Annotated in this window: 52 protein-coding genes and 1 pseudogene (1 of these 53 cut by a window edge); 17 read left to right on the plus strand and 36 right to left on the minus strand. The window is 65.2% G+C overall.

The window, feature by feature from the left end:
* Positions 1 to 23 precede the first annotated feature (23 nt).
* The 7 genes and pseudogenes from EA796_RS19395 to fdxA form a co-directional block, all read left to right on the plus strand.
* A pseudogene (locus EA796_RS19395) lies at positions 24 to 932 on the plus strand (IS3 family transposase); the annotation flags it as partial.
* A 50-nt stretch (positions 933 to 982) separates the two neighbouring features.
* Positions 983 to 1849 carry a HipA domain-containing protein gene (locus EA796_RS19400; protein ID WP_122109792.1) on the plus strand — a complete coding sequence of 289 codons (867 nt, stop codon included), beginning with the start codon at positions 983 to 985 and terminating at the stop codon, positions 1847 to 1849.
* Positions 1850 to 1944: 95 nt separating this feature from the next.
* Entirely contained in the window at positions 1945 to 2304 is a 360-nt protein-coding gene (locus tag EA796_RS19405; protein ID WP_122109793.1) for a histone-like nucleoid-structuring protein, MvaT/MvaU family, read from the plus strand.
* Between the two features lie 265 nt (positions 2305 to 2569).
* On the plus strand, positions 2570 to 2773 hold the full coding sequence (locus tag EA796_RS19410; protein WP_122109794.1) for an excisionase: 204 nt from the start codon (positions 2570 to 2572) through the stop codon (positions 2771 to 2773).
* Positions 2774 to 2953: 180 nt separating this feature from the next.
* Positions 2954 to 4195, plus strand: coding sequence for a site-specific integrase (locus EA796_RS19415; RefSeq protein ID WP_122109795.1), 1242 nt, complete (start codon positions 2954 to 2956; stop codon positions 4193 to 4195).
* Positions 4196 to 5019: 824 nt separating this feature from the next.
* Positions 5020 to 7593: a DNA mismatch repair protein MutS gene (gene mutS / locus EA796_RS19425; RefSeq protein ID WP_122109797.1), complete on the plus strand. Its 2574-nt coding sequence runs from the start codon at positions 5020 to 5022 to the stop codon at positions 7591 to 7593.
* A 141-nt stretch (positions 7594 to 7734) separates the two neighbouring features.
* Positions 7735 to 8058, plus strand: a complete 324-nt coding sequence (gene fdxA, locus EA796_RS19430) for a ferredoxin FdxA (protein WP_021441853.1) — start codon at positions 7735 to 7737, stop codon at positions 8056 to 8058.
* 435 nt (positions 8059 to 8493) lie between these two features.
* Here fdxA and rpoS read toward each other — a convergent pair whose 3' ends face one another.
* The 9 genes from rpoS to EA796_RS19475 form a co-directional block, all read right to left on the minus strand.
* Positions 8494 to 9501 (minus strand): RNA polymerase sigma factor RpoS, encoded by a 1008-nt coding sequence (rpoS, locus tag EA796_RS19435; RefSeq protein WP_021441854.1) that lies wholly within the window; start codon positions 9499 to 9501, stop codon positions 8494 to 8496.
* A gap of 102 nt (positions 9502 to 9603) precedes the next feature.
* Positions 9604 to 10476 carry a peptidoglycan DD-metalloendopeptidase family protein gene (locus tag EA796_RS19440; protein WP_371921480.1) on the minus strand — a complete coding sequence of 291 codons (873 nt, stop codon included), beginning with the start codon at positions 10474 to 10476 and terminating at the stop codon, positions 9604 to 9606.
* A gap of 47 nt (positions 10477 to 10523) precedes the next feature.
* Positions 10524 to 11462: a DUF368 domain-containing protein gene (locus EA796_RS19445; RefSeq protein ID WP_021443083.1), complete on the minus strand. Its 939-nt coding sequence runs from the start codon at positions 11460 to 11462 to the stop codon at positions 10524 to 10526.
* 25 nt (positions 11463 to 11487) lie between these two features.
* Complete coding sequence (locus EA796_RS19450) at positions 11488 to 12123, minus strand: protein-L-isoaspartate(D-aspartate) O-methyltransferase (protein WP_177342884.1); 636 nt, start codon at positions 12121 to 12123, stop codon at positions 11488 to 11490.
* A 38-nt stretch (positions 12124 to 12161) separates the two neighbouring features.
* Positions 12162 to 12911 (minus strand): 5'/3'-nucleotidase SurE, encoded by a 750-nt coding sequence (surE, locus tag EA796_RS19455; RefSeq protein WP_021443081.1) that lies wholly within the window; start codon positions 12909 to 12911, stop codon positions 12162 to 12164.
* Positions 12899 to 13957, minus strand: a complete 1059-nt coding sequence (gene truD / locus EA796_RS19460) for a tRNA pseudouridine(13) synthase TruD (RefSeq protein ID WP_122109799.1) — start codon at positions 13955 to 13957, stop codon at positions 12899 to 12901. The genes surE and truD overlap by 13 nt, the downstream gene beginning before the upstream one ends.
* Positions 13954 to 14427 (minus strand): 2-C-methyl-D-erythritol 2,4-cyclodiphosphate synthase, encoded by a 474-nt coding sequence (ispF, locus tag EA796_RS19465; protein ID WP_122109800.1) that lies wholly within the window; start codon positions 14425 to 14427, stop codon positions 13954 to 13956. Before ispF ends, truD begins: the two co-directional genes overlap by 4 nt.
* Before the next feature lie 74 nt (positions 14428 to 14501).
* A complete protein-coding gene (fghA, locus tag EA796_RS19470) occupies positions 14502 to 15344 on the minus strand; it encodes an S-formylglutathione hydrolase (RefSeq protein ID WP_122109801.1) in 843 nt (280 codons plus the stop codon).
* A gap of 82 nt (positions 15345 to 15426) precedes the next feature.
* Positions 15427 to 16539: an S-(hydroxymethyl)glutathione dehydrogenase/class III alcohol dehydrogenase gene (locus EA796_RS19475; RefSeq protein WP_021443077.1), complete on the minus strand. Its 1113-nt coding sequence runs from the start codon at positions 16537 to 16539 to the stop codon at positions 15427 to 15429.
* A 206-nt stretch (positions 16540 to 16745) separates the two neighbouring features.
* On the opposite strand from EA796_RS19475, the gene EA796_RS19480 reads away from it, so the two are divergent.
* Together EA796_RS19480 and EA796_RS19485 are read left to right on the plus strand one after the other, a co-directional pair.
* Positions 16746 to 17693 (plus strand): LysR substrate-binding domain-containing protein, encoded by a 948-nt coding sequence (locus EA796_RS19480; protein WP_122109802.1) that lies wholly within the window; start codon positions 16746 to 16748, stop codon positions 17691 to 17693.
* Positions 17694 to 17807: 114 nt separating this feature from the next.
* Positions 17808 to 18122 carry an HPF/RaiA family ribosome-associated protein gene (locus EA796_RS19485; protein ID WP_021443075.1) on the plus strand — a complete coding sequence of 105 codons (315 nt, stop codon included), beginning with the start codon at positions 17808 to 17810 and terminating at the stop codon, positions 18120 to 18122.
* A gap of 9 nt (positions 18123 to 18131) precedes the next feature.
* On the opposite strand, the gene ispD is transcribed toward EA796_RS19485, so the two are convergent.
* From ispD to rpsB, 24 genes are all read right to left on the minus strand, one after another.
* Positions 18132 to 18833: a 2-C-methyl-D-erythritol 4-phosphate cytidylyltransferase gene (ispD, locus tag EA796_RS19490; protein WP_122109803.1), complete on the minus strand. Its 702-nt coding sequence runs from the start codon at positions 18831 to 18833 to the stop codon at positions 18132 to 18134.
* Positions 18830 to 19108, minus strand: a complete 279-nt coding sequence (gene ftsB, locus EA796_RS19495; RefSeq protein ID WP_122109804.1) for a cell division protein FtsB — start codon at positions 19106 to 19108, stop codon at positions 18830 to 18832. The genes ispD and ftsB overlap by 4 nt, the downstream gene beginning before the upstream one ends.
* A gap of 177 nt (positions 19109 to 19285) precedes the next feature.
* Positions 19286 to 20575 carry a phosphopyruvate hydratase gene (gene eno, locus EA796_RS19500; protein WP_122109805.1) on the minus strand — a complete coding sequence of 430 codons (1290 nt, stop codon included), beginning with the start codon at positions 20573 to 20575 and terminating at the stop codon, positions 19286 to 19288.
* 150 nt (positions 20576 to 20725) lie between these two features.
* Positions 20726 to 21571 (minus strand): 3-deoxy-8-phosphooctulonate synthase, encoded by an 846-nt coding sequence (gene kdsA, locus EA796_RS19505; RefSeq protein ID WP_021444009.1) that lies wholly within the window; start codon positions 21569 to 21571, stop codon positions 20726 to 20728.
* A 3-nt stretch (positions 21572 to 21574) separates the two neighbouring features.
* Positions 21575 to 23206, minus strand: a complete 1632-nt coding sequence (locus EA796_RS19510; protein ID WP_122109806.1) for a CTP synthase — start codon at positions 23204 to 23206, stop codon at positions 21575 to 21577.
* Positions 23207 to 23357: 151 nt separating this feature from the next.
* Positions 23358 to 24680 carry a tRNA lysidine(34) synthetase TilS gene (tilS, locus tag EA796_RS19515; RefSeq protein WP_122109807.1) on the minus strand — a complete coding sequence of 441 codons (1323 nt, stop codon included), beginning with the start codon at positions 24678 to 24680 and terminating at the stop codon, positions 23358 to 23360.
* Positions 24681 to 24738: 58 nt separating this feature from the next.
* Positions 24739 to 25689 (minus strand): acetyl-CoA carboxylase carboxyltransferase subunit alpha, encoded by a 951-nt coding sequence (locus EA796_RS19520; RefSeq protein ID WP_122109808.1) that lies wholly within the window; start codon positions 25687 to 25689, stop codon positions 24739 to 24741.
* 136 nt (positions 25690 to 25825) lie between these two features.
* Complete coding sequence (gene dnaE / locus EA796_RS19525) at positions 25826 to 29356, minus strand: DNA polymerase III subunit alpha (protein WP_122109809.1); 3531 nt, start codon at positions 29354 to 29356, stop codon at positions 25826 to 25828.
* Between the two features lie 70 nt (positions 29357 to 29426).
* The gene (locus EA796_RS19530; protein ID WP_122109810.1) at positions 29427 to 30884 is read right to left on the minus strand and encodes a sodium:alanine symporter family protein; all 1458 of its coding nucleotides are present in this window, start codon (positions 30882 to 30884) and stop codon (positions 29427 to 29429) included.
* A gap of 190 nt (positions 30885 to 31074) precedes the next feature.
* Complete coding sequence (rnhB, locus tag EA796_RS19535) at positions 31075 to 31671, minus strand: ribonuclease HII (RefSeq protein WP_122109811.1); 597 nt, start codon at positions 31669 to 31671, stop codon at positions 31075 to 31077.
* Positions 31671 to 32801 carry a lipid-A-disaccharide synthase gene (gene lpxB, locus EA796_RS19540; protein ID WP_122109812.1) on the minus strand — a complete coding sequence of 377 codons (1131 nt, stop codon included), beginning with the start codon at positions 32799 to 32801 and terminating at the stop codon, positions 31671 to 31673. Before lpxB ends, rnhB begins: the two co-directional genes overlap by 1 nt.
* Positions 32801 to 33577: an acyl-ACP--UDP-N-acetylglucosamine O-acyltransferase gene (gene lpxA / locus EA796_RS19545; protein WP_021444643.1), complete on the minus strand. Its 777-nt coding sequence runs from the start codon at positions 33575 to 33577 to the stop codon at positions 32801 to 32803. Before lpxA ends, lpxB begins: the two co-directional genes overlap by 1 nt.
* On the minus strand, positions 33574 to 34014 hold the full coding sequence (gene fabZ, locus EA796_RS19550) for a 3-hydroxyacyl-ACP dehydratase FabZ (protein WP_021444642.1): 441 nt from the start codon (positions 34012 to 34014) through the stop codon (positions 33574 to 33576). Before fabZ ends, lpxA begins: the two co-directional genes overlap by 4 nt.
* Before the next feature lie 46 nt (positions 34015 to 34060).
* Positions 34061 to 35119, minus strand: a complete 1059-nt coding sequence (lpxD, locus tag EA796_RS19555) for a UDP-3-O-(3-hydroxymyristoyl)glucosamine N-acyltransferase (RefSeq protein ID WP_371921481.1) — start codon at positions 35117 to 35119, stop codon at positions 34061 to 34063.
* A 2-nt stretch (positions 35120 to 35121) separates the two neighbouring features.
* Complete coding sequence (locus EA796_RS19560; protein ID WP_021444640.1) at positions 35122 to 35625, minus strand: OmpH family outer membrane protein; 504 nt, start codon at positions 35623 to 35625, stop codon at positions 35122 to 35124.
* A gap of 43 nt (positions 35626 to 35668) precedes the next feature.
* On the minus strand, positions 35669 to 38065 hold the full coding sequence (gene bamA, locus EA796_RS19565; RefSeq protein WP_122109814.1) for an outer membrane protein assembly factor BamA: 2397 nt from the start codon (positions 38063 to 38065) through the stop codon (positions 35669 to 35671).
* A gap of 89 nt (positions 38066 to 38154) precedes the next feature.
* Positions 38155 to 39507: a sigma E protease regulator RseP gene (rseP, locus tag EA796_RS19570; RefSeq protein WP_122109815.1), complete on the minus strand. Its 1353-nt coding sequence runs from the start codon at positions 39505 to 39507 to the stop codon at positions 38155 to 38157.
* A 17-nt stretch (positions 39508 to 39524) separates the two neighbouring features.
* Positions 39525 to 40709, minus strand: coding sequence for a 1-deoxy-D-xylulose-5-phosphate reductoisomerase (gene ispC, locus EA796_RS19575; RefSeq protein WP_122109816.1), 1185 nt, complete (start codon positions 40707 to 40709; stop codon positions 39525 to 39527).
* Positions 40706 to 41521 (minus strand): phosphatidate cytidylyltransferase, encoded by an 816-nt coding sequence (locus EA796_RS19580; protein WP_122109817.1) that lies wholly within the window; start codon positions 41519 to 41521, stop codon positions 40706 to 40708. The genes ispC and EA796_RS19580 overlap by 4 nt, the downstream gene beginning before the upstream one ends.
* The gene (gene uppS / locus EA796_RS19585) at positions 41521 to 42267 is read right to left on the minus strand and encodes a polyprenyl diphosphate synthase (RefSeq protein WP_021444635.1); all 747 of its coding nucleotides are present in this window, start codon (positions 42265 to 42267) and stop codon (positions 41521 to 41523) included. The genes EA796_RS19580 and uppS overlap by 1 nt, the downstream gene beginning before the upstream one ends.
* Before the next feature lie 16 nt (positions 42268 to 42283).
* Positions 42284 to 42841: a ribosome recycling factor gene (gene frr, locus EA796_RS19590; RefSeq protein WP_021444634.1), complete on the minus strand. Its 558-nt coding sequence runs from the start codon at positions 42839 to 42841 to the stop codon at positions 42284 to 42286.
* Complete coding sequence (gene pyrH, locus EA796_RS19595; RefSeq protein WP_021444633.1) at positions 42838 to 43581, minus strand: UMP kinase; 744 nt, start codon at positions 43579 to 43581, stop codon at positions 42838 to 42840. Before pyrH ends, frr begins: the two co-directional genes overlap by 4 nt.
* 186 nt (positions 43582 to 43767) lie before the next feature.
* Entirely contained in the window at positions 43768 to 44631 is an 864-nt protein-coding gene (tsf, locus tag EA796_RS19600; RefSeq protein WP_031303281.1) for a translation elongation factor Ts, read from the minus strand.
* 129 nt (positions 44632 to 44760) lie between these two features.
* Positions 44761 to 45504, minus strand: coding sequence for a 30S ribosomal protein S2 (gene rpsB, locus EA796_RS19605; protein ID WP_021444631.1), 744 nt, complete (start codon positions 45502 to 45504; stop codon positions 44761 to 44763).
* A 281-nt stretch (positions 45505 to 45785) separates the two neighbouring features.
* Here rpsB and map point away from each other — a divergent pair, with 281 nt between their 5' ends.
* The 7 genes from map (at position 45786) to EA796_RS19640 (ending at position 53669) form a co-directional block, all read left to right on the plus strand.
* On the plus strand, positions 45786 to 46568 hold the full coding sequence (gene map, locus EA796_RS19610; RefSeq protein ID WP_021444630.1) for a type I methionyl aminopeptidase: 783 nt from the start codon (positions 45786 to 45788) through the stop codon (positions 46566 to 46568).
* Between the two features lie 78 nt (positions 46569 to 46646).
* On the plus strand, positions 46647 to 49340 hold the full coding sequence (locus tag EA796_RS19615) for a [protein-PII] uridylyltransferase (protein ID WP_122109818.1): 2694 nt from the start codon (positions 46647 to 46649) through the stop codon (positions 49338 to 49340).
* A 16-nt stretch (positions 49341 to 49356) separates the two neighbouring features.
* Positions 49357 to 50559, plus strand: a complete 1203-nt coding sequence (gene dapC / locus EA796_RS19620; protein ID WP_122109819.1) for a succinyldiaminopimelate transaminase — start codon at positions 49357 to 49359, stop codon at positions 50557 to 50559.
* On the plus strand, positions 50556 to 50903 hold the full coding sequence (locus tag EA796_RS19625; RefSeq protein ID WP_122109820.1) for an ArsC family reductase: 348 nt from the start codon (positions 50556 to 50558) through the stop codon (positions 50901 to 50903). Before dapC ends, EA796_RS19625 begins: the two co-directional genes overlap by 4 nt.
* A gap of 37 nt (positions 50904 to 50940) precedes the next feature.
* Positions 50941 to 51975 carry a 2,3,4,5-tetrahydropyridine-2,6-dicarboxylate N-succinyltransferase gene (gene dapD, locus EA796_RS19630; protein ID WP_122109821.1) on the plus strand — a complete coding sequence of 345 codons (1035 nt, stop codon included), beginning with the start codon at positions 50941 to 50943 and terminating at the stop codon, positions 51973 to 51975.
* Positions 51976 to 52053: 78 nt separating this feature from the next.
* Entirely contained in the window at positions 52054 to 53259 is a 1206-nt protein-coding gene (locus tag EA796_RS19635) for an aminotransferase class V-fold PLP-dependent enzyme (protein ID WP_122109822.1), read from the plus strand.
* The gene (locus EA796_RS19640) at positions 53256 to 53669 is read left to right on the plus strand and encodes a SufE family protein (protein ID WP_122109823.1); all 414 of its coding nucleotides are present in this window, start codon (positions 53256 to 53258) and stop codon (positions 53667 to 53669) included. The genes EA796_RS19635 and EA796_RS19640 overlap by 4 nt, the downstream gene beginning before the upstream one ends.
* A 229-nt stretch (positions 53670 to 53898) precedes the next feature.
* Here EA796_RS19640 and EA796_RS19645 read toward each other — a convergent pair whose 3' ends face one another.
* From EA796_RS19645 to tcdA, 3 genes are all read right to left on the minus strand, one after another.
* Positions 53899 to 54369, minus strand: a complete 471-nt coding sequence (locus EA796_RS19645; RefSeq protein ID WP_122109824.1) for a DUF1456 family protein — start codon at positions 54367 to 54369, stop codon at positions 53899 to 53901.
* 48 nt (positions 54370 to 54417) lie between these two features.
* The gene (locus EA796_RS19650) at positions 54418 to 55248 is read right to left on the minus strand and encodes an ABC transporter substrate-binding protein (protein WP_256679231.1); all 831 of its coding nucleotides are present in this window, start codon (positions 55246 to 55248) and stop codon (positions 54418 to 54420) included.
* Between the two features lie 101 nt (positions 55249 to 55349).
* Positions 55350 to 56159 (minus strand): tRNA cyclic N6-threonylcarbamoyladenosine(37) synthase TcdA, encoded by an 810-nt coding sequence (gene tcdA / locus EA796_RS19655; RefSeq protein WP_122109825.1) that lies wholly within the window; start codon positions 56157 to 56159, stop codon positions 55350 to 55352.
* Positions 56160 to 56283: 124 nt separating this feature from the next.
* On the opposite strand from tcdA, the gene EA796_RS19660 reads away from it, so the two are divergent.
* On the plus strand, positions 56284 to 56431 hold the 5' portion of the coding sequence (locus tag EA796_RS19660; protein ID WP_122109826.1) for an iron-containing alcohol dehydrogenase. Its footprint extends 1004 nt past the window's final position; only the first 148 of its 1152 coding nucleotides appear in the window; the start codon lies at positions 56284 to 56286; the stop codon falls past the right edge of the window.

Raw genomic sequence — 56431 nt, forward strand, 5'->3', positions numbered from 1 at the left:
AGGTTGTAGATGGTGTTTCTTAGGAAGGCCGCCGCGTACTTTGCCAAGGAGTCCGGCTGAAGTACGCCGTCATTAGCAAGCTGTCGGTGGATTACCCGGTTCGGCGTCTCTGCCAGACCCTAAAAGTACATCCCAGTGGTTACTACGCTTGGTTGGCTGAGCCGAAATCTATCCGCGCCAAGGAGGACCAGCGCCTACTCGGGTTGATCAAGCACGCCTGGCTGGAAAGCGGTGGGGTCTATGGCTATCGCAAGATTCACGATGATTTGCGTGAACTGGGCGAGACCTGTGGCCGGCATCGCGTAGCCCGCCTGATGCGAGTGGAGGGGCTGCGTTCTCAGACCGGCTATCGTCGGCGACCTGGCTATTACGGAGGCAAACCGACGGTGGCTGCACCCAATCGGCTGGAGCGGCAGTTCAATGTCAGCGAGCCGAACAAGGTCTGGGTCACCGACATCACTTACATCCGCACCTATGAGGGTTGGTTGTATTTAGCGGTGGTTCTAGATCTGTTTTCACGCCAGGTGATCGGTTGGTCGATGAAGCCACGGATGTGCAGCGACCTAGCCATCGATGCCTTGCTGATGGCGGTCTGGCGGCGGAAACCCAAGCAGGAGGTAATGATCCACTCCGACCAAGGCAGCCAGTTCAGTAGCTCGGACTGGCAAAGTTTCCTCAAGGCCAACAATCTGATCAGCAGTATGAGTCGACGCGGCAACTGCCACGACAACGCAGTCGCGGAGAGCTTTTTCCAGTTGCTGAAGCGGGAGCGCATCCGACGGAAAACCTACAGCACCCGCGAAGAAGCTCGCGGTGATGTGTTCGATTACATCGAGATGTTTTATAACCCCAAGCGCCGGCACAGCAGCGCTATGCAGCTATCGCCTGTGGAGTATGAAAAGCGCTATTTCCAGAGCTTGGAGAGTGTCTAGGAAACCTGGGGCGATTCAGCATATCTCTAGCCGAGCAAGCTGCCAAGCGTATGTCGCTGGCAGGCGCTCAGCACAAGATGGCCATCATCTTAGACGGAGAGCGACTGCTAGAGCCCACCGGCAACATGCCCTCGACCCATATCCTCAAGCCTGACCACCCAGACCTGACCTACGCACATTCGGTAATTAACGAGTGGTTTGTCATGACTCTGGCAAAAAGAATGGGCCTTCAGGTTCCAGAGGTCACTCGCAGGTATGTTCCACAGCCGGTCTACCTCATCTCCCGTTTCGATAGGCGGCAAACACCAAAAGGCTGGGAGCGGCTGCATTGCATTGATGCCTGCCAATTGCTTGGACTCGACCGAGCCTACAAGTACGATCAAGGCAGCGTGCAACGCCTGCTGGATATCAGCAAGATGTGCAACATCCCGGCAAAAACTCGACTCGAGCTATTCCGCTGGCTAGTGTTCAACATCCTGGTGGGCAACGGCGACGCCCACCTGAAAAACCTCAGTTTCTTGGTCACAGCCAAGGGAGTAAACCTTTCCCCCTTTTACGACCTGCTGAGCACCGCGGTGTACACCACTCGTGCGTTTGACCAGGATGGCTGGCCAGAACAGGTCAGAATGGCCTGGCCAGTTGGAGAAGAGGACCGGATTACACGCCTCAATCGCACAAATCTCGTTGCCGCTGCCGAGGCCATGGGTATAAAAGCCAGCGTAGCACTGGCATCAATCGACAAAATGACATCGGGGATCCAGGCCACTGCGAATCAGCTGCTTGAACAAGTCGTCCGCGACAATCAGGAACTGGCGCAGAAAAAGCCAAATCTCCAAGCAACTCTTGCAGGTGAAACGCGTTGCCTGAGAACTATCGTCAGCATCGTGATTGACGAAATGTGCAAACAGCTTTCCTAATATCCGAACGCAACTGTCAAGCAGCATTCCCTTGCATAGTGATTACAGCTATAGTCGACCATACATCCTAATACTCACAAAGGAAAACTGACAGCATGTCGAAACTTGCCGAATTTCGCGCTCTTGAACAGCAACTGGCCGCTCAACTGGCAGAGCTTGAAGCTCTCAAGAAAGACGACGGCCTGAAGAAGGAGATGGAATTCGAGGAAAAGCTCCGCGCCCTGATGTCGAAGTACGACAAAGGCCTGCGCGACATCATCGCTATCCTTGACCCTAAAACCAAAGTCGGCAAGCCCAGCAAACAGGACTCCGGAGTGCGTCGTCCTCGCCAGGTAAAGCGCTACAAGAATCCCAAGACCGGCGAAGTTGTCGAAACCAAAGGCGGCAACCACAAAGTCTTGAAAGCTTGGAAAGAAGAGTTCGGCGCTGACGTCGTCGAAAGCTGGCTGCAGTAGCGGCCTACCGAACCAGAGGCGCCGTATCCATACGGCGCCGATACCCTCGAAAAACTCCCGATCTTCCACGGCACGAGATGTGGAAGCTGCGTACGATTTCGACAGAGGCCCACGCAGCAATGACAGCAACGGGGCAAACACCCCAACACCCATCGCCCACCTACGCCCATCCACGCCTACCCAGGTTTTCTGGCCGCGAATCCGCCTAGAGAATTTCTCCATCTATTAGCCAATGTCATCGTGCTGGCCGCACATGGAGAACTTCATGAATACCTCTTGCCGATGGGTCCTGGTCAAACGCTTCGCCGAAGTCACCGGCTACACCGAGAATGCCGTCCGCCACAAGGTTAAGAACGGTATATGGGTGCAGGGGCGCATCTGGCGCAAGGCCCCGGACGGCCGCATTTTCGTAAATCTCGTTGAGTTCGAGCGATGGGTAGAAAGCGAGCGATATCCCACTTCGCATTGATCCCTGGTGACAGGACACTGGCCCTCATACAAGCAAAAAGCCATACCTTGAAATACGCGCATTGAGCGCATTACTGTTGCGCTGCCTTGCAGACGCAGACCTCTTCATTACTCCTGGAGGCAATGTCAGGTCATCGCACGTTGCAGGCATCAAAGCAGGAGGAATACCGAGGGTTGTCTTATGGCGGACAAAGAGAACAGGAAAACGGGCTATACGGGGATTGAGATTCACGGAAATTCGATCCGGGTATATTTCATGTACAAGGGTGTCAGACATCGACATACCTTGGGCATCGAACCCACGAAGGCCAACATCAAGCACGCGGCCGGCTTACGCAGCGCCGCTCTGTTCGCACTGAGATCCGGCAACTATCACGAATCAGAATTTTTCCCGCATTCTCGTCCGGCAGAAGCACTTGCAACTGCCGGCAAACGCCTGAACGATCTGTGTGATCGCTACAAACCACTCAAGGCAGTGGATCTTACGCCGGAGACGGAGTCTCGCTACGAAATTGCGCTGAATGCCTGCCTGGAACTCATCGGACGCAACCGCCAGATCGACACGCTACTACCCGAGGACATTCAAAAGCTGAGGGTGGACCTGATCGCCACACGTGCGGTTTCAACGGTGAACCACTACCTCGCCACTTTCGCCGGCTTCCTCCACTGGTGCGAGAGCAACGGCTATTGCGGGGAACTCGGCAAGCACTGCACCCGCTTTACCAAGAGCAACAAGGAGCCCGATCCACTCACCTTCGAAGAGTTCGACGCACTCATCGAGAAAGGTTGCCTACATCCGATCGACAGGGCGGCCGTCACTCTAGCGGTCTACACCGGCCTGAGGCCTGGCGAACTGCTTGCCTTGGCCGTTGAAGATGTGCACCCGGATTTCAGCAAGATCAAGGTGCGGCGCTCGATCACGCAATCGATCACATTCAAGGTACCCAAGACCCAAAAGGAACGCACTATTCTGCTGTACCCGCCGGCGCGGGAAGCCTTGAAGATCCTTGTCGCCGATGCTGAACAACGCAAGGCAGTAGATCTGCAGGTCTGGCTCAACCGTCACGAATCCCGCACCGACCGGGTGCGCGTGCTGCTGTCACCGAAAACCCAGGCACGCAAGAAGGATGTCAACGACTACTTCGTACCGACTGCTTGGAATAGCAAATGGGCCAACCTGATCCGGCGATCGGGCATTCGGCCGCGCCCTCCCTACCAGACCCGCCACACCTACGCTTGCTGGAACCTGACTGCACGTGGAAACTTGGCGTTCATTGCCAACCAGATGGGCCACAGCGACTATTCCATGCTCGTGAAGGTCTATGCGCGCTGGATTGACTCGGAGTCACCGAGGGAGTTGGAACGTATATGGGAAGGCATACAGAGCATGGCCAGAAATGCCCCGGAGAAACAGGCAGCCTGAGCCCCCGTGCGCCACTGCCCCCATGATCAGGCTGTCAACCTGTCTTGCATCGGCGAGCGCATCGACTATTTTTGAGGCGCTGTAACGAGGGCGCTGCACTCCCTCATAGAGCCAGAGTGTTTCTTGCACCACAAACATCGCGTGGTCAGGTTGCCTGATTTACCTACCCAGTACGCGCGTTGAACATATAATTCGGCCGCAATCTTTTTGCTTGCACTGTTGCAGTGCTGACTCATCGGCGCCCTATGAACTCCCCAATGAAGCCACAAAGCCCCACGCCGACAGCAATCCGAGAGGCGCGCGTAGTAGCAGGGTTAACCCAGACAAAAGCGGCTCATGCAGTTCAGGCCTCACTACGCGCCTGGCAACAATGGGAGGCGGGCGACCGGACGATGCCACCAGGTCTTTTCGAGCTATTCATGCTGAAGACCGGACAATGGTCTTTCGATGACCACGACGCGACAAAGTGACCTTAAAGGACAAGCTTGTGGCCATCATCACCAGGCTAACCAAAATCAGCCTCGGCACCAAAGCAAGCACTCGGAGTTACCAACAGGGCCAACAGCTCCCCTTTGCGTACCAGCGCGATCAAAACCTACGCGCTGGCTACTGCAGGCATCTGGCAGTGCGCGGCAACCTGACCTTCGACCTCTCCCCGTTGAACTCAGAGAGCCATTCGAGGCACGAAAAGGCGAATGCCCGCGGGAGGAGTTCAGCATCCCCGAGGGAGCTGAAGCGCATCAGATGGGGCAAGCATGCCACGATAAAATTACCCCAAATCTGCCCCAACGGCCAGACGAACGAATCATAAGCGACTGATTTTAATGAACAAAATAGATCTTTCTTCGCACACCCCAATGATGCAGCAGTACTGGAAACTGAAGAACCAGCACCCGGACCAGCTGATGTTCTACCGCATGGGGGATTTCTACGAGATCTTCTACGAAGACGCGAAGAAAGCCGCGAAGCTGCTGGATATCACCCTCACCGCCCGCGGCCAGTCCGCCGGCCAGTCGATCCCCATGTGCGGCATCCCCTTCCATTCGCTGGAAGGCTACCTTGCCAAGCTGGTCAAGCTCGGCGAGTCGGTGGTGATCTGCGAGCAGATCGGCGACCCGGCCACCAGCAAGGGCCCGGTGGAACGCCAGGTGGTGCGCATCATCACCCCCGGCACCATCAGCGATGAGGCCCTGCTCGACGAGCACCGCGACAACCTGCTGGCCGCCGTGCTCGGCGACGAGCGCCTGTTCGGTCTGGCCGTGCTGGATATCACCAGCGGCCGCTTCAGCGTGCAGGAGATCAAGGGCTGGGAAAATCTGCTGGCCGAGCTGGAACGTTTGAACCCCGCCGAGCTGCTGATCCCCGACGATTGGCCGCAGGGCCTGCCGGCGGAAAAGCGCAAGGGCTCGCGCCGCCGTGCGCCCTGGGACTTCGAGCGCGACACGGCATTCAAGAGCCTGTGCCAGCAGTTCGGCACCCAGGACCTGAAAGGCTTCGGCTGCGAGCACCTGACCCTGGCCATCGGTGCCGCCGGCTGCCTGCTGGCCTACGCCAAGGAAACCCAGCGCACCGCCCTGCCCCACCTGCGCAGCCTGCGTCACGAGCGCCTGGACGATACGGTGATCCTCGACGGCGCCAGCCGGCGCAACCTGGAGCTGGACATCAACCTCGCCGGCGGCCGCGACAACACCCTGCAGTCGGTCATGGACCGCTGCCAGACCGCCATGGCCAGCCGCCTGCTGGGCCGCTGGCTGAACCGCCCGCTGCGTGATCGCGCGGTACTGGAGGCACGCCAGGACGCCATTGCCTGCCTGCTCGACGGTTACCGCTTCGAAACGCTGCAACCGCAGCTCAAGGAGATCGGCGACCTGGAGCGCATCCTCGCCCGTATCGGCCTGCGCAACGCCCGTCCACGCGATCTGGCGCGCCTGCGCGACGCCCTGGCAGCGCTACCCGAACTGCAGCAGGCGATGACCGACCTGGACACCCCGCACCTGCAGCAGCTGGCCTCGAGCATCGCCACCTACCCGGAACTGGCCGATCTGCTGGCCCGCGCCATCATCGACAACCCGCCGGCGGTAATCCGCGACGGCGGCGTGCTGAAGACCGGCTTTGACGCCGAGCTGGACGAGCTGCAGGCGATGAGCGAGAACGCCGGCCAGTTCCTCATGGACCTGGAAGCGCGCGAGAAAGCCCGCACTGGCCTGGCCAACCTCAAGGTCGGCTACAACCGCGTGCACGGCTACTTTATCGAGCTGCCGACCAAGCAGGCCGAATCGGCACCGGCCGACTATATTCGCCGGCAGACGCTCAAGGGCGCCGAGCGCTTCATCACCCCGGAGCTCAAGGAGTTCGAGGACAAGGCGCTGTCGGCCAAGAGCCGCGCCCTGGCCCGCGAAAAGATGCTCTACGACGAACTGCTCGAGCACCTGATCGGCCACCTGGCGCCGCTGCTCGGCAGCGCCGCGGCGTTGGCCGAACTGGACGTACTGAGCAACCTGGCCGAACGCGCACTGAATCTCGACCTCAATCGTCCGCGTTTCGCCGAGGAGCCCTGCATGCGCATCGACCAGGGGCGTCACCCGGTGGTCGAACAGGTGCTGACCACGCCCTTCGTGGCCAACGACCTGAACCTCGACGACAGCCGTCGCATGCTGATCATCACCGGGCCGAACATGGGCGGTAAGTCCACCTACATGCGCCAGACCGCGCTGATCGTGCTGCTGGCCCATATCGGCAGCTTCGTCCCGGCGGCGGCCTGCGAGCTGTCGCTGGTCGACCGCATCTTCACCCGTATCGGTTCCTCGGACGACCTGGCCGGCGGCCGCTCGACCTTCATGGTGGAAATGAGCGAGACCGCCAACATCCTGCACAACGCCAGCGAGCGCAGCCTGGTGCTGATGGACGAAGTCGGCCGCGGCACCAGCACCTTCGACGGCCTGTCGCTGGCCTGGTCGGCGGCCGAGCACCTGGCGCGGCTGCGCGCCTTCACCCTGTTCGCCACCCACTACTTCGAGCTGACCGTGCTGCCGGAAAGCGAGCCGGTGGTGGCCAACGTGCACCTCTCGGCCACCGAACACAACGAACGCATCGTCTTCCTCCACCACGTCCAGCCCGGGCCAGCCAGCCAGAGCTACGGCCTGGCGGTGGCGCAACTGGCTGGCGTGCCCGGCACGGTGATCGCCCGCGCGCGCGAGCACCTGGCGCGACTGGAGACCACCAGCCTGCCGCACGATCTGCCGCGCCAGGAGCCCGGCAAAGCGCAGGTGCCGATGCAGAGCGACCTGTTCGCCAGCGTGCCGCACCCGCTGCTAGAGGAATTGCACAAGATCAATCCGGATGATCTGAGCCCGCGCAAGGCGCTGGAGCTGTTATATACATGGAAGACGCGCATCTAACGCAGCCGCGCGCAAGCTGCTAGAATCGCGCGCAATTTTACGACTTGCCCGGTTTACAGCCTGAGCCGCGGCCACTGAACAGAGCACCTGGCAGCCCTTCGCAGAAAGAGCCCAGGCCGCCGCCCGAGGAGAGAATCAGACATGACCTTCGTCGTTACCGACAACTGCATCAAGTGCAAATACACCGACTGCGTGGAAGTCTGCCCGGTGGATTGCTTTTACGAAGGCCCGAACTTCCTGGTGATCCACCCGGACGAGTGCATCGACTGCGCCCTGTGCGAGCCCGAGTGCCCGGCCCAGGCGATCTTCTCCGAAGACGAGGTGCCAGAGGACATGCAGGAATTTATCGAGCTGAACGCCGACCTGGCCGAAGTCTGGCCGAACATCACCGAGAAGAAGGACGCCCTGGCGGACGCCGAGGAATGGGATGGCGTGAAGGACAAGCTGCAGCACCTGGAGCGCTGAGCGCCAGGCTGAAAACACCAAGACCCGCCAAGTGCGGGTCTTCTGTTTTTCAGAGATAAAAAAAGGGGCGGCTTGCGCCGCCCACTCTTTTGTCCCTAGTCCCTTTGTTTCCCAACTCATCGTCCTGATGAATCGCTTCTTGCGATGTTCCCGATCATCGTCCTGATGACCCGTGCTTGTCCCTGAGCACGAGAGTGATATTAGTCGCTGCAGCAGCGCCCACAACCCCGGCCCGGGGCACGACGGAGCGCGCCACAGCCTTTTGCCCGCAAGAATAAATCATTCAAAAACAATAACTTAATAAAAATAGAACGACATAACGGCGAGAAGCTCGCGACCTTTCCGCACAAAGGCTGACAGCACCTGTAAGCGATGGCTTACATGGCCAGGCAGAAAAAACCCGGCCGCAGCCGGGTTCTTGATGAGCGCGCCGTCTTACTGGAACAGGGCGTCGCTGGACAGGCCGTTCTTCTCGAGGATTTCGCGCAGACGCTTGAGCGCCTCGACCTGGATCTGCCGCACCCGCTCGCGGGTCAGGCCGATCTCCTGGCCTACTTCCTCCAGCGTGCAGCTCTCGTGGCCACGCAGGCCGAAACGGCGCACCACCACTTCACGCTGCTTGTCGGTCAGGTCCGACAGCCACTGATCGATGCTCTGCGACAGGTCGTCGTCCTGCAACAGCTCGCAGGGGTCGGTCGGCCGGTCGTCGGTCAGGGTATCGAGCAGGGTCTTGTCCGAGTCCGGACCGAGCGAGACGTCCACCGAGGACACCCGCTCGTTGAGGCCGAGCATGCGCTTGACCTCGCCCACCGGTTTTTCCAGCAGGTTGGCAATTTCTTCCGCAGAGGGCTCGTGGTCGAGCTTCTGGGTCAGTTCGCGAGCCGCACGCAGGTAGACGTTGAGCTCCTTGACCACATGAATCGGCAAACGGATGGTGCGCGTCTGGTTCATGATGGCCCGTTCGATGGTCTGGCGGATCCACCAGGTCGCATAGGTCGAGAAACGGAACCCCCGCTCCGGATCGAATTTTTCCACCGCGCGGATCAACCCCAGATTGCCCTCCTCGATCAGATCGAGCAGCGACAGGCCGCGGTTGACGTAACGCCGAGCAATCTTCACCACCAGGCGCAGGTTGCTCTCGATCATGCGCTTGCGCCCGGCCGGATCGCCCTTCTGCGCCAGGCGCGCGAAGTGCACTTCCTCTTCGGGAGTAAGCAGAGGGGAGAAGCCGATTTCGTTGAGGTAAAGCTGAGTGGCGTCGAGCGCCCGGGTGTAATCGATGTACTTGTGCTGCTTGGAGGGGGTGGCGTGCTTGGTCTTGGCACGTGCGGCCGGCGTTTCCGCCTCGTCGCTCTGAACCTCGCCCAGAACGATGCCCGGCTCCATCAGGAGCAGTTCATCGTCGACGTCAAACTCCGGCGCTTCTTTTTTGGTGAGAGCCATTGTTGTTGTCCCTAGCTGAGTTCGACAACAGACTCTGGCGGAACCATCCTGGCCACACCCGAGCCCGTCCCTCCTACGTGATGGGACGAGCCGGCTGGCGGATCAACGACGTGGCAGATATTGCAGCGGATCTACAGGTTTACCTTGGCGGCGAATCTCGAAATGCAGCTTCACCCGGTCGGCCCCTGTGGACCCCATCTCGGCAATGTTTTGCCCGGCCTTGACCTGCTGCCCCTCCCGTACCAACAACCTGCGGTTATGACCGTAAGCACTTACGTAGGTATCGCTGTGCTTGATGATGATCAACTCGCCGTAGCCCCGCAAACCACTCCCGGCGTACACCACTGAACCATCAGACGCAGCTAAAACAGGCTGTCCTAATTCCCCGGCGATATCAATGCCTTTATTCAAACTGCCGTTTGAGGAGAAACGCCCGATCACCGTACCCTGCGTAGGCCAGGCCCAACCGCTGGCGGAACGGGTCACCGGGGTGACTGGCGTGGTGGCCGGAGCGGTCTTGACCGGTACCGGCTTGCTCGCCTGCGAAACCGGCGCCGTGGCCAGCGGCGGGCGGCTCGGCGCCGGCTGGCTGACCACCGGCGCGGTCGCCCGCGGCACCGTCGCGGCCACCGGCTGGGCCGGCGTGGTGCGATTGTCGAAACGGATGACCTGGCCGACGCGAATCAGATAGGGATCGCGCAGGCCATTATGGGCAGCCAGCGCCTTCCAGTCCCAGCCGAAGCGAAAGGCGATGGAATAGAGCGTGTCGCCACGCTGCACCACGTAGTGGCCGCTGCGTACCGGCTGGCGCTGCACCAGCGGGGCGTTGCCCTGATGCTGCCCGCGCTCGACCACTTGCACGCCGCCCGGCGGCGGACTGGCGCAACCGGCCAGGGCACTGGCGGCGAGCAAAGCGAAAGGCAGACGAAGGCCGGCGGCTCTACGAATTAGCGCGTGAACGGCGGTGCGACTCACCATTTGCTCCCTGAACGATCCCGAATACGGCGGCTATTGTGCCGGATTTATTTGGCGCAACCAGTATCTCTTGGCTGACGCCCAGCCAACCACTCCAGCCCCAGCACCAGGACGATGCCGGCCAGCGCCAGCACCAGGGCCAGCAACAGCTGCGGGTCCTGGCCGCTGAGTTCGGCGAAATGCCCCGGCAGCAGGTTGTTCTGCAGCAGCGGTATCTGCTCGCCCTTGCTGTCGACGCGCCAGCTCAGGGTTTCCTTCCACGGCCAGACCTTGTTCAGCGAACCGAGCATCAACCCGGTGAGAAAGGCCAGGCTGAGGTCGCGCCAGCGTGCCAACAACCAGCTGAGCAAGCGGGCGAAGCTGAGGATGCCGACCAGGCAGCCGCCGGCGAACACCGCCAGCACGCCGATTTCCAGGTCCTTCACCGCCCCCAGCACCACCGGATACAGGCCCAGCAGCAGCAGGATGAAGCTGCCGGAGATACCCGGCAGGATCATCGCGCAGATGGCGATGGCGCCGGCGCAGAACAGGCTCAGCGGGTCGCTGCCCCACTGCACCGGCGCGGCCACGGTGATCCAGTAGGCGAAGGCCAGGCCGAGCAGGAAGCTCAGCGCCCGGCTCCAGTTCCAGCGATGAATGTCGCGACCGACCATATAGGCCGAGACCAGGATCAGGCCGAAGAAGAACGACCAGACCGGGATCGGCTGATGCTCCAGCAGGTAGGTGATCAACCGCGCGAAGCTCAGCACGCTGGTGAGGATGCCGCCGAGCAGCACCAGCAAAAAGGTCGCGTTGGCCATGCGCCAGGCGTCCTTGATCCGTCCGCGCAGCAGCAGCAAGGCGGCCTCGGGGACGCTGGCGATGGAGCGCAGCAGTTCGTCGTAGATGCCGCTGATAAAGGCGATGGTGCCGCCGGAGACGCCTGGCACCACGTCGGCAGCGCCCATGGCCATGCCCTTGGCGTAGAGCAGAAAATGTTTCTTCATGGATCCTTCCAGGATGGTGCAGCGGTCAGGCCAGCGGCCCGTTGAGTAGCGGCACGAAGCGCACCGCGTCCAGCACGTGGCGGGAGAAGCCGTTCTCTTCGCGCACGATCAGCAGCAGCTGCTGCACGTCGCCGGCGCCCACCGGAATCACCAGACGCCCGCCGGGCGCCAGTTGGTCGAGCAGCGCCTGCGGCACTTCCGCAGCGGCGGCGGTGACGATGATGCCGTTGTACGGGCCCAGGGCATTCCAGCCCTCCCAGCCATCACCCCAGCGAAAGACCACGTTGCGCAGGCTGAGTTCGGCCAGGCGCTCCTTGGCGCGATCCTGCAACACCTGGATGCGTTCGACCGAGAACACCCGTTCCACCAGCTGCGCCAGCACGGCGGTCTGGTAACCGGAACCGGTGCCGATCTCCAGCACCTTGTCCAGCGGCCCGGCGGCCAGCAGCAGCTCGGTCATGCGCCCGACCATATAGGGCTGGGAGATGGTCTGGTTGTGCCCGATGGGCAGCGCGGTGTCCTCGTAGGCGCGGTGCGCCAGTGCCTCGTCGACGAACAGATGGCGCGGCGTGCGGCGGATCACCTCGAGCACTCGCGGATTGCTCAGACCCTCGTCGTAGAGGCGCTGAATCAGGCGCTCGCGGGTACGCTGGGAAGTCATGCCGATCCCGCGGCGGTGCATATCGTCCTGTCCGCGCATCAGCAGATGCCCTCCAGCCAGCCGTGCATGCTGTCGAAGGCCTCGGCGAAGGTACGGTCGAGCTGCAGCGGGGTGATCGACACGTAACCCTGCATCACCGCATGGAAATCGGTGCCCGGACCGCCGTCCTCGGCATCGCCGGCCACCGAGATCCAGTAGCCTTCCTTGCCGCGCGGGTTGACCACCTTGACCGGCGCCGCGGCGCGGGCGCGGTGGCCGAGGCGGGTCAGTTGCACGCCGCGGATGTGCTCCAGCGGCAGGTTGGGCACGTTGACGTTGAGCACGGTGCGCGGAGGCAGGTCGAGGCGCTCATGGGCCTCGACCAGCTTGCGGGCGAAATAGGCGGCGGTCGGCAGGTTGTCGGCCTGACGCGACAGCAGCGAGAAGGCGAACGCCGGCTTGGCCAGGAAGCGCCCTTCCAGCGCAGCGGCGACGGTGCCGGAATAGAGCACGTCGTCGCCCAGGTTGGCGCCCAGGTTGATGCCCGAGACGACCATCTCCGGCACCTGCTCGAGCAGACCGTTGAGGCCCAGGTGCACGCAGTCGGTGGGCGTGCCGTTGAGGCTGATATAACCGTTGGGCAACGCCGTCGGGTGCAGCGGACGGTCGAGGGTCAGCGCACTGCTGGCGCCGCTCTTGTCCTCGGCGGGTGCGATCACCACGCACTCGGCATAGTCGGCCAGCGCCTGGTGCAACGCGACGATCCCGGGTGCGTACACCCCGTCGTCGTTGGAAATCAGAATTCGCATGGAGTATCCGTCTGCCCTGCTGGCACCAGATCGACGAGTTCGCGCACCACGACGGTGGCGAAACACCCGGCCGGCAGGACGAATGCAAGTTGCAGAATATCGGGCTCCGGATAATGCCACGTCAGGCCGCCTATGGGGAGGCGCAGAATGCGCCGTTCGTGCGCCATGCCCGCCTTTGCCAGCCACTCGAGCAGCGCCGGCTCGCCTGCGCCGACGCCCTGTTCGACGAGCTGCACCGCCTCCGCCGTGGGCAGCACGCCCTCGCCCCACAGCGGGCCGGTCGGGTGCAGGTCGAGAAGCGCCAGACGCGGGTCGGCTGTCTCCGCCTCGCCGGCCATAAAGAAACTGCGGCTGCCGGTAAAGGCCAGCAGGTCGCCGACCTGCGCCTGGTTCCAACTGCCGGCGGCGACCCGCTCGGCCAGCACGCGGTTGAACAGGTAGCTGCGCGCCGCCGACAGCAGGCGCGAACGCAGGTTGCGCTGCACCGGCAGTTCCTGGCGGGCCGCATACTGCCGGGCCTCCTCGACATTGCCGCCGGCGAAGCCGAAGCGCTGCAGGCCGAAGTAGTTGGGCACCCCCTGCGCGGCGATGCGCTGCAGGCGCTGCTCCAGCGCTTCGCGGTCGGCCTCCAGGGCGGTCAGACGCAGGGTGAAGCCGTTGGCGGCATGGGCGCCGCGCTGCAGCTTGCGGTTGTGCCGCAGGCTGCGCAGGACGGCCAGGTCATCACCCTGCGCGGTGGCCAGGTCGGGATCGGCCTTGCCCGGCAGGTGCAGGCTGAACCACTGCCGGGTCAGCGCCTGGCGATCCTTGAGCCCGGCGTAGCTGACCGCCTTGAGCGGCAGGCCGGCGGCGCGGGCGATGCGCCGGGCGGCGTCCTCGGTGTTCAGGCCGCGCTTTTCCACCCACAGCCACAGGTGTTCGCCCTGGCCGGTGAGCGGGATGTCCAGCACCTCGTCGACCTGAAAGTCCTCGGCACTGGCCTTGAGCACGGCGCGCCCGCAGGCCTGGCCATGGGCGCGCGGGCCCAGCAGCTGCGCCTCGTTCATGCCTTGACCAGCAGCGTCACGGCATGCACCGCGATGCCTTCCTCGCGACCGGTGAAGCCGAGCTTCTCGGTGGTGGTGGCCTTGACGTTGACCTGGTCCAGCGCCACGCCGAGATCCTCGGCGATGCGCTCGCGCATGCTCTGGATATGCGGCGCCATCTTCGGCGCCTGGGCGACGATGGTGGCGTCGACGTTGCCCACCGCATAGCCCTTGGCCCGTACCAGCCCCATCACATGGCGCAACAGCGCGCGGCTGTCGGCGCCCTTGAAGCTCGGGTCGGTGTCGGGGAAGTGCTTGCCGATATCGCCCAGGGCCAGCGCACCGAGCAGCGCATCGGCGAGCGCATGCAGCAGCACGTCGCCGTCGGAATGGGCGATCAGCCCGAACTTGTGGGGAATGCGCACGCCGCCCAGGGTGATGAAATCGCCCTCGCCGAAGCGGTGTACGTCGTAGCCATGGCCGATACGCATAAAGAACAACGCCCTGAAAAAGTCAGGGCGTGATTCTACATGCACCGGCCGCCATAGGGGGCGCCGTGCGCACCCTAGGCCAAGGCTTCGGCGTGATGGCGCAGATGATCGTCGATAAAGCTGGCGATGAAGTAGTAGCTGTGGTCGTAACCGGGCTGCAGGCGCAGGGTCAGCGGATGGCCGGCCGCCTTGGCCGCCGCCTGCAGCGCCTGCGGCTTGAGCTGGGTTTCGAGGAAATCGTCGCGGTCGCCCTGATCGACCAGGATCGGCAGCTTCTCGCCGGCCTCGGCGATCAGCACGCTGGCGTCCCATTCGCGCCAGCGCGAGCGGTCCTCGCCCAGATAGAGGGAAAACGCCTTCTCGCCCCAGGGACAGTTCATCGGATTGCTGATCGGTGCGAAGGCCGACACCGAGCGATAACGCCCGGGGTTCTTCAGCGCGCAGATCAAGGCGCCGTGGCCGCCCATGGAATGGCCGGCGATGCCGCGCTTGTCCGTCACCGGGAAGTTGGCCTCGACCAGCGCCGGCAGCTCCTGCACCACGTAGTCGTACATGCGGTAGTGCCGCGCCCAGGGTTCGGCGGTGGCGTTGAGGTAGAAGCCGGCGCCGAGACCGAAGTCGTAGGCGCCGTCCGCATCGTCCGGCACGCCCTCGCCGCGCGGGCTGGTGTCCGGCGCGACCAGGATCAGGCCCAGCTCGGCCGCCAGCCTGTGCGCGCCGGCCTTCTGCATGAAGTTCTCGTCGGTGCAGGTCAGCCCGCTGAGCCAGTACAGCACCGGCAGGCGAGCGCCCTGCTCGGCCTGCGGCGGCAGGTAGACGGCGAACTGCATGTCGCAACCGAGCACCTCGGAACGGTGCCGGTAGCGCTTGTGCCAGCCGCCGAAGCTCTTGTTGCTGGAAACGATTTCCAAGGTCATGGACATCTCCCTCGGGTGCGCCCTGCGCACCGCTTGATCCTGGTGCGCATGGCGCACCCTACAGGCACAGGTCGCCCTGCAGTCAGAAATGAATGACAGTACGAATGCTCTTGCCTTCGTGCATCAGCTCGAACGCTTCGTTGATCTGATCCAGCGGCAGGTTGTGGGTGATAAAGGTGTCCAGCGGGATCTCGCCCTTCTGCGCCTTTTCCACGTAGCCGGGCAGCTCGGTACGGCCCTTGACCCCGCCGAAGGCGCTGCCACGCCAGACCCGCCCGGTGACCAGCTGGAACGGCCGGGTGCTGATCTCGGCACCGGCCGGCGCCACGCCGATGATGGTCGACTCGCCCCAGCCCTTGTGGCAGCACTCCAGCGCAGCACGCATCAGCTGCACGTTGCCGATGCACTCGAAGCTGTAGTCGACGCCACCGTCGGTCATCTCGACGATGACCTCCTGGATCGGCTTGCTGTGATCCTTCGGGTTGACGAAGTCGGTCATGCCCAGTTCGCGCGCCACGGCCTCCTTGGCCGGATTGATGTCGATGCCGATGATGCGCGAAGCCTTGGCCATCTTGGCGCCGATGATGGCCGCCAGGCCGATGCCGCCCAGGCCGAAGATGGCCACGGTAGAACCCTCGGTGACCTTGGCGGTGTTGAGCACGGCGCCGATACCGGTGGTCACGCCGCAACCGAGCAGGCAGACCTTCTCCAGCGGCGCCTCCTTGGGGATCTTGGCCAGGGAGACTTCCGGCAGCACGGTGTACTCGGAGAAGGTCGAGCAGCCCATGTAGTGGTAGATCGGCTCGCCGTTGTAGGAGAAGCGGCTGGTGCCGTCGGGCATCAGGCCCTTGCCCTGGGTGGCGCGCACCGAGCTGCACAGGTTGGTCTTGTTGGATTTGCAGAATTTGCACTCGCCGCATTCGGCGGTATACAACGGAATCACGTGATCACCGACCGCCAGCGAGGTGACGCCCTCGCCCACCGCCTCGACGATACCGCCGCCTTCGTGACCGAGGATGCAGGGGAACACGCCTTCGCTGTCCTGGCCGGACAGGGTGTAGGCATCGGTGTGGCAGACGCCGGTGGCGACGATGCGCACCAGCACCTCGCCGGCCTTGGGCGGCGCCACGTCCACCTCGACGATCTGCAGCGGCTGATTCGGGGCGAAGGCGACGGCGGCGCGGGACTTGATCATCTGGGCTCTCCTGAGCGTGTTGAGCGGTGGCCAGCAGTCTAGTCCAGCGCCATCCGGAAATAATTGGCGATCAGGCAAAACATTATTGCCATACAGAGATAATCAAGGTCTTCTTCTGCAGTTAGAGGCAGAGCCCGGATGCAATCCGGGAACTGCCGCGCCAGGCATTCCCGGATTGCATCCGGGCTACACGAGAAGGAGAAAGCATGAACCGCTGGGAAGGGCTGGACGAATTCGTCGCCGTGGCCGAGTGCGGCCAGTTCAGCGCCGCCGCCGAGCGCCTGGGCCTGTCCACCTCGCAGGTCAGCCGCCAGGTCGCACGCCTGGAGGAGCGCCTGCAGAGCCGGCTGTTCTACCGCAGCACCCGGCGCGTGGCGCTGACCGAAGCCGGGCAGACCTTCCTGCAGCACTGCCAGCGCCTGCAGGACGCGCGCGAGGAAGCCCTGCGCGTGGTCAGCGACCTGACCGCCGAGCCCAAGGGACTGCTGCGCATGACCTGCGCGGTGGCCTACGGCGAGCGCTTCATCGTGCCGCTGGTCAATCAGTTCATGGCCCGTCATCCGCAGCTGCGGGTGGAGATCGAACTGTCCAACAGCCAGCTCGACCTGCTCCACGAGGGCCTGGACCTGGCCATCCGCCTCGGCCGCCTGCAGGACTCGCGGCTGGTGGCCGCGCGCCTGGCGCCGCGGCGGATGTACCTGTGCGCAGCGCCCGCCTACTTGCAGCACTACGGCCGGCCGCACTCGCTGTCGGAACTGGCGCGGCACAACTGCCTGGTGGGCAGCAGCGAGTACTGGAGCTTCGTCGACGGCGGGCGGGAAAGCCAGGTGCGCGTGCAGGGCAACTGGCGCTGCAACAGCGGCCAGGCGGTACTCGATGCCGCACTGCGCGGCTTCGGCCTGTGCCAGCTGCCGGACTATTACGTGCTCGAACACCTGGCCAGAGGCGCACTGGTGTCCCTGCTGGAACAGCACCAGCCACCGAACACCGCGGTCTGGGCGCTGTACCCGCAGCAGCGCCACCTGTCGCCCAAGGTGCGCCAGCTGGTCGATCACCTCAAACGGGGGCTGAGCGAACGCGCCGAGTATCGGGAGCAACAGAATGTCACAGCGCAAGGGGGAACCCCACGCGACGGGCGCGGCCAGAGTAACTGACGCCCAGGCGGCAGCTGAAAAACCTAGGCGACGACTGCAGGACTGCAGAAAGCCAAAGCCGAGGAAGTTTTTCCGCAGCCTACTCGCGTTTCACTGCAACCGGAGGACAGCGCTATGCAAGTCATGGTCAACAGCGACAACCATATCCACGGTTCCGCCGCCCTGGCGGACAAGGTACGCGGCCGGGTGGAACTCAAGCTCAAGCGCTTCGAGGATCACCTGACCCGGGTCGAGCTGCACTTCAACGACGAGAACAGCCACAAGGGCGGCGGGCTGGACAAGCGCTGCCAGGCCGAAGCGCGGCTCAAGGGCCGCGACCCGGTATCGGTGAGCCATAACGCCGACAGCCTCGAGCAGGCACTGGAGGGCGTCATCGACAAACTCGGCACGGTGCTGGAGCGCAATATCGAGAAACAACGCCTGAGCTGAGACGCGGCGCTACTGGTTGCGCTCGGCCCAGGCTTGCCGCAACCACTGCAGATCCTCGGGGCGGGTGATCTTCAGGTTGTCCGCCCGCCCTTCCACCAGGCGCGGCGCCTGCCCGGCCCATTCCAACGCCGAGGCCTCGTCGGTGATCGAAGCGCCCGCCGCCAGCGCATCGGCCAGGGCGCCACGCAGCGCCGCCAGGCGGAACATCTGCGGCGTATAGGCCTGCCAGATCAGGCTGCGGTCCAGGGTTTCCAGCACCCGGCCATCGGCGCCGACACGCTTGAGGGTGTCGCGCGCCGGCACCGCCAGCAGGCCGCCGAGCGGATCCTCGGCCAGGGTGCTCAGCAGGCGGTCGAGGTCGGCGCGGGCCAGATTGGGCCGCGCCGCATCGTGCACCAGCACCCAGTCGTCCGCCCCGGCGCCGCCGGCCAGCAGCAGATCGAGACCGGCCAGCACCGAGTCGGCGCGCTCGCGCCCGCCCGCGGCGCGGCGCACCCGTGCGTCGCCGGCCACGGCCAGCTGCGCCCAGTAGGGATCGTCCGCGGCCAGACAGACCACGGCGCCGAGCAGGCCGGGGTGGTCGAGGAAGCAGTGCAGGCTATGTTCGAGAATGCAGCGCCCTGCCACCTGCAGATACTGCTTGGGGCGGTCGGCGGCCATCCGCGCGCCGACGCCGGCGGCCGGGATCACCAGCCAGAAATTCGTGGTCATTCGGTCAGCAGGTAGAGGGTCTCGCCCTCTTTGAGCATGCCCAGTTCCTGCCGAGCGCGCTCTTCCACGGTCTCCATGCCGCGCTTGAGCTCCATTACCTCGGCCTCGAGGATGCGGTTGCGCTCCAGCAGGCGTTCGTTCTCGCCCTGCTGCTCGGCGATCTGCTGCTGCAGGCGGCTGACCTGGGCCAGGCTGCCCTCGCCGATCCACAGGCGATACTGCAGGCCGGCCAGCAACAGGATCAGCACGATGAACAGCCAATACGGACTACGCATGGAGCGGCTCGCAGATTGAGTCATCGGCATGGTAGGGGCTGCGTTCATGCTTGAAAAGAAGCCGACTGATGAGTGACATGGGATTTCGGTACCTGCATCCGTGCATTGGTTCCAAGGGTTCGACGAAGCGTCCACGAAAAAGGGCGACTCGCGTCGCCCTTTTCTACCACGCAGTGCTTAGCCGCGGAACTCGGCACGGCCCTTATAGGGAGCCTTGCCGCCCAGCTGCTCTTCGATGCGCAGCAGCTGGTTGTACTTGGACACGCGGTCGGAGCGGCACAGCGAACCGGTCTTGATCTGACCGGCGGCAGTACCCACGGCCAGATCGGCGATGGTGCTGTCTTCGGTTTCGCCGCTGCGGTGCGAGATCACCGCGGTGAAGCCGGCGGCCTTGGCCATCTGGATGGCTTCCAGGGTCTCGGTCAGCGAGCCGATCTGGTTGAACTTGATCAGGATCGAGTTGCCGATCTTCTCATCGATGCCGCGCTTGAGGATCTTGGTGTTGGTGACGAACAGATCGTCACCGACCAGCTGCACCTTGGCGCCGATCTTGTCGGTCAGCACTTTCCAGCTGGCCCAGTCGGACTCGTCCATGCCGTCTTCGATGGAGATGATCGGGTAGCGCTGGGTCAGGCCGGCCAGGTAATCGGCGAAACCTTCACCGCTGAATACCTTGCCTTCGCCGGCCAGGTCGTACTGTCCGTCCCTGTAGAACTCGCTGGAGGCGCAGTCCAGGGCCAGGGTGACGTCCTCGCCCAGCTTGTAGCCGGCATTGGCCACGGCTTCGGCGATGGCGGCCAGGGCGTCTTCGTTGGAGGCCAGGTTCGGCGCGAAACCACCCTCGTCGCCCACGGCGGTGTTCAGGCCACGGGCCTTCAGCACGGCCTTGAGGTGGTGGAAGATCTCGGCGCCCATGCGCAGGGCCTCGGCGAAACTCTTGGCGCCGACCGGCTGGACCATGAACTCCTGGATGTCGACGTTATTATCGGCGTGCTCGCCGCCGTTGATGATGTTCATCATCGGCACCGGCATGGAGTAGACGCCCGGGGTGCCGTTCAGGTCGGCGATGTGCGCGTACAGCGGCACGCCCTTGGCCTGGGCCGCGGCCTTGGCGGCAGCCAGGGACACGGCGAGGATGGCGTTGGCGCCCAGCTTGGCCTTGTTCTCGGTACCGTCGAGCTCGATCATCGCGCGGTCCAGGGCCTGTTGATCGGTCGCATCCTTGCCCAGCAGCAGGTCGCGGATCGGGCCGTTGATATTGGCGACGGCCTTGAGCACGCCCTTGCCCAGGTAACGGCTCTTGTCGCCGTCACGCAGCTCCAGCGCTTCGCGCGAGCCGGTGGAGGCACCGGACGGCGCGCAGGCGCTACCGACGATACCGCCTTCCAGAATTACATCGGCTTCCACGGTGGGGTTGCCGCGGGAGTCGAGAACCTCACGACCCTTGATGTCGACGATCTTTGCCATTGTTGTTTGCACTCCAAGGTTTGACGATAAGACTGCAGCAGCGGGCTGCGCGGGGCCGCCGTCGCCCCGTGGGGCGGGTCGGCGACACAGTCTGACTCACGGGTCAGGGGGATCTTTTCTGGGGCGGCACTTTACCGGATTGCGTGCGGTTCAGGCAGTCTCGATCGGCGGAAAACTCTTGATCAGATCGTCGAGCTGCTTGAGCTGGGTGAGGAAAGGCTCCAGCTTGTTCAGGCGCAAGGCGCAGGGGCCGTCGCACTTGGCGTTTTCCGGATCGGGGTGGGCCTCGAGGAACAGACCGGCCAGGCCCTGGCTCATGCCGGCCTTGGCCAGATCGGTGACCTGGGCGCGGCGGCCACCGGCCGAATCGGCGCGACCGCCCGGCATCTGCAGCGCATGGGTCACGTCGAAGAACACCGGGTACTCGAACTGCTTCATGATGCCGAAGCCGAGCATGTCCACCACCAGGTTGTTGTAACCGAAGCTGGAGCCGCGCTCGCAGAGGATCAGCTGATCGTTGCCGGCCTCCTCGCACTTGCGCAGGATGTGCTTCATCTCCTGCGGGGCGAGGAACTGCGCCTTCTTGATGTTGATCACCGCGCCGGTCTTGGCCATGGCCACCACCAGGTCGGTCTGCCGCGAGAGGAAGGCCGGCAGCTGGATGATGTCGCACACCGCGGCCACCGCGGCCGCCTGGTGCGGCTCGTGGACGTCGGTGATCACCGGCACGCCGAAGGTCTTCTTCACTTCCTCGAAGATCTTCATGCCCTCTTCCAGGCCCGGGCCGCGGAAGGAGGTGATGGAGGAACGGTTGGCCTTGTCGAAGCTGGCCTTGAACACGTAGGGGATGCCGAGTTTCTCGGTCACCCGCACGTATTCCTCGCAGGCCTGCATGGCCAGGTCGCGCGACTCGAGCACGTTGATGCCGCCGAACAGCACGAAGGGCTTGTCGTTGGCGATCTCGATATTGCCGACCTTGATGATCTTCTGCGCCATGCCTTAGGCCTTCTTCGCTTGCTGCGCCAGCGCAGCGTTGACGAAACCGCTGAACAGCGGATGACCGTCACGCGGCGTGGAGGTGAATTCGGGGTGGAATTGGCAGGCGACGAACCAGGGATGATCCGGGGCCTCGACCACTTCGACCAGCGCGCCGTCGCCGGAGCGGCCGGTGACCTTCAGACCAGCCTCGGTCAGTTTCGGCAGCAGGTTGTTGTTCACCTCGTAGCGGTGGCGGTGGCGCTCGACTATCACGTCCTTGCCGTAGCAGTCGTGCACCAGCGAACCGGCCTGCAGCTGGCAGTCCTGCGCGCCGAGGCGCATGGTGCCGCCCAGGTCGGAGCTCTCGCTGCGGGTTTCCACGCCGCCGGCGGCGTCCTGCCACTCGGTGATCAGGCCGACCACCGGGTGCTGGCTGGCCAGGTCGAACTCGGTGGAGTTGGCATCGCTCCAGCCCACCACGTTGCGCGCATACTCGATGACCGCGACCTGCATGCCGAGGCAGATGCCCAGGTAGGGAATCTTGTTCTCGCGAGCGTACTGCACGGTCTTGATCTTGCCTTCCACGCCGCGCAGGCCGAAGCCGCCCGGTACCAGGATGGCGTCGACGCCCTCGAGCAGCGCGGTGCCCTGGTTCTCGATGTCTTCGGAGTCGATATAGCGCAGGTTGACCTTGGTACGGTTCTGGATGCCGGCGTGGCTCATCGCTTCGATCAGCGACTTGTAGGCATCGAGCAGCTCCATGTACTTGCCGACCATGGCGATGGTGACTTCCTTTTCCGGGTTGAGCTTGGCATCGACCACGCGATCCCACTCGGACAGGTCGGCGCCGCCGCACTCCAGGCCGAAACGCTCGACGACGAAGTCGTCCAGACCCTGGGCATGCAGCACGCCCGGAATCTTATAGATGGTGTCGACGTCTTCCAGGCTGATCACCGCACGCTCTTCGACGTTGGTGAACAGGGCGATCTTGCGCCGCGAGGAGACGTCGATCGGGTGGTCGGAGCGGCACACCAGCACGTCCGGCTGCAGGCCGATGGAGCGCAGCTCCTTGACCGAGTGCTGGGTCGGCTTGGTCTTGGTCTCGCCGGCGGTGGCGATGTAGGGCACCAGGGTCAGGTGCATCAGCATGGCGCGCTTGGCGCCCACTTCCACGCGCAGCTGGCGAATGGCTTCGAGGAAGGGTTGCGACTCGATGTCGCCGACGGTGCCGCCGATTTCCACCAGGGCCACGTCGGCATCGCCGGCGCCCTTGATGATGCGCCGCTTGATCTCGTCGGTGATGTGCGGAATGACCTGGATGGTCGCACCCAGGTAGTCACCACGGCGCTCCTTGCGCAGCACGTCTTCGTACACGCGGCCGGTGGTGAAGTTGTTGCTCTTGGTCATCGTCGTGCGGATGAACCGCTCGTAGTGCCCCAGGTCGAGGTCGGTCTCGGCGCCGTCGTGGGTGACGAACACCTCACCGTGCTGGAACGGGCTCATGGTGCCCGGATCGACGTTGATGTAAGGGTCCAGCTTGAGCATGGTGACCTTCAGGCCCCGCGCCTCCAGGATGGCCGCCAGTGAAGCCGAGGCGATGCCTTTCCCCAATGAAGAAACAACACCACCCGTGACGAAGATGTAGCGCGTCATGAAAAACCCTAGAAGTCTGCGTTTAAGCGGTCAGTGCCGCCGGGGAAAGCGAAGGAGCGCCATCAGTAGCAACAATGGCAAGCCCGCCAAGCTCCCTGAGGGAGTCGGCAAAAGCTGTAGTAAGACGGGAGCGTAGTCTACCGGAAAGGCCTTACCAGCTCAAACCTTGATCACCGATCGGTGGCGACCAGTGCAAGCGCAGATCGCCCCGCCCCGGACGCGGCGCCGGCGCCAGATTGGCCACCGCCACCAACTCGTCGCCGTCGAACAGCAAGGGCAGCCGCGGACGCACGAACGCCGGCACGCGCAGCTCATTGAGCAGGCGCTTGAGGTCGCGCCGGCCGCGCCCCGGCAGCTGCAGCGACTCGCCGCCGCGGCGATAGCGCAGGTGCCAACGCCCCGCCGGCAGCTCGCCGACAACTCGCACAGCGCCGTTGCCGGGCAGTTCGATAGCCCCTTGCGCCGCACCGCAAGGCAGATCGACAGCCGTGAGTGGCTGCAACCAGTCGCCGCTGAGCCACCACAGCCGCCCATCTGCCCTATGCAACTCGCCATCGGCCAGTTTCCAGATCGGCGTCGCATCCACGCCGGCGTCACGCAGGTCATACCAGCCGGCCCAGTGATCGCTGTCCGGCAGCCGGGTCAGCGGCGCCAGCCAATGACGCAGCAGATTGCGCTGCCGCGCCTCGTTCAGCCCGGCCACCGCCTGCAAGTCCAGCGACGGCAGCGCCAGCCAGGAAAACGGCGCCCGGCCCCGCGCGGCGAGCAGATCCAGCTCGGCCAACTCGCCCAGCAGCTGCTGCGCCTCACCCAGGTGGGCGGCGCTGCGCGCCAGGCTGGCGGCCGCCTGCGGCCAACGCTCGGCGAGCAACGGCAGCACGCGGCGGCGCAGGAAATTGCGACTGAAGCGCTCGTCGGCATTGCTCGGGTCTTCCACCCAGCTCAGCCCATGGGCCTCGGCATAGGCCAGCAACTCGCTACGCGGAACGTCCAGCAGCGGCCGAACCAGAGTGCCGCGGCCCAGCGGCCGAGCTACAGGCATGGCCGCCAGACCACGCACACCGGCGCCGCGCAACAGGCGAAACAGCAGGGTCTCGGCCTGATCGTCGCGATGCTGGGCACCGAGCAGCACCTCGCCCTCGCCCAGACGCGAGGCGAAGGCGGCGTAGCGCGCCTGGCGCGCCGCCTGCTCCAGGCTGGCGCCCGGCGCAACCTGCACCGCAACGATTTCCAGGGGAATATCCAGCTGCGCGCAGCTGCGCGCGCAATGCTCGGGCCAGGCCTCGGCCGCCGGCTGCAGGCCGTGGTGGACATGGATGGCGGCCAGCGGCGGCAGCGCCTCGCGCCGGGCGAGACCGGCCAGCAGGTGCAGCAGCACGCTGGAGTCGAGGCCGCCGGAGAAGGCGATACGCCAGGCCGGTGCCGTTCGCCAGGGCTGCAACGCGGCGCGCAGACGGATATCGAGAGCAGTCATCGGCCAAGCTTAAACAACAACGGGCCCGAAGGCCCGTTGAGATGCGCGCTGAACGAGCTCAGGCGATGCCGTAGCTCATCAGGCGATCGTAACGACGCTTGAGCAGGGCGTCGGTGTCGTACTTCTGCAGGCTGGCCAACTGCTTGGTCAGCTCCTGACGGATCGACTCGGAAGCCGCTGCCGGATCACGATGAGCGCCGCCCAACGGCTCGGCGATCACCTGGTCGACGATGCCCAGATCCTTCAGACGCTCGGCGGTGATGCCCATGGCCTCGGCGGCGTCCGGCGCCTTCTCGGCGGTACGCCAGAGAATCGAGGCGCAGCCTTCCGGCGAGATCACCGAGTAGGTGGAGTACTGCAGCATGTTCAGCTGATCGCAGACGCCGATGGCCAGCGCGCCGCCGGAGCCGCCCTCGCCGATCACGGTGGCGATGATCGGGGTCTTCAGCCGCGCCATCACCCGCAGGTTCCAGGCGATGGCCTCGCTCTGGCCGCGCTCCTCGGCATCGATGCCCGGGTAGGCGCCGGGGGTGTCGATAAAGGTGAGGATCGGCATCTTGAAGCGCTCGGCCATTTCCATCAGGCGGCAGGCCTTGCGATAGCCCTCCGGACGCGGCATGCCGAAGTTGCGGCGTACCTTCTCGCGCACTTCGCGGCCCTTCTGGTGACCGATGATCATCACCGGCTGCTCGCCGAGGCGGGCCACACCACCGACTATGGCAGCGTCGTCGGAGAAGTGACGGTCGCCGTGCAGCTCGTCGAACTCGGTGAAGATGTGCTGGATATAGTCCAGGGTGTAGGGGCGGCGCGGATGGCGCGCCAGCTGAGCGATCTGCCAGCTGGAGAGGTTGCCGAAGATGCTTTCGGTCAGCGCGCTGCTCTTGTCCTGCAGGCGGGCAATCTCGTCGCCGATGTTCAGCGCGTTGTCGTTACCGACCAGGCGTAGCTCTTCGATCTTGGCTTGCAGGTCGGCGATCGGCTGTTCGAAATCGAGAAAATTCGGGTTCATAGTCATCCGTCTTGCGTCGACGGCCAAGTGGCCGGGGAGCTGTATCCATTAGGCGCCCTACCTTAAGGGATAGGGCGCAGCGGGTCGACACCCGCAGGTGCCAATGCCAACACAAAGGGAAATTTCCCCTCTCGCGTCAGCGGTAGTGCAAAAAGACGTTGTCGCGCCCGAACTGGTCACGCAATGCCTGAATCAATGTGTCGGCCGGGTCGATGCGCCAGGCGTCGCCAAACTGAAGCAAGGCGCGTGCCTCCTCGCCGCTGTAGTCCAGGGTCACCGGGCAGGCGCCCTTGTGCTTGCCGCACAACTCGGCCAGCCAGCGCAGGCGATCGCCTTTCAGCGCCTCGCCGGCGACCTTCAGGCGCAGGCTGTCGGCCAGGCCGGTGCGCGCCTCCTCCAGGCTCATCACGCGCTTGGCGCGCAGACGCAGGCCGCCGGAGAAATCGTCGTTGCTCACCTCGCCCTCGACCACCACCAGCGCATCGTTCTGCAGCAGCGCCTGGTTGCTGGCGAAGGCATCGGCGAACAGCGAGGCCTCGATCCGCCCGGAGCGGTCGTCGAGGGTGATAAAGCCCATCTTGTCGCCCTTCTTGTTCTTCATTACCCGCAGGTTGACGATCATCCCGGCGATGGTCTGGGTATCGCGCGCCGGCTTGAGCTCGACGATGCGCTGGCGGGCGAAGCGGCGGATCTCGCCTTCGTATTCGTCGATGGGGTGGCCGGACAGGTAGATGCCCAACGTGTCCTTTTCGCCTTTCAGACGTTCCTTGATCGGCAGCTCGCGGGCCTTGCGGTGGTTGGCGTAGACGTCCGCCTCAGGCTCGGCGAACAGGCCGCCGAACAGGTCCATATGGCCGCTCTCGGCGCTGCGCGCGGTCTGCTCGGCGGACTGCACGGCCTCTTCCATGGATGCCAGCAACACCGCGCGGTTCTTGTCGACGCTGGCCTGGTAGGCCTTGAGCTCGTCCTGGTAGTAGGGCCCCAGGCGATCCAGCGCGCCGCTGCGGATCAGCGCTTCGAGGGTGCGCTTATTGATGCGCTTGAGGTCGACGCGGTTGCAGAAGTCGAACAGGTCTTTGAATGGCCCACCCTCGGCGCGGCATTCGACTATGGCCTCCACCGGCCCCTCGCCCACGCCCTTGACCGCGCCGAGGCCGTAGACGATACGGCCGTCGTCATTGACGGTGAACTTGAACTCGGAGACGTTGACGTCCGGCGGATCGATGCGCAACTTCATGTTGCGGCACTCTTCCACCAGGATCACCACCTTGTCGGTGTTGTGCATATCCGCCGACAGCACCGCGGCCATGAACGGCGCCGGGTAATGCGCCTTGAGCCAGGCAGTCTGGTAGGACACCAGGCCGTAGGCGGCGGAGTGCGACTTGTTGAAGCCGTAACCGGCGAATTTTTCCACCAGGTCGAAGATGTTGCCGGCCAGGTCGGCATCGATGCCGTTGTTGGCACAGCCCTCGATGAAGCCGCCGCGCTGCTTGGCCATCTCCTCGGGCTTCTTCTTGCCCATGGCGCGGCGCAGCATGTCCGCACCGCCGAGGGTGTAACCGGCCATCACCTGGGCGATCTGCATCACCTGTTCCTGGTACAGGATGACGCCGTAGGTGGGCTTGAGCACCGGCTCCAGACCGGCGTACTGGTAATCCGGGTGCGGGTAGGACAGCTCGGCGCGGCCGTGCTTGCGGTTGATGAAGTCGTCCACCATGCCGGACTGCAGCGGGCCGGGGCGGAACAGCGCCACCAGGGCGATCATGTCTTCCAGGCAGTCGGGCTTGAGCTTCTTGATCAGCTCCTTCATGCCGCGCGATTCGAGCTGGAAGACCGCGGTGGTCTCCGCCTTCTGCAGCATGTCGTAGGTCTTCTTGTCATCCAGCGGGATGAAGTCGATGTTGACCAGCTCCTCGTCCTCGGCGCCGTCGCGCTTCTGGATGCGGTGGATGGTTTCCATCGCCCACTTGATGATGGTCAGGGTACGCAGGCCGAGGAAGTCGAACTTGACCAGGCCGGCCTGCTCGACGTCGTCCTTGTCGAACTGGGTCACCAGGCCGCCGCCCTCCTCGTCGCAGGCGATCGGCGAGAAGTCGGTGAGCTTGGTCGGTGCGATCACCACGCCGCCGGCGTGCTTGCCGGTGCCGCGCACCACGCCTTCGAGCTTGAGCGACATGTCCCAGATTTCCCGGGCGTCTTCGTCGTTCTTGAGGAAGTCGCGCAGCGGCTCCTCCATCTCGTAGGCCTTCTCCAGGGTCATGCCCACTTCGAAGGGAATCATCTTCGACAGGCGATCGGCCAGGCCGTAGGACTTGCCCTGGGCGCGCGCCACGTCGCGCACCACCGCCTTGGCCGCCATCGAGCCGAAGGTGATGATCTGGCTCACCGCGTTGCGCCCGTACTTGTCGGCGACGTAGTCGATCACCCGGTCGCGGCCGTCCATGCAGAAGTCGACGTCGAAGTCGGGCATGGATACCCGCTCGGGGTTGAGGAAGCGCTCGAACAGCAGGTCGTAGGCCAAGGGATCGAGGTCGGTGATCTTCAGCACGTAGGCCACCAGCGAACCGGCACCCGACCCCCGGCCCGGGCCGACCGGCACGCCGTTGCTCTTGGCCCACTGGATGAAGTCCATCACGATCAGGAAGTAACCGGGGAAGCCCATCTGGATGATGATATCCAGCTCGAAATTGAGGCGGTCGATATAGACCTGCTTCTTCGCCTGGTAATCCGGCGTGTCCTTGGGCAGCAGCACCTCCAGGCGCTCTTCCAGGCCCTCGAAGGAGGCATGCCGCAGGTAGTCGTCGATGCCCATGCCATTAGGCGTGGGGAAGTCGGGGAGGAAGTACTTGCCCAGCTGCACCTCGATGTTGCAGCGCTTGGCGATCTCCACGCTGTTCTCCAGCGCCTCGGGCAGGTCGGAGAACAGCTCGCACATCTCCGCCGGCGTTTTCAGGTACTGCTGGTCGGAATAGTTGCGCGGCCGGCGCGGGTCATCCAGGGAACGGCCCTCGCCGATGCACACGCGGGTCTCGTGGGCCTCGAAGTCGTCCTGCTTGATAAAGCGCACGTCGTTGGTCGCCACCAGCGGCGCCTCGACGCGGTCGGCCAGGGCCACCGCGGCGTGCAGGTACTCCTCGTCGCCGACCCGGCTGGTGCGCTGCACCTCCAGGTAGAAGCGCTCGGGAAACACCGCCATCCACTCGCGCAGGCGCGCTTCGGCAGCGGCCTCATCGCCGGCCAGCAGGGCCTGGCCGACCTCGCCCTCGCGCGCACCGGACAGGGCGATCAGACCCTCGGCGGCCTCCTTGACCCAGTCGCGCTGGATGATCACCAGGTCGTTGCTCTGCCCTTCGGCCCAGCCGCGCGAGACCAGCTCGGTGAGGTTGCGATAGCCCTTGGCGTTCATCGCCAGCAGGGTCAGGCGCGACAGCGGGCCGTCCTCGTCGGCGCTGGCCAACCAGATGTCGGCGCCGCAGATCGGCTTGATGCCGGCGCCCATGGCGGTCTTGTAGAACTTCACCAGTGCGCACATGTTGCTCATGTCGGTGACCGCCACCGCCGGCATGCCGGCCCCGGCCACCGCCTTGATCAGCGGTTTGACCCGCACCAGGCCGTCGACCAGGGAGTATTCGGTGTGCAGACGCAGGTGGACGAAATTGGGGCTCATGGCGGTCCTGTGCTGAAGACGAAAACAACAAGGCCCGGATTGTACCGGGCCTTGGCTTTTAGGGCAGCGTCTATGCGCTGCGTTTGTCCCAGATGCCCGGCTCCAGCCTGGCCTGGATATCCGGATGGCGGCTGGCGTCGAAGGTCGGCAGCTGGCCGCGCTTGCGCTGCTCGTTGTAGTCGCGCGCCAGACGGATGGCCAGGCCGGAGAGCAGGAGGATGGCGATCAGGTTGGTGATCGCCATCAGGCCCATGGAGACGTCGGCGAGGTTCCAGACGAACGGCAGCGAGGCCAGCGCGCCGAACATCACCATGGCCAGTACCAGCAGGCGGAACAGCAGCAGGCCGCTGGCGTGGTTGTGCTCGAGGAACACCAGGCAACTCTCGGCGTAGCTGTAGTTGGCGACGATGGAGGTGAAGGCGAAGAACAGGATGATCAGCGCCAGGAAATACTGGCCCCAGCCGCCGACCTGGCTGGTCAGCGCGTTCTGCACCAGGCCGATGCCCTCGCCCGCCTGCGGCCCGGCCAGCAGGATGATCGCCGCCGAGGCGGTGCAGATCAGGATGGTGTCGATGAACACCCCGGCCATCTGCACGTAACCCTGCGACGCCGGATGCGGCGGATAGGGGGTGGCGGCTGCGGCGACGTTGGGCGCCGAGCCCATACCCGCCTCGTTGGAGAACAGGCCGCGCTTGACGCCGTTCATGATCGCCGCGCCGATGCCGCCGGCGGCGGCCTCGTGCAGGCCGAAGGCGCTCTTGACGATCAGGACCAAGATGCCCGGCAGCTGATCCAGGTTGAGCAGGATCAGCACCAGCGCCAGCAGCAGGTAGGCCGCCGCCATGAACGGCACCGCCAGTTCGGAGAACCGCGCGATCGAGCGCAGGCCGCCGAAGATGATCAGGCCGGTGAGCAGCACCAGCAGCGCGCCTATGGCCAGCGCAGCGACCTGCACCGGGCTGCCGGCGATGCTCAGCGTACCCCAGTCCAGGCCGAAGGCGCCGATCAGCGCGCCGCTGATGGTATTGGCCTGCACCGAATTGAAGACGAAACCGAAGGCGATGATCAGAAAGATCGAGAACAGCACGCCCATCCAGCGTGCGCCCAGGCCGCGCTCCATGTAGTAGGCCGGGCCGCCGCGGAACTGGCCCCTGGCGTCGCGGGTCTTGAACAGCTGGGCCAGGGTCGCCTCGACGAACGCGTTGGCCATGCCGACCAGGGCGATCATCCACATCCAGAAGATCGCCCCCGGCCCGCCCAGGGTGATGGCCACTGCCACGCCCGCCACGTTGCCGGTACCGACCCGCGCCGCCAGCGAGGTGCACAGCGCCTGGAACGAGGAGATCCCGGCGGCATCGCTCTGCCGGCTGCCGCGCAGCACGCTGAAGATATGGCCGAAATGGCGGAACTGAATCAGCCCCAGGCGCGCGGTGAAATACAGGCCGCAGCCCACCAGCAGCCAGATCAGCACCTTGCCCCAGATGAGGCCGTTGAGTAGGTCGACGACCTGATTGGCCATGTCGTGCATCATCACTCCCCTGCCGCCGCCGGCGGCTTCTACGTTGGCCCGGGATCGCCGGGGCGGATAGCGGGTCGAGGCCCGTCGGGATACTGCGCAGAGTCTAGCCTGCGCAAAGGGGCGGCACTTTGGGGGATCGCGGTTTTCATGGCTTGCGCTGAGGCGACCAATGCAGTCGGTCAGGCGACAAGGCGCGACCTCAGCGCTCCAGCAGCTCGCGTACCGGGGCGAAGGAGCGCCGATGGATCGGCGTCGGTCCGAGGCGGCGCAGCGCTTCGAGGTGGGTGGGCGTCGGATAGCCCTTGTGCCCGGCGATGCCGTAGCCGGGATAGAGACGATCCATCTCGACCATCTCGCGGTCGCGGCTGACCTTGGCCAGAATGGACGCGGCGGCGATGGCCGGCACCTTGGCGTCGCCGCCGACCACTGGCGCGCTGGGTACCGCCAGCTTGGGGCAGCGGTTGCCGTCGATCAGCGCCAGCTTCGGCGTCACGCCGAGCCCGGCAACCGCGCGCTGCATGGCCAGCATGGTCGCGTGGAGGATATTCAGGCGGTCGATCTCCTCCACCTCGGCGCGGGCAATGCACCAGGCCAGGGCCTTCTCGCGAATCTCGTCGAACAGCCTGTCGCGGCGCGCCTCGGACAGCTTCTTGGAGTCGTTGAGGCCCTGGATCGGCCGCGCCGGATCGAGGATCACCGCGGCGGTGACCACCGCGCCGCACAGCGGACCGCGGCCGACCTCATCGACCCCGGCCACCAGGTCCTCGACCAGGGCAAAGTCCAATCCCAGCTGCATCAGCGACCGACCAGCTTGAGCACGGCCTCGGCCGCCTGCGCCGAGGCGTCGCGGCGCAGGGCGCGGTGGATCACGTCGAAACCTTCGGTCTGCACCTCGCCGCCGTCGATCAGCGGCGCCAGCGATTGCGCCAGGGCATCGGCGCTGGCCGCGTCCTGGATCAGCTCCGGCACCAGCAGGCGCTCGGCCAGCAGGTTGGGCAGGGAAATGTACGGACTCTTCACCAGGCGTTTGAGAATGCGGTAGGTCAGCGGCGCCACGCGATAGGCCACCACCATCGGCCGCTTGTACAGCAGCGCTTCCAGGGTCGCGGTGCCGGAGGCGATCAGCACCGCGTCGCAGGCGGCCAGGGCCTCGTGCGAGCGGCCGTCTAGCAGGGTCAGCGGCAGGTCGCGGCTGGCCAGCATCTGCTCCAGTTGCGCGCGGCGTTCCGGCGTGGCGCAGGGCAGCAGGAAGCGGATGCCGGGGCGCAGCGCGCGCAGGCGAATCGCCGCATCGAGGAACAGCTCGCCGAGGCGCGCGACTTCCCCGCCGCGGCTGCCCGGCATCAACGCCACCACTGGCTCGTCCTGCGGCAGGTCCAGCGCCTCGCGCGCCGCGGCGCGGTCGGCCTGCGGCGGGATGGCGTCGGCCAGCGGGTGACCGACGAAGCGCACCGGCACCTGATGAGCGTCGTAGAACTGCGCCTCGAAGGGGAACAGCGTCAGCATCAGGTCGCAGGCGTCGCGAATCTTCAGCACGCGTTTCTGCCGCCAGGCCCAGACTGAGGGGCTGACGTAGTGCACGGTCTTGATCCCGGCGCGGCGCAGCTTGAGCTCCAGGCCCAGGTTGAAATCCGGCGCATCGATGCCGATGAACACATCCGGCTTGGCGGCGATCAGCTCGCGCGCCAGCTGACGACGGCGGCCGAGCAGCTCGAACAGGCGGCCGAGCACCTCGACCAGGCCCATCACCGCCAGGCGTTCCATGGGGAAGGAGGATTGCAGCCCCTCGGCCTCCATCCGCGCGCCGCCGACGCCGATGAACTCGGCATCCGGGTGCCTGGCCTTGAGCGCCTGCATCAGCCCGGCGCCGAGGATGTCGCCGGACGCCTCGCCGGCGACCAGCGCTATACGCAACGGCCTGCTCATCAGCGGGTGATGCCGCGGGTGGACGCCTGGATGGAGTCGCGAAATACCGCGACTTCCGGGAACTGCGCAGACAGCTCGGCCAACTCGACCAGCGCCTGCTCGACGGTCATGCCCTGGCGATAGACCAGTTTGTAGGCCTTGCGCAGGGCGGCGATGGCATCACTGGAGAAGCCGCGGCGGCGCATGCCCTCGAAGTTCATGCTGCGCGCCTCGGCCGGGTTGCCGAACACGGTGACGTAGGCCGGCACATCCTTGCCGATGGCGGTGCCCATGCCGGAGAAGCTGTGCGCGCCAATGCGGCAGAACTGATGCACCAGGGTGTAACCGGAGAGGATCGCCCAGTCGTCGACCCAGACATGCCCGGCCAGCGCGGTGTTGTTGACCAGGATGCAGTGGTTGCCGATCACGCTGTCGTGGCCGATATGGGCGTAGGCCATGATCAGGTTGTGATCACCCAGGGTGGTCTCGCCGCGATCCTGCACAGTGCCGCGGTGAATGGTGACGCCCTCGCGAATGACGTTGTGGTCGCCGATCACCAGGCGGGTCGGTTCGCCCTTGTACTTCAGATCGGGGGTGTCCTCGCCTACCGAGGAAAACTGGTAGATGCGATTGTGCTTGCCGATCACGGTCGGCCCCTTGAGGATCACATGGGGGCCGATCACCGAACCCTCGCCGATTTCCACATCGGGTCCAATGATCGACCAGGGGCCGACCTGAACGCCATCCGCCAGCTTCGCCGACGGATCGATAATGGCGCGAGGGTCAATCAAACTCATAGTTTGCGTTCCGCACAGATGATTTCGGCCGAGCAGACTTCCTTGCCATCGACGCTGGCGCGGCACTCGAACTTCCAGATGCTGCGGCGATCGCTCAGGTACTTGGCTTCCAGCACCAGCTGGTCGCCCGGCAGCACCGGCGAGCGGAAACGCAGTTTGTCCGAGCCGACGAAATAGTAGAGGGTGCCATCGGCCGGCTTCACGCCCATCATCTTGAAGCCGAGGATACCGGCGGCCTGGGCCATCGCCTCGATGATCAGCACGCCCGGCATGATCGGGTGTTCGGGGAAGTGACCGTTGAAGAACGGCTCGTTGATGCTGACATTCTTATAGGCGCGAATGCACTTGCCCTCGACGTCCAGGTCCACCACACGATCCACCAGAAGGAAGGGATAGCGGTGCGGCAAGTATTCACGAATTTCGTTGATGTCCATCATGTCCGGATAAGCCTGTAAGAAAAAAGAGGAGCGCGGCCTGGCCGGCTCAGGCATCAGATGAGGCGTTCGCGCTCGGGGTCACGGCAGCCAGCTGTTTTTCCAGCTCGCGCAGGCGCTTGGCCATATCGTCCAGCTGACGAATGCGCGCCGCGCTCTTCTTCCATTCCGCCGCCGGCTGCATCGCGGTGCCTGAAGAATAGGCGCCCGGCTCGGTAATGGAACGGGTGACCATGGTCATGCCGGTGACGAACACGTTGTCGCACACCTCGATATGCCCGACCATGCCGACGCCGCCGGCGATCATGCAGTTGCGACCGATCTTGGTGCTGCCGGAAATCCCCACGCAGCCGGCCATGGCGGTGTTGTCGCCGATCTGCACGTTGTGCGCGATCATGATCTGGTTATCCAGCTTGACCCCGTTGCCGATCAGGGTGTCGGACAGCGCGCCGCGGTCGACCGTGGTGTTGGCGCCGATCTCGACGTCGTCGCCGATGCTCACCCCGCCGATCTGCGCGATCTTCTGCCACACGCCCTTCTCGTTGGCGAAACCGAAGCCCTCGCCACCGATCACCGCGCCGGACTGGATCACCACGCGCTTGCCGATGCGCACGTCGTGGTACAGGGTCACCCGCGGCGCCAGCCAGCCGCCCTCGCCGATCACCGAACGGGCGCCGACGACGCAGTGCGCGCCGATGCTGACACCGGCGCCAATCTGCGCGCCGGCCTCGATCACCGCATAGGCACCAACGCTGGCAGTCGGATCGATCTGGGCATCCGCCGCCACCAAGGCAGTCGCATGTACGCCGGCCGCGGCCTGCGGCTTGCGGTCGAACAGGTGCGAGAGCTGGGCATAGGCCAGATAGGGGTTGGCGACGATCAGCGCGTCACCGGCGTAGCCCTCGGCATCGGCGGCGGTGAGCAGCAGCGCGCCGGCGCGGGTCTGCGCCAGGTACTTGCGGTACTGGGCATTGGCCAGGAAGCTCAACTGCTCGGGCCCGGCCTCCTGCAAGGTGGCCAGGCCCGCGATGAGCTTGCCTTCGGCGCCGCGCAGGGTGGCGCCCAGGCGCTCGGCCAGCTGGCCGAGAGTAAAGACTACTGCCGTCATGATCAGCGCAGCTGGTTCATGCGCTCGATGACCTGGCGGGTGATGTCGAACTGGGGTTTGACATCGATCACCGCGCCGCGCTCGAGCACCAGGTCGAAGTTACCCTTCTTGATCACCTCTTCCACCGCCTTGTCCAGGTTCGGCTTGAGCTTGGCCAGCATCTCGCGGTCGGCGATGGCCTTGGCTTCGTTCAGCTCCTTGGACTGGAACTGGAAGTCGCGGGCCTTCTGCTTGAATTCGAGCTCGAGACGCTCGCGCTCGGCCTGCTGCATCTTCTCGCCTTCCTTGACCATGCGGTCCTGGATGCGCTTGGCGTCGCTTTCCAGGGTCTTGAGCTTGTTCAGCTGCGGACCGAACTTCTTCTCGGCATCGACCGCGTAGCGCTTGGCCGCGTCGGACTCGAGCAGGGCCATCTGATAGTTCAGCACGGCCACCTTCATCTCGGCGAACGCCGGAGTGGCGATCAGGGCGGCGGTGAACAGAACCAGTTGAGTCAACTTACGCACAATGCACTCCTGCAACAAAACTGTTGGCTTTCGGTGAATAGGTTTAGAAGGTCTGGCCCAGGGAGAACTGGAACACCTGGGTATCGGCATCATCGGGCTTCATCACCGGCATGGCCAGGCTGAAGCTCAGGGGGCCCAGCGCGGTGATCCAGGTCAGGCCGACGCCCACGGAGCTGGCCATATTGCCGAAGTCGATATCGCAGCTGTCGCTCAAGCGCTTCTGGCTGGACGTGCAGTTGGTGTCGAAGACGTTGCCCACGTCCCAGAACAGCGCGGTGCGCAGCGAGCGCTGGTCCTTGACGAAAGGCATGGGGAACAGCAGCTCGACGCCGCCCTGCACCAGCACGTTGCCGCCGAACGGCAGCGCATCCTGATCCGGATCGGTCACCCGTCCTCTGGAGTCCACCTGATTGAAGATCAGGTTACCGTTTGCGTCGCGAACTGCGCTAGGTGTGCTGCGCGGACCCAAACTGCTGTCCTCGAAACCGCGCACCGAGTTGAAACCGCCGGCGTAGTAGTGCTCGTAGAACGGCAACTCAGACGTAGAGCCGTAGCTGTCGCCATAGCCCAGCTGGGTATGGAAGCGCATGGTGTAGTTGTCGGACAGCGGGGTAAAGATCTGGCCGCGGTAGTCGAGCTTGTAGAACGACAGGTCGCTGCCCGGCAGGGTGGTTTCCAGCACCAGGCTCTGCGAATGGCCACGGTTGGCCAGTACGCCACGGTTCAGGGTCGATTCGGACCAGCCGATGGAACCCTTGAAGTTCAGATAACGATCGCCTTCCTGCTCGATGAAGTCGAAGATCTCGTCGACGGTGTAGAGGCCGGTGTCGATGCTATCCTGCTGCGCGGTCAGGCCGTAGGTCAGGCGTGAGGTCTCGCTGATCGGATAGCCGATGCTGAGGCCGGCGCCGAGGCTGTCGACCGAGTAGCTGGAGACGTCGACGTCGAGTTCGTCGTAGTCGGTGGTGCGGTAGAAGGCGTTGTAGCCCAGGCTGACGCCGTCCACCGTCCAGTAGGGGTCGACGAAGCCGAAGCTGTAGCGGGTCTGGTATTCGCTGCGGGTCAGGCCGACGCTGACCTTGTTACCGGTACCGAGGAAGTTGTTCTGGCTGATCGAGCCGCCGAGGATCAGACCGGCGTTCTGAGCGAAGCCGACGCTGGCGGTGATGGAACCGGACGGCTGCTCCTCGACGCTGTAGTTGACGTCGATTTGGTCGTCGGTGCCCGGCACCTGCGGGGTCTCGACGTTGACTTCCTTGAAGAAGCCCAGGCGCTCGAGACGGGTCTTGGACTGGTCGATCAGGTAGGTCGAGGCCCAGCCACCTTCCATCTGGCGCATTTCACGGCGCAGCACTTCGTCCTCGGACTTGGTGTTGCCGCGGAAGTTGATGCGGTTGACGTAGGCGCGCTTGCCCGGGTCGACGAAGAAGGTGATCGAGACGGTGTTGTCCTCGTCGTGCGCTTCCGGCACGCCGTTGACGTTGGCGAAGGTGTAGCCCTCGTTGCCCAGGCGGCGGGTGATCAGCTCGCTGGTGGTGGTCATCACCTTGCGCGAGAAGACCTGCCCTTCCTTGACCAGCAGCAGCGCGCGCACGTCCTCTTCCGGCACCTTGAGGTCGCCGGACAGCTTCACTTCGCGCACGCTGTACTTCTCGCCCTCGTCGACGTTGACGGTGATGTAGACGTGCTTCTTGTCCGGGGTGATGGACACCTGGGTGGAGCTGATGTCCATGTTGATGTAGCCGCGGTCCAGGTAGTAGGAGCGCAGGCGTTCGAGGTCGCCGGACAGCTTCTCGCGGGCGTACTTGTCGTCGTTCTTGAAGAACGACAGCCAGTTGGTGGTCTTCAGTTCGAACAGGTCGACCAGGTCCTCGTCGGAGAACACGGTGTTGCCGACCACGTTGATGTGCTGGATGGCGGCGACCGTGCCTTCGTTGATGGTGATCTTCAGCGCCACGCGGTTGCGCGGCTGGGGAATCACTTCGGCTTCGATCTCGGCCGAGTAGCGGCCCTGGGCCACGTACTGGCGCTGCAGCTCGTTGCGCACGCCTTCGAGGGTGGCGCGCTGGAAGATTTCGCCCTCGGCCAGACCCGACTGGTTCAGGCCCTTGAGCAGGTCTTCGGTGGTGATGGCCTTGTTGCCCTCGATCTCGATGCCGGAGATGGAGGGGCGCTCGACCACGGTGATGACCAGCACGTCGCCATCGCGACCGAGCTGGATGTCCTGGAAGAAACCAGTCTTGAACAGGGAGCGGGTGGCATCGACCAGCTGGCGGTCATCGACCTGTTCGCCGACGTTCAGCGGCAGTGCGCCGAACACGCTGCCGGCGGAAACCCGCTGCAGGCCATTGACGCGAATATCGGAGATGGTGAAGGACTCGGCGTGAACTTCGGCGATCATCAATGCGGACAGTACCGCAGGTAGCAGCAGACGTTTCATGAAGTCCTTTCTTATTCCAACTGACGATAAAAATCTGTCACCCAAGGCGACACTTTTTTGCAAGTACCGAGAGCGTATTTCAACGATGCTTACAGACGGCTCAGGTCGTTGACCAAGGCCAGCAGCATCACGCCGATGACCAGACTGATGCCGATCTGCATCCCCCACCCCTGAACCCGCTCGGACAAGGGACGACCACGCACCCACTCGACCAGGTAAAACAGCAGATGCCCACCGTCCAGCACGGGGATGGGCAGCAGATTGAGAACCCCCAGGCTAATGCTCAGATATGCAAGGAATTTCAGGAAATCCCCGAGCCCTGACTCAGCCGAAGCGCCCGCCACTTTAGCAATGGTTATCGGCCCGCTCAAGTTTTTTACCGAGAGCTCCCCGAACAGCATTTTCTTCAGCGAATCGAGGGTCAACAGGCTCATCGCCCAGGTCTGCCGCAGCCCTTCGACCACCCCTTCGAGCGGCCCGTAACGCACTTCGCGAAGCATCTCCGGCGGCCATTCGACGCCCGCCACACCGGCACCCAGATAACCGCTGCGCGCCTCGCCCTCGCCGCGCGCGGCCAGGGTCAGCTCGACATCCAGCGCCTGCCCGGCACGCTCGATGCGCAGCCTGACCGTCTCGCCCGGCAGGGCGCGCACGCGGTCGACCAGTTGCTGCCAATCGGCCAAGGGCTGCTCGTCGAGCGCCAGCAGACGGTCGCCAGGCTGCAACCCGGCCGCCTGCGCCGGCCCCTTGGGATCGAGTTCGGCGAGCACCGGCTCCAGCGCCGGGCGCCAGGGGCGAATGCCCAGCGAGCCGATCGGGTCCGGCTCGTCGACACCGCGCAGCCAGTTGTCCAGCTGCAGCTGCTTGGGCGACTCGGCGGTGGAACCGGGCTCGAGCACGCGCAGGTCGAGACTGCCGCTTTCGCCCAGACGGCGCACCAGCTGCAGATTGACCGCCGCCCAGCCGCTGGTGGGCTTGCCGTCGACCGCGACGATTTCCTGGCCGGCCTGCAGACCGGCCGCCGCCGCCAGGCTGCCCTCCTGCACCGCGCCGATCACCGGGCGCACCTGCTGGCTGCCGAGCATGGCGACGAACCAGAAGAACAGCAGCGCCAGGAGGAAGTTGGCCAACGGACCGGCCGCGACTATGGCGATGCGCTGGCGCACGCTCTTGCGATTGAAGGATTGTTCGAGCAGCGCCGGCGGCACGTCGCCCTCGCGCTCGTCGAGCATCTTGACGTAGCCGCCCAGGGGAATGGCGGCGATGACGAACTCGGTGCCTTGGCGGTCGTGCCAGCGCATCAATGGCGTACCGAAGCCCACGGAGAAGCGCAGTACCTTGACCCCGCAACGCCGCGCCACCCAGAAGTGCCCGTACTCGTGAAAAGTCACTAGCACACCCAGGGCGATCAGGGTGCCGACCAACATATACAGCCCGCTCATCTATTCTCTCCGGCCCGTCAACGACGGGCGAGCCACTCGGCCGCCAGCGCGCGCGCGCGCCGATCGACCTCGAACACCGCATCGAGCGCTTCGACCGCCTGCACCGACTGCGCGTTCAACACCGCTTCAATCATACGCGCGATATCGCTGAAGCGAATGCGTCGCTGCAGGAATGCCTCGACCGCCACTTCGTTGAGCGCATTGAGCATGGCCGGCGCGCTGCCGCCGGCCTGCGCCGCCTCGCGGGCCAGGCGCAGGCAGGGGAACCGCTGCGCATCGGGGCGCTCGAAATCCAGGCGACCGACGGCGAACAGATCCAGCGGCGCCACTCCCGAGTCGATCCGCTCGGGCCAGGCCAAGGCATGGGCGATCGGCGTGCGCATGTCGGGGTTGCCCAGCTGGGCCAGCACCGAGCCGTCGACGTAATCGACCAGCGAATGGATCACGCTCTGCCGGTGGATCACCACCTCAACCTGCTCGGGCCGCGCATCGAACAGCCAGCAGGCCTCGATCAGCTCCAGGCCCTTGTTCATCATGCTCGCCGAGTCGACCGAGATCTTGCGCCCCATCGACCAGTTGGGATGGGCGCAGGCCTGTTCCGGGGTGACGCGCTCCAGCTCGGCCAGCGGCGTTTCGCGAAACGGCCCGCCGGAGGCGGTGAGCAGGATGCGCCGCACGCCGACCGGCTGCAGGCCGCGCGCATAGTCGCCGGGCAGGCACTGGAAGATGGCGTTGTGTTCGCTGTCGATGGGCAGCAGGGTGGCGCCACTCTCGCGCACCGCCTGCATAAACAGGGCGCCGGACATCACCAGCGCCTCCTTGTTGGCCAGCAGCACCTTCTTGCCCGCGCGCACCGCGGCCAGGGTCGGCTTAAGCCCGGCGGCGCCGACGATGGCGGCCATCACGCAATCGACCTCGGCAGCGGCGGCCACGGCACACAAGCCCTCCTCGCCCACCAGCACCTCGGTCGCCAGGCCGGCGCCGCGCAGACTGCTCTGCAGCTCGTGCGCGGCGCTAGTATCGGGCACCACCGCATAATCCGGGCGATGCAGCAGGCACAGGGCCTGCAGCTCGGCCAGACGGGAAAAGCCGCTCAGGGCGAAGACTTGGTAACGCTCGGGATGGCGGGCGATCACGTCCAGGGTGCTGAGACCGATGGAGCCGGTCGCGCCCAGCACGGTGATCCGCTGCGGCGCACTCACAGCGAACCCCAACCCGCCAGCCAGAGCAGCGCGGCGAACAGCGGAATGGCTGCGGTCAGACTGTCGATGCGATCCAGCACGCCGCCGTGACCGGGCAACAGGTTGCTGCTGTCCTTGATCCCGGACTGACGCTTGAACATGCTCTCGGTCAGGTCGCCGACCACCGAGAGCAGCACCACCAGCGCCGCACCGGCCAGCGCCAGCAGCAGGCCGCCAGCGCTCCAGCCCTGTTGCAGGCCTACCGCCAGGGTGATCAGCAGGCTGGCGGCGAGGCCGCCGTACAGCCCTTCCCAGCTCTTGCCGGGGCTGACGCTGGGCGCCAGCTTGCGCTTGCCGAAGGTCTTGCCGGCGAAATAGGCGCCGATATCCGCGCCCCACACCAGCACCATCACCGCGATGATCAGGCCATTGGCCTGCGGCCACTGCTTGAGCAGCACCAGGCCCTGCCAGGCGGGTAGCAGAATCAGCAAGCCGATCAGCAGCTTGCCGGGCCAACCGCCCCAGTAACGGCTGCTGGCGGGGTAGCCCAGCACCAGCAGAGTGGCCAGCACCCACCAGAGCAGGGCCGCGGCCAGCAGCCAGGGCGCCAGCGCCGGAGTCAGGTACAGGCCGTAAAGCAGCGCCGCGACCAGCGCGGCATAGGCGATGCGCAAAGGCTGCGCGGCGAACCCGGCCAGACGCGCCCACTCCCAGCCGCCAAGCACGACCACCGCACCGATAAACAGCGCGAATGCCGCCCCGTCGAGCAGGAAAAACCCGCCCAGGGCGATGGGCAGCAGCACCAACGCGGTGATGATTCGCTGTTTCAACATTAAGAACGCGCCTCGGCTTCCACCTGCTCGCTGGTCTTGCCGAAGCGACGCTGGCGGGTAGCGAAATCGGCCAGCGCCTTGCGCATGGCCTCGTGCTTGAAATCCGGCCAGTACAGGTCGGAGAAGTACAGTTCGCTGTATGCCAACTGCCAGAGCAGGAAGTTGCTGATGCGGTGCTCGCCGCCGGTGCGGATACACAGGTCCGGCAGCGGCAGGTCGCCGGTGGCCAGGCAGGTCTGGAGCAGCCCGGGGGTGATGTCCTCCGGCTGCAGGTGACCGGCCTGTACCTCGCGCGCCAGGCGCTGGGCAGCCTGGGCGATGTCCCACTGGCCGCCGTAGTTGGCGGCGATCTGCAGGGTGAAGCGGCGGTTGCCGGCGGTCAGCGCCTCGGCCTCGCGCATGGCGGCCTGCAGCTCGGGATGAAAGCGCGAACGATCACCGATGATGCGCAGGCCGATGTCGTTGTCCAGCAGCTTCTTCGCCTCGCGGCGCAGCGCACCGAGGAACAGCTCCATCAGCGCGCCGACCTCCTCGGCCGGGCGCTGCCAGTTCTCGCTGGAGAAGGCGAACAGGGTCAGCACCTCGACCCCGGCCTCGGCACACACCTCGATCACCGCGCGCACCGCGTCGACCCCGGCCTTGTGCCCGGCCACTCCCGGCAACAGGCGCTTCTTGGCCCAACGGTTGTTGCCATCCATGATGATGGCGACGTGCCGCGGCACCGCGCCCAGCTTGCTCTTGTCCATGTGGGTGTCCTGACCGTCAGACGGCCATCAAGTCCGCTTCCTTGGCCTCCAGGGCCTTGTCCACGTCGCCGACGAACTTGTCGGTGAGCTTCTGCAACTCGTCGGCGGCACGACGCTCTTCGTCTTCGCTGATTTCCTTGGCCTTGGCCAGCTTCTTCAGCTCGGCCAGGGCGTCGCGGCGCACATTGCGCACGGCGACCTTGGCGTCCTCGGCGACGCCGCGGGCCTGCTTGGTGTAACCCTTGCGGGTTTCCTCGGTCAGCGCCGGCATCGGCACGCGGATGGTAGTGCCGGCGCTGCTCGGGTTCAGGCCCAGGTCGGAAGTCAGGATGGCCTTCTCGATGGCGGCGCCGAGGCTCTTGTCGTGCGCGACGATCTTCAGGGTACGGGCGTCCTCGACGGTGATCGCGGCCACCTGGTTCAGCGGCATGTCGCTGCCCCAGGCCGGCACCTTGATGCTGTCCAGGATGCTCGGGTGAGCACGGCCGGTACGGATGGAGGCCAGATTGCGATCCAGCGCCTCCAGGGACTTACCCATGCGTTCCTGGGCGTCTTTCTTGATGTCGTTGATCATTGTGCATCCTCCTCGATCAGGGTTCCTTCGGCGCCGCCGACCACTACGTTGAGCAGGGCGCCCGGCTTGTTCATGTTGAAGACCCGCAGCGGCATCTTGTGGTCGCGGCACAGACAGATGGCGGTCAGGTCCATCACGCCCAGCTTGCGATCGAGCACCTCGTCATAGGTCAGGCGCTCGAACTTCTCGGCATGCGGGTCCTTGAACGGGTCGGCAGTGTACACGCCATCGACCTTGGTCGCTTTCAGTACCACGTCGGCATCGATCTCGATGGCGCGCAGACAGGCGGCGGAATCGGTGGTGAAGAACGGGTTGCCGGTGCCGGCGGCGAAGATCACCACCTCGCCGGTCTTCAGGTGGCGCATGGCCTTGCGCCGATCGTAATGATCGGTGACGCCGACCATGGAGATCGCCGACATGACGATGGCGGGGATGTTCGAGCGCTCCAGGGCGTCGCGCATGGCCAGGGCGTTCATCACCGTGGCCAGCATGCCCATGTGGTCGCCGGTGACCCGATCCATGCCGGCGGCCGACAGGGCGGCGCCGCGGAACAGGTTGCCGCCGCCGATCACCAGGCCAACCTGCACGCCGATCCCCACCAGCTGCCCCACTTCCAGGGCCATGCGGTCGAGCACCTTGGGGTCGATGCCGAAATCTTCCGAGCCCATCAGGGCCTCGCCGCTGAGTTTGAGCAGAATGCGTTTGTAGCGAGGTTGGCGACCACTCGTCTGCTGAGCCATTGCAAGTCTCTCCTGCGGCGATATGAATGCTGTGGCGATGCCTGAGCATCGCAATTATCCGGCACTTCGACAGCGCCGACGACCGTTGGTTGAAACGGCCGCTGTTGCATTTGTCACCCCCCATTCGGCAAAGAGGCTGCACGCGCAAGCGGGCAGCCTCTCTGGGGCAACTGGTCGAACCGCCGATTACTGCTTGCTGGCAGCAACCTGGGCAGCGACTTCGGCAGCGAAGTCGGTTTCGGCCTTCTCGATGCCTTCGCCCACTTCGTAACGCACGAAGGAAACGACTTCGGCACCAGCCTTCTTCACCAGGTCACCGACCTTGACTTCCGGATCCATGATGAAGGCTTGCTCGACCAGGCTGGCCTCGGCGAGGAACTTGGCGATACGGCCTTTGACCATGTTCTCGACGATGTTTTCCGGCTTGCCGGCGATCTTCTCGGCGTTCAGCTGCAGGAAGATTTCCTTTTCCTTGGCCACCAGCTCGTCGGACACCTGGTCCGGGGTGACCACGGCCGGGTTGCTCGCCGCGACGTGCATGGCGACGTGCTTGGCCAGCTCGTCGTTGCCGCCCTTGAGGACGACCAGCACGCCGATGCGGTGGCCGTGCAGGTAGGCACCGACGGTTTCGCCGGAAACGGCGGTCAGACGACGGATGTTGACGTTCTCGCCGCACTTGGCCACCAGGGCCTCACGAGCGGACTCGCGGGAAGCGATCAGCGGAGCGGCTTCGGTCAGGTTCTTCTCGAAGGCTTCGTCGATGCTTTCCTTGACGAAAGCCTTGAAGTCATCCTGCAGAGCCAGGAAGTCGGTCTGCGAGTTGACTTCGATGATCAGGCCACGGCCGCCTTCGACGCGCACGGCGATGGAGCCTTCGGCGGCGATGTTGCCGGCCTTCTTGGCAGCCTTGATGGCACCGGAAGCGCGCATGTCGTCAATCGCCTTCTCGATGTCGCCACCGGCGGCAACCAGGGCCTTCTTGCATTCCATCATGCCTTGGCCGGTACGCTCGCGCAGTTCTTTAACCAGGGCTGCAGTAACTTCTGCCATCTTGAAAATCCTCTCGGTAGGTCTTCAACCATTCGCCCGATGAGTGGGCGATCAAATCTGTGAGTGGCAAAAAGGGGGCCTAGCCCCCTTCTTGCACAGCGCATAACGCTAACTGCTTGGCGTTACCGCTTAGCCTTCGGCGGCTTCGGCAGCCGGGGCTTCTTCGACGAACTCGTCGGTGCCGCCGCCAGCGTTGCTGCGACCACGGATCACGGCGTCGGCCATGGCACCCATGTACAGCTGGATGGCGCGGATGGCGTCGTCGTTACCCGGGATGATGTAGTCAACGCCTTCCGGGCTGCTGTTGGTATCGACGATGCCGATGACCGGGATACCCAGCTTGTTGGCTTCGGTGATGGCGATGCGCTCGTGGTCGACGTCGATCACGAACAGCGCGTCCGGCAGGCCGCCCATGTCCTTGATACCGCCCAGGCTGCGATCCAGTTTCTCCAGATCGCGGGTGCGCATCAGGGCTTCTTTCTTGGTCAGCTTGGCGAAGGTGCCGTCCTGGGACTGGGTTTCCAGCTCGCGCAGGCGCTTGATCGAAGCACGGATGGTCTTGTAGTTGGTCAGCATGCCGCCCAACCAGCGGTGATCGACGAAGGGCGAACCGCAACGAGCGGCTTCTTCGCGAACGATCTTGCCAGCGGAACGCTTGGTGCCGACGAACAGGATCTTGTTCTTGCCAGCGGCCAGCTTCTCAACGAACGACAGGGCGTCGTTGAACATCGGCAGGGTTTTTTCGAGGTTGATGATGTGAATCTTGTTACGCGCACCGAAAATGTACTTGCCCATTTTCGGGTTCCAGTAACGGGTCTGGTGGCCGAAGTGCACACCGGCCTTCAGCATATCGCGCATATTGACTTGGGACATGATAGTTCCTTGATAAGTCGGGTTAGGCCTCCACGTATCCCAGCTTCCAACCCTTGCGGGCACCCAGGAAACCGTGTCGATACGTGTGTGGGTTTAGGCTTTCGGGCATGCCGCCCGTAAAGCGGCGCGTTTTATACCACAGAAAGCAGCCGCAAGCTACCAGCCTCAGGCAGCAAATGACGCCAGGCGCCCCTCCGCCACCCACTTGCAGCGGCCTTTGGGGCTTGCGCCTCCTAGCTGCTAAGATACTCCCCTTTTCCGTTCGCGCCCGAGAGCTTCATATGACCGTCACCATCAAATCCCCCGACGAAATCGAGAAAATGCGCGTGGCCGGCCGCCTGGCCGCCGAGGTGCTGGAGATGATCGGCGAGTACGTCAAGCCCGGGGTTACCACCGACGAGCTGGATCGCATCTGCCACGACTATATAGTCAATGTGCAGCAGGCCATCCCCGCCCCGCTCAACTACAAGGGCTTCCCCAAGTCGATCTGCACTTCGATCAACCACGTGGTGTGCCACGGCATCCCCAACGACAAGCCGCTGAAAGATGGCGACGTGCTGAACATCGACGTCACCGTGATCAAGAACGGCTACCACGGCGACACCAGCAAGATGTTCATGGTCGGCAAGGTTGCCGAGTGGGCCGAGCGTCTGGCCAAGGTCACCCAGGAATGCATGTATAAAGGCATCGAACTGGTCAAGCCGGGCACCCGCCTGGGCGATATCGGCGAGGTGATCCAGAAGCACGCGGAGAAGAACGGTTTTTCCGTGGTGCGCGAGTACTGCGGCCACGGCATCGGCGCGGTGTTCCACGAGGAGCCGCAGGTGCTGCACTACGGCCGCGCCGGCACCGGCATGGAGCTCAAGGAAGGCATGACCTTCACCATCGAGCCGATGATCAACCAGGGCCGCCCGGAAACCCGCCTGCTCGGCGACGGCTGGACCGCCATCACCAAGGACCGCAAGCTGTCGGCGCAGTGGGAACACACCGTGCTGGTCACCGCCGGTGGCTACGAGATCCTCACCCTGCGCAGCGACGACACCCTGCCGCGCACCTCGGCCTGAGCCAGGGTGCGCCGTGCGCACCAAAAACCGCACGGTGCGCCCGGCGCACCCTACGCACCTTTAGAGGAAGGCAATTGCATGCCGCAGATGGACCCCGAACTGTTTGACCGCGGTCAGTTCCAGGCCGAGCTGGCGCTCAAGTCCAGCCCCATCGCCGCGTTCAAGAAGGCCATCCGCCATGCCCGCGAGGTGCTCGACGCCCGCTTCCAGGGCGGCCGCGACATCCGCCGCCTGGTCGAGGACCGCGCCTGGTTCGTCGACCAGATACTGCAGGAAGCCTGGAAGCGCTTCGCCTGGAGCGAGGACGCCGACATCGCCCTGCTCGCCGTCGGCGGCTACGGCCGCGGCGAACTGCACCCCTATTCCGACATCGACCTGCTGATCCTGCTCGACAGCAGCGATCACGAGATCTTCCGCGAGCCGATCGAGGGCTTTCTCACCCTGCTCTGGGACATCGGCCTGGAAGTCGGCCAGAGCGTGCGTTCGGTCGACGAGTGCGCCGAGGAGGCGCGCGCCGATCTGACGGTGATCACCAATCTGATGGAAAGCCGCACCATCGCCGGCCCCGAGCACCTGCGCCAGCGCATGCAGGCGGTGACCAGCAGCGAGCGGATGTGGCCGAGCAAGCACTTCTTCCTGGCCAAGCGCGAGGAACGCAAGGCGCGCCACGCCAAGTACAACGACACCGAGTACAACCTCGAACCCAACGTCAAGGGCTCGCCGGGCGGCCTGCGCGACATCCAGACCGTGCTCTGGGTGGCGCGCCGCCAGTTCGACACGCTGAATCTGCACGCCATGGTCGGCCAGGGCTTTCTGCTGGAGAGCGAATACGCCCTGCTCTCCTCCAGCCAGGAGTTCCTGTGGAAGGTGCGCTACGCCCTGCACATGCTCGCCGGGCGCGCCGAAGACCGCCTGCTGTTCGATTACCAGGGGCGCATCGCCGCGCTGTTCGGCTACCAGGACGGCGACGGCAAGCGCAGCATCGAGCACTTCATGCAGAAGTACTACCGCGTGGTGATGGGCATCTCCGAGCTGTCGGACCTGATCAACCAGCACTTCGAGGAAGTCATCCTGCGCGCCGGCGAGAGCGGCCCGGCCACCCCGCTGAACAGCCGCTTCCAGGTGCGCGACGGCTACATCGAGGTGACCCACCCGAACGTCTTCAAGCGCACCCCCTTCGCCATCCTCGAAGTCTTCGTGCTGATGGCCCAGCACCCGGAGATCAAGGGCGTGCGCGCCGACAGCATCCGCCTGCTGCGCGACAGCCGCCACCTGATCGACGACGAGTTCCGCAAGGACATCCGCAACACCAGCCTGTTCATCGAGCTGTTCAAGTGCCGCGAGGGCATCCACCGCAACCTGCGGCGGATGAACCGCTACGGCATCCTCGGCCGCTACCTGCCGGAGTTCGGCCACATAGTCGGACAGATGCAGCACGATCTGTTCCACATCTATACGGTCGATGCGCACACCCTCAACCTGATCAAGCACCTGCGCAAGTTCCGCTGGCCGGAGCTGGCGGAGAAATTCCCGCTGGCCAGCAAGCTGATCGACAAGTTGCCCAAGCCCGAGCTGATCTACCTCGCCGGCCTCTACCACGACATCGGCAAGGGCCGCGGCGGCGACCACTCGGAACTCGGCGCGGTGGATGCCGAGGCCTTCGCCCGCCGCCACAATCTGCCGGCCTGGGACAGCGCGCTGATCGTCTGGCTGGTGCAGCACCATCTGGTGATGTCCACCACCGCGCAGCGCAAGGACCTCTCCGACCCACAGGTGATCCACGACTTCGCCCAGTTCGTCGGCGACCAGACCCACCTCGACTACCTCTACGTGCTGACCGTGGCCGATATCAACGCCACCAACCCCAGCCTGTGGAACTCCTGGCGCGCCAGCCTGCTGCGCCAGCTCTACACCGAGACTAAGCGCGCCCTGCGCCGCGGCCTGGAGAACCCGGTGGACCGCGAGGAACAGATTCGCCAGACGCAGAGCGCGGCGCTGGACACCCTGGTGCGCGGCGGTACCGACCCGGACGACGCCGAGCAGCTGTGGAGCCAGCTCGGCGACGACTACTTCCTGCGCCATACCGCCAGCGACGTGGCCTGGCACACCGAAGCCATCCTCCAGCACCCGGCCGACGCCGGTCCGCTGGTGCTGATCAAGGAAACCACCCAGCGCGAGTTCGAGGGCGGCACGCAGATCTTCATCTACGCGCCGGACCAGCACGATTTCTTCGCCGTGACCGTGGCCGCGATGAGCCAGCTCAACCTGAACATCCACGATGCGCGGATCATCACCTCGACCAGCCAGTTCACCCTCGACACCTACGTGGTGCTGGACGCCGATGGCGGCTCGATCGGCGACAATCCCGCACGCATCCAGCAGATACGCCAGGGCCTGATCGAGGCGCTGAAGAACCCGGACGACTACCCGACCATCATCCAGCGCCGCGTGCCGCGCCAGCTCAAGCACTTCGCCTTCGCCCCGCAGGTGACCATCCACAACGACGCGCAACGCCCGGTGACCGTGCTCGAACTGACTGCGCCGGATCGCCCCGGCCTGCTGGCGCGCATCGGCCGGATCTTCCTCGAGTTCGACCTGTCGCTGCAGAACGCCAAGATCGCCACCCTCGGCGAACGGGTCGAGGACGTGTTCTTCGTCACCGACGCCAATAACCAGCCGCTGTCCGATCCCGAGCTCTGCGCACGCCTGCAGGAAACCATCGTCCGCCGCCTGTCCGAGCCCAGCGTCCAGCCCACGCAATTTTCCATCTGATTTTCCGGAAGCCCCGATGAACCCAGCCCTCGACCAGCTCCAGCCCTACCCCTTCGAGAAACTGCGCGCCCTGCTCGGCGGCGTGCAGCCGGCCGCGGACAAGCGCGCCATCGCCCTGTCCATCGGCGAGCCCAAGCACAAGTCGCCGGACTTCGTCGCCCAGGCGCTGACCGCGAGCCTCGACAAGCTGGCGGTCTACCCCACCACCCTGGGCCTGACCGAGCTGCGCCAGAGCATCGCCAGCTGGTGCGAGCGGCGCTTCGGCGTACCGGCCGGCTGGCTGGATGCGGCGCGCCACGTGCTGCCGGTCAACGGCACCCGCGAGGCGCTGTTCGCCTTCACCCAGGCCGTGGTCGACCGCAATGCCAAGGGCCTGGTGGTCAGCCCCAATCCCTTCTACCAGATCTACGAAGGTGCGGCGTTTCTCGCCGGCGCCGCGCCGCACTACCTGCCGTGCCTGGAAGCCCATGGCTTCAACCCGGACTTCGATGCAGTGCCGGCCGAGGTCTGGCAGCGCTGCCAGATCCTCTTCCTCTGCTCGCCGGGCAACCCCACCGGGGCGCTGATCCCGGTGGAAACGCTGAAGAAGCTGATCGCCCTGGCCGACGAGCACGACTTCGTCATCGCCGCCGACGAGTGCTACAGCGAGCTGTACTTCGACGAGGCCAACCCGCCGGCCGGCCTGCTCAGCGCCTGCGCCGAGCTGGGCCGCTCGGACTTCAAGCGTTGCGTGGTGTTCCACAGCCTGTCCAAGCGCTCCAACCTGCCGGGCCTGCGCTCGGGCTTCGTCGCCGGCGACGCCGAGATCCTCAAGGCCTTTTTGCTGTACCGCACCTACCACGGCTGCGCCATGCCGGTGCAGACCCAGCTGGCCAGCGTCGCCGCCTGGAACGACGAGGACCATGTGCGCGCCAACCGCGAGCTGTACCGCGAAAAGTTCGACGCCGTGCTGGATATCCTTGAGCCGGTGATGGACGTGCAGCGCCCCGACGGCGGCTTCTACCTCTGGGCGCGCACCCCGGGCGACGACGCCGAATTCACCCGCGCGCTGTTCGCCGCCGAACATGTCACCGTGGTACCGGGCTCCTACCTGTCGCGCGAGGTGAACGGCATCAACCCCGGCGCCGGGCGCGTGCGCATGGCCCTGGTCGCGCCGCTGGCCGAGTGCATCGAAGCCGCCCAGCGCATCCGCCGCTTTATCGAAGGACGCACCCCATGAGCAAGACCCTCTATGGCATCAAAGCCTGTGACACCATGAAGAAGGCCCGCACCTGGCTCGACGAGCGCGGCATCGCCTACGACTTCCACGACTACAAGAGCGCCGGCATCGACCGCCAGCGCCTGCAGCAGTGGTGCGCCGAGCACGGCTGGGAGACCATCCTCAACCGCGCCGGCACCACCTTCCGCAAGCTCACCGACGAGCAGAAGGCCGACCTCGACCAGGCCAAGGCCATCGCGCTGATGCTGGCCCAGCCCTCGATGATCAAGCGCCCGGTGCTCGATCTCGGCGAGCGCACCCTGGTCGGCTTCAAACCGGATAACTACCAAGCCGCATTGGCCTGATTCTTCACCCTCGATTTCGTTGCAAGGAAACCATCCTATGAGCACCAACCTCTTCAGCATCGCCTTCGGCGTCGGCACCCAGAACCGCCAGGGCAACTGGCTGGAAGTCTTCTACGCCCTGCCCCTGCTCAATCCGGCCGTGGAGCTGAGCGACAAGGCCGCGGCCATTCTCGGCTACCAGGGCGGCAACCAGGCCATCGCCTTCAGCAGCGCCCAGGCCGGCGAACTGGCCGATGCGCTCAAGGGCGTCGATGCCGCCCAGGCCGCCCTGCTCACCCGCCTGGCCGAGAGCCACAACCCGCTGGTGGCGACCTTCCTCGCCGAAGACGCCGCGCCGACCAGCACCCCCGAGGCCTACCTCAAGCTGCACCTGCTGTCGCACCGCCTGGTCAAGCCGCACGGCCTGAACCTGGCCGGCATCTTCCCGCTGCTGCCCAACGTGGCCTGGACCAGCCAGGGTGCGGTCGACCTCGGCGAACTGGCCGAGCGCCAGCTGGAAGCGCGTCTGAAGGGCGAGCTGCTGGAGGTGTTCTCGGTGGACAAGTTCCCCAAGATGACCGACTACGTGGTGCCGGCCGGCGTGCGTATCGCCGACAGCGCGCGCATCCGCCTGGGCGCCTACATCGGCGAAGGCACCACGGTGATGCACGAGGGCTTCGTCAACTTCAACGCCGGCACCGCCGGTCCGGGCATGATCGAAGGCCGCGTCTCGGCCGGCGTGTTCGTCGGCAAGGGCTCGGACCTGGGCGGCGGCTGCTCGACCATGGGCACCCTGTCCGGCGGCGGCAATATCGTCATCTCGGTCGGCGAAGGCTGCCTGATCGGCGCCAACGCCGGCATCGGCATCCCGCTGGGCGACCGCAACACCGTGGAGTCGGGCCTGTACATCACCGCCGGCACCAAGGTGGCGCTGCTCGACGACCAGAACCAACTGGTGAAGGTGGTCAAGGCGCGCGAACTGGCCGGTCAGCCGGACCTGCTGTTCCGCCGCAACTCGCAGACCGGTGCGGTGGAGTGCAAGACCCACAAGTCGGCTATTGAACTGAACGAAGCCCTGCACGCCCACAACTGATCCAGTAGGGTGCGCCGCGCGCACCAGCAGTCCATGTGCGACCCGGTGCGCACGGCGCACCCTACGGGATAGGCTCTTATGTCACTGACTTCCCCCTGGCGCGCCGCTTTCCCCGGCATTCTCGCCCTCGAAGCCGAGGGCCAGACCTACCTGGACAGCGCCGCCACCGCGCAGAAGCCGCAGGCGGTGCTGGACAGCCTGCTCGGCTACCTGGCCAGCGGCGCCGCCAACGTGCACCGCGCCCAGCACCTGCCGGGCGAGCGCGCCACCCGCGCCTTCGAAGGCACGCGGGACAAGGCGGCGGCCTGGCTGAACGCGGCCAGCCGCGATGAGATTGTCTTTACCCGCGGCAGCACCGAGGCGCTCAACCTGCTGGCCTACGGCCTGGAGCATCTGCTGCAGCCCGGCGACGAGCTGGTCGTCAGCGCCCTGGAGCACCACGCCAACCTGCTGCCCTGGCAGCAGCTGGCGCTGCGCCGCGGGCTCAAGCTGGTGGTACTGCCGCTGGATGCCGCGGGCAGCATCGACCTGGCCCGCGCCGCCGAGCTGATCGGCTCGCGTACCCGGCTGCTGGCGGTGTCGCAGCTGTCCAACGTGCTCGGGCGCTGGCAGCCGCTGCGCGAACTGCTGACCCTGGCGCGCAGCCAGGGCGCCCTCAGCGTGGTCGACGGCGCCCAGGGCGCGGTGCACGGCCGCCACGACATGCAGGCGCTGGGCTGCGATTTCTACGTCTGCTCGGCGCACAAGCTCTACGGCTCGGACGGCGTCGGCCTGCTCTACGGCCGCGGCGAGGCGCTGGCGCAGCTGCGCCACTGGCAGTTCGGCGGCGAGATGGTGCTGGACGCCGACTACCAGGCCGCGCGTTTCCGCCCGGCGCCGCTGGGCTTCGAGGCCGGCACCCCGCCGGTGTCGGGCGTGATCGCCCTGGGCGCGGCGCTGGACTGGCTGACCGGCCTCGACCAGGCCGCGGTGACCGGTCACGAGGCGGCGCTGCACGCCAAGCTGCTGGCCGGCCTCGGACTGCGCGACGGCGTACGCCTGCTCGGCGCGCCGCAACTGGCGCTGGCCAGCTTCTGCGTCGATGGCGTGCACAACGCCGACCTGGCCCACCTGCTCAGCGAACAGGGCATCGCCGTGCGCGCCGGGCACCACTGCGCCATGCCGCTGATGAAAGGCCTGGGGCTGTCCGGTGCGATCCGCGTCTCGCTCGGCCTGTACAACGACGGCGCCGACCTGGATCGTTTCTTCGACGCCCTGGATCGGGCCCTGGAGCTGCTGCAATGACGGATAACCTGCCCGGCGCCGCTCAGGAAGCGCTGGAGGCCTTCAATGCCTGCCCTGGCTGGGAGCAGCGCGCGCGCCTGCTGATGCAGTGGGGCGAGCGCCTGGCGCCGCTGAGCGAGGCCGAACGCTGCGAGGCCAATCGCGTGCACGGCTGCGAAAGCCTGGTCTGGCTGGTGGCGGAAACACACGGGGGCGCCTGGCACTTTCGCGCCGGCAGCGACGCCCGCCTGCTGCGCGGCATGCTGGCCGTGCTGCTGGCCCGGGTCGACGGCCTGCGGGGCGAGGAACTGGCGGCGCTCGACCTGGCCGCCTGGTTCGACCAGCTCGGCCTGGCCCGCCAGCTCTCGCCCTCGCGCAGCAACGGGCTCAATGCGGTGCTGCAACGCATGCGCGAACTGGCAAGATCCTGAAACGCCAGATCACCGTAGGGTGGGGTTAGCGGCGCCAACCTTCGAACGTTCGGCCACCGCCATAGTCGCGCGCCGCGTAACCCACCAGGCGATGGATGGCGTTGCACCGATGGTGGGTTACGCCGTACCAGGCAATGGGAGTCGATCGACAGGCGTAACAGGCGCCTAACCCGCCCTACGAAACGCGCGTTGCCAGGAAGACCCTACTACCCCCGATATCGTCACGCCGCTAGTCGCCCTTGCCGCGCTCGCGCAGCGTCAAGCCACGCAGGAAATTGCGCAGCACCTGGTCGCCGCACTCGCGGTAGTGCTTGTGCCCGGGCTTGCGGAACAGGGCGCCGAGTTCGGCCTTGGTCATCGGCAGGTCGGCGGCCTGGAGGATGGCCTGCATGTCGTCGTCCTTGAGCTCGAAGGCCACGCGCAGCTTCTTCAACACGATGTTGTTGCTCAAGCGCGTCGCCACCGGCAGCGGCGCGCGGCTCTCGTCCTTGCCGCGCTTGTAGAACACCAGGCCTTCCAGTACATGGGCCAGCAAGGCGTCGTTGCAGGGCTGGTAGCCGGCCTCGTCGTCCTTGAGCAGGCAGGCGGAGATCTGCTCCAGGGTCACCGGGTAGTCCGCCAGTTGGCAGATCTCCACCAGCTTGGCGTCGCCGATGGCCAGCAGGTAGCGCAGGCTGCGCAGTACGTCGTTATTGGTCATTGCGGCGGTCTCAACGGAAGCGGGCGGCGATTATAGGCGCATCCGCCGTCAGTCGCGCAGCGCCTGCACCCGGCTGGTCGGCAGCCAGGCATCGGCGTCGCCGGAATTCAGCGCCTGCTGCAGGCGCGCCAGGTCGCCGCGCTCGGCGAAATGGCGCAGGCCGGCGTTGAACAGGCGCAGCAGCCGCTCGCCCTCGGCATCGTCCTTGCGAAACAGCAGGCGCAGCGGTTCGGTGTTCAGGTGGCGCGGATGATGGGTGATGGCGCGCCCCTCGGCGCCGGGGAACAGGCGACGCAGCATGGCGTAGCCGACCGCGCGGTCCTGCGGATGCAGGTCGATGCGACCGAGTTCCAGCAGGCGGAAGCTGGTGTCCTCCTTGCCGCTCTGCTGCACCTGCAGCAGGCCGTCCTGCTGCGCCTGGTCGAAGCGCGAGCCGTAGGAATAACCGAGGGTGGTGCCGATGCGGTAGCGCTTGAGGTCCTCGATGCGACGCCAGTCGAACGCCAGCTCGCGGCGATGGAACAGCACCACCTCGCCGCGCACCACCGGGTCGCTGCACACCCCGTAGTTGAGGCGACTGGGGCTGCAGCTGTAGGGCATGATGGCGTCCAGCTGACCCTGCTGCAGCATCAGCACGTTGCGATCCCAGGGGTAGAAGACGTATTCGACCGCGTAGCCCGCCTCGGCGAACACCGCGCTGATCAGTCGCGCCATGGCGCCGCCATCGGCGCGGCGCTGGTCGACGTAGGGCGCCCAGTCGCCGGTGCCGATGCGCAGCTTCGGCTCGGCCGCCACCGGCAGCACGCCGCCCAGCAGCAACGCCATGCAGAGGCTGGCGGCGAAGGGTCCACCACGCAGACGGGAAAACAGGTACGACACGGATCACCTCAACGCGCAAACACAGCGAAGCGTCCCTGCCCGAGTTCTGCCACTCCTTTTTTGTCTCAGCTTAGCCAAGCAGGCCGCCGCACAGGCCGCCGTCAGTCGCTGCGGCCACGTTCGGCCGGGCGCCGGGCGCCGGCCACCAGCTTGTCCACCAGCTTGGCGGCGGCGGCCATGCCGAAGCTGGCGGTGACCATCATCACCGCGCCGAAGCCGCCGGCGCAGTCCAGCTTGACCCCTTCGCCGACGAAGCCCTTGGCCTGGCACACCGTGCCGTCCGGCTTGGGATAGCGCAGCTGCTCGGTGGAGAACACGCAGGGCACGCTATAGGTACGCCCCGGCGTGCGCGAGAAACCGTAATCGCGGCGCAGGGTGCTGCGCACCTTGGCTGCCAGCGGGTCGTTGAAGGTCTTGTTGAGGTCGGCGAGCTGGATCTGCGTCGGGTCGACCTGGCCGCCGGCGCCGCCGGTGGTGACGATCTGGATCTTGCGCCGCTTGCACCAGGCGATCAGCGCGGCCTTGGCCGGCACGCTGTCGATGCAGTCGATCACCCCGTCGAGCTGCTCGGTGATGTACTCGGCCATCGTCTCGCGGGTGACGAAATCGGCCACCGCGTGCACCACGCAGGCCGGGTTGATGGCGCGAATGCGCGCGGCCATCTCCTCGACCTTGGCCTTGCCCACCGCGCCCTCGACGGCGTGCACCTGGCGATTGGTGTTGGTGATGCAGACGTCGTCCAGGTCGAACAGCGAGATCTCGCCGACGCCCGAGCGCGCCAGCGCCTCGGCCGCCCAGGAGCCGACGCCGCCGATGCCGACCACCGCCACATGCGCCGCGGCCAGCCGCGCATAGCCCTCGCGGCCGTAGAGCCGGGCTATGCCGCCGAAACGTTGTTCGTCTATGTTCATCTCACCCCCTGCAGCAAGGCGCGCATTATAGGCACGGCCATGCCTGCGCCCAAGCCCGCCGGGCGGTTCGCCCGGCGGGCGGCGCAGCCGGCGCTATAGTGAGCGCAGCAGCGAGGCTTCGCCCATGCGCAACTTCAGCGTCTACAACCCGACCCGGCTGCACTTCGGCCGCGGCCAGATCGCCCGCCTGGCCGAGGAAATCCCGCCCGGCAGCCGCGTGCTGGCCCTGCACGCCGGCGCCGACATCCTGCGCAACGGCGTCTGGGCCGAGG

This window comes from Pseudomonas sp. AOB-7 (assembly GCF_003696305.1).
GTDB lineage: Bacteria > Pseudomonadota > Gammaproteobacteria > Pseudomonadales > Pseudomonadaceae > Aquipseudomonas.

What these genes read in the sequence shown, in the direction of transcription:
- EA796_RS19450 (WP_177342884.1), bottom strand. Translation starts at nt 12,123, where the DNA reads ATGACTTCCCAGCGTACCCGCGAGCGCCTGATTCAGCGCCTCTACGAC.
- EA796_RS19615 (WP_122109818.1), top strand. Translation starts at nt 46,647, where the DNA reads ATGCCGCAGATGGACCCCGAACTGTTTGACCGCGGTCAGTTCCAGGCC.
- frr (WP_021444634.1), bottom strand. Translation starts at nt 42,841, where the DNA reads ATGATCAACGACATCAAGAAAGACGCCCAGGAACGCATGGGTAAGTCC.
- EA796_RS19580 (WP_122109817.1), bottom strand. Translation starts at nt 41,521, where the DNA reads ATGTTGAAACAGCGAATCATCACCGCGTTGGTGCTGCTGCCCATCGCC.
- EA796_RS19415 (WP_122109795.1), top strand. Translation starts at nt 2,954, where the DNA reads ATGGCGGACAAAGAGAACAGGAAAACGGGCTATACGGGGATTGAGATT.
- truD (WP_122109799.1), bottom strand. Translation starts at nt 13,957, where the DNA reads ATGAACGAGGCGCAGCTGCTGGGCCCGCGCGCCCATGGCCAGGCCTGC.
- pyrH (WP_021444633.1), bottom strand. Translation starts at nt 43,581, where the DNA reads ATGGCTCAGCAGACGAGTGGTCGCCAACCTCGCTACAAACGCATTCTG.
- rpsB (WP_021444631.1), bottom strand. Translation starts at nt 45,504, where the DNA reads ATGTCCCAAGTCAATATGCGCGATATGCTGAAGGCCGGTGTGCACTTC.
- EA796_RS19645 (WP_122109824.1), bottom strand. Translation starts at nt 54,369, where the DNA reads ATGACCAATAACGACGTACTGCGCAGCCTGCGCTACCTGCTGGCCATC.
- EA796_RS19405 (WP_122109793.1), top strand. Translation starts at nt 1,945, where the DNA reads ATGTCGAAACTTGCCGAATTTCGCGCTCTTGAACAGCAACTGGCCGCT.
- surE (WP_021443081.1), bottom strand. Translation starts at nt 12,911, where the DNA reads ATGCGAATTCTGATTTCCAACGACGACGGGGTGTACGCACCCGGGATC.
- tcdA (WP_122109825.1), bottom strand. Translation starts at nt 56,159, where the DNA reads ATGAACATAGACGAACAACGTTTCGGCGGCATAGCCCGGCTCTACGGC.
- bamA (WP_122109814.1), bottom strand. Translation starts at nt 38,065, where the DNA reads ATGAAACGTCTGCTGCTACCTGCGGTACTGTCCGCATTGATGATCGCC.
- EA796_RS19520 (WP_122109808.1), bottom strand. Translation starts at nt 25,689, where the DNA reads ATGAACCCGAATTTTCTCGATTTCGAACAGCCGATCGCCGACCTGCAA.
- fdxA (WP_021441853.1), top strand. Translation starts at nt 7,735, where the DNA reads ATGACCTTCGTCGTTACCGACAACTGCATCAAGTGCAAATACACCGAC.
- EA796_RS19410 (WP_122109794.1), top strand. Translation starts at nt 2,570, where the DNA reads ATGAATACCTCTTGCCGATGGGTCCTGGTCAAACGCTTCGCCGAAGTC.
- EA796_RS19475 (WP_021443077.1), bottom strand. Translation starts at nt 16,539, where the DNA reads ATGATCAAGTCCCGCGCCGCCGTCGCCTTCGCCCCGAATCAGCCGCTG.
- dapD (WP_122109821.1), top strand. Translation starts at nt 50,941, where the DNA reads ATGAGCACCAACCTCTTCAGCATCGCCTTCGGCGTCGGCACCCAGAAC.
- ispF (WP_122109800.1), bottom strand. Translation starts at nt 14,427, where the DNA reads ATGCGTATCGGCCATGGCTACGACGTACACCGCTTCGGCGAGGGCGAT.
- kdsA (WP_021444009.1), bottom strand. Translation starts at nt 21,571, where the DNA reads ATGGCGCAGAAGATCATCAAGGTCGGCAATATCGAGATCGCCAACGAC.
- EA796_RS19400 (WP_122109792.1), top strand. Translation starts at nt 983, where the DNA reads ATGTCGCTGGCAGGCGCTCAGCACAAGATGGCCATCATCTTAGACGGA.
- tsf (WP_031303281.1), bottom strand. Translation starts at nt 44,631, where the DNA reads ATGGCAGAAGTTACTGCAGCCCTGGTTAAAGAACTGCGCGAGCGTACC.
- EA796_RS19625 (WP_122109820.1), top strand. Translation starts at nt 50,556, where the DNA reads ATGAGCAAGACCCTCTATGGCATCAAAGCCTGTGACACCATGAAGAAG.
- uppS (WP_021444635.1), bottom strand. Translation starts at nt 42,267, where the DNA reads ATGGACAAGAGCAAGCTGGGCGCGGTGCCGCGGCACGTCGCCATCATC.
- mutS (WP_122109797.1), top strand. Translation starts at nt 5,020, where the DNA reads ATGAACAAAATAGATCTTTCTTCGCACACCCCAATGATGCAGCAGTAC.
- lpxA (WP_021444643.1), bottom strand. Translation starts at nt 33,577, where the DNA reads ATGAGTTTGATTGACCCTCGCGCCATTATCGATCCGTCGGCGAAGCTG.
- ispD (WP_122109803.1), bottom strand. Translation starts at nt 18,833, where the DNA reads ATGACCACGAATTTCTGGCTGGTGATCCCGGCCGCCGGCGTCGGCGCG.
- ftsB (WP_122109804.1), bottom strand. Translation starts at nt 19,108, where the DNA reads ATGCGTAGTCCGTATTGGCTGTTCATCGTGCTGATCCTGTTGCTGGCC.
- lpxD (WP_371921481.1), bottom strand. Translation starts at nt 35,119, where the DNA reads ATGACGGCAGTAGTCTTTACTCTCGGCCAGCTGGCCGAGCGCCTGGGC.
- tilS (WP_122109807.1), bottom strand. Translation starts at nt 24,680, where the DNA reads ATGACTGCTCTCGATATCCGTCTGCGCGCCGCGTTGCAGCCCTGGCGA.
- eno (WP_122109805.1), bottom strand. Translation starts at nt 20,575, where the DNA reads ATGGCAAAGATCGTCGACATCAAGGGTCGTGAGGTTCTCGACTCCCGC.
- dnaE (WP_122109809.1), bottom strand. Translation starts at nt 29,356, where the DNA reads ATGAGCCCCAATTTCGTCCACCTGCGTCTGCACACCGAATACTCCCTG.
- rpoS (WP_021441854.1), bottom strand. Translation starts at nt 9,501, where the DNA reads ATGGCTCTCACCAAAAAAGAAGCGCCGGAGTTTGACGTCGACGATGAA.
- fghA (WP_122109801.1), bottom strand. Translation starts at nt 15,344, where the DNA reads ATGACCTTGGAAATCGTTTCCAGCAACAAGAGCTTCGGCGGCTGGCAC.
- dapC (WP_122109819.1), top strand. Translation starts at nt 49,357, where the DNA reads ATGAACCCAGCCCTCGACCAGCTCCAGCCCTACCCCTTCGAGAAACTG.
- EA796_RS19530 (WP_122109810.1), bottom strand. Translation starts at nt 30,884, where the DNA reads ATGCACGACATGGCCAATCAGGTCGTCGACCTACTCAACGGCCTCATC.
- EA796_RS19445 (WP_021443083.1), bottom strand. Translation starts at nt 11,462, where the DNA reads ATGAAGAAACATTTTCTGCTCTACGCCAAGGGCATGGCCATGGGCGCT.
- EA796_RS19635 (WP_122109822.1), top strand. Translation starts at nt 52,054, where the DNA reads ATGTCACTGACTTCCCCCTGGCGCGCCGCTTTCCCCGGCATTCTCGCC.
- EA796_RS19485 (WP_021443075.1), top strand. Translation starts at nt 17,808, where the DNA reads ATGCAAGTCATGGTCAACAGCGACAACCATATCCACGGTTCCGCCGCC.
- rseP (WP_122109815.1), bottom strand. Translation starts at nt 39,507, where the DNA reads ATGAGCGGGCTGTATATGTTGGTCGGCACCCTGATCGCCCTGGGTGTG.
- EA796_RS19480 (WP_122109802.1), top strand. Translation starts at nt 16,746, where the DNA reads ATGAACCGCTGGGAAGGGCTGGACGAATTCGTCGCCGTGGCCGAGTGC.
- EA796_RS19640 (WP_122109823.1), top strand. Translation starts at nt 53,256, where the DNA reads ATGACGGATAACCTGCCCGGCGCCGCTCAGGAAGCGCTGGAGGCCTTC.
- EA796_RS19510 (WP_122109806.1), bottom strand. Translation starts at nt 23,206, where the DNA reads ATGACGCGCTACATCTTCGTCACGGGTGGTGTTGTTTCTTCATTGGGG.
- map (WP_021444630.1), top strand. Translation starts at nt 45,786, where the DNA reads ATGACCGTCACCATCAAATCCCCCGACGAAATCGAGAAAATGCGCGTG.
- lpxB (WP_122109812.1), bottom strand. Translation starts at nt 32,801, where the DNA reads ATGAGCAGGCCGTTGCGTATAGCGCTGGTCGCCGGCGAGGCGTCCGGC.
- fabZ (WP_021444642.1), bottom strand. Translation starts at nt 34,014, where the DNA reads ATGATGGACATCAACGAAATTCGTGAATACTTGCCGCACCGCTATCCC.
- rnhB (WP_122109811.1), bottom strand. Translation starts at nt 31,671, where the DNA reads ATGCAGCTGGGATTGGACTTTGCCCTGGTCGAGGACCTGGTGGCCGGG.